Source organism: Aquincola tertiaricarbonis (assembly GCF_000969605.1).
Lineage (GTDB): Bacteria > Pseudomonadota > Gammaproteobacteria > Burkholderiales > Burkholderiaceae_C > Aquincola > Aquincola tertiaricarbonis.
The window spans coordinates 1-57671 of sequence record NZ_JZUE01000023.1 but is presented as its reverse complement, the minus strand read 5'-3'; the positions used below and the strand labels follow the sequence as shown (position 1 = coordinate 57671).

Sequence of the window (57671 nt, the reverse complement as noted above, 5' to 3'; positions counted from 1 at the left end):
ACCGCATTCCTGAAGCAATCGTCCGCCGGCATCTTCGACGTGGAGCTGCGCTCGGACAAGCTGGACACCGCGGGCAGCGCGGTGGCCATCAGCCTGACCGGCTTCAGCGCCGCCACCACCGGCATCTCCGGCGGCAGCATCACCGCCGGTGCCGGCACCTCGTCGGCCGGCATCGACGACCTGACCATCGAGACGCCGGAAGACGCCTGGCTGGCGATGAAGCAGATCGACGACGCGCTGGTGCAGATCAACGGCGCGCGCGCCACGCTGGGCGCGGTGCAGAGCCGCTTCGAGAGCGCCGTGTCCAACATCCAGACGCAGTCGGAGAACACCTCCGCCGCCCGCGGCCGCATCATGGACGCGGACTTCGCGGCCGAGACGGCCAACCTGTCGAAGTCGCAGATCCTGCAGCAGGCCGGCACCGCGATGGTGGCCCAGGCCAACCAGCTGCCGCAGCAGGTGATGCAGCTGCTGCAAGGCTGACGCCCTGTCACATCCCCGGCTTCAAGTCCGCGCGGGGATGACCGAAGAGCAGAAGGCCGGCCAAGGCGCCGGCCCTGTGCCCTTGCGGGCACGCATTTGACAAGGGAACGGCATCATGGCGGTCACCTCCATCGGCATCGGCAGCGGGCTGGAAGTCGAAGAAATCATCAGCGGGCTGATGAAGATCGAGAAGAAGCCGCTGGAGCTTCTGGAGACGCGCGCCGAAGGCATCGACGCGAAGATCTCGGCCTTCGGCTCGCTCACCTCCAAGATGGAGGCCTTCCGCAGCGCCTCGGTGGCGCTGGCCGGCCTGGGCACCTGGAACGCGATGTCCGGCAGCTCCACCAGCGCCAGCACCGTGGGCGTGACCACCACCACCGGCGCCAGCGCCGGCAACTATGCGGTGGCGGTGCAGAAGCTGGCCACTGCGCAGTCGGTGAGCAGCAAGTCCTTCGCGGCCGCCACCTCCTTCGTGGGCGGCGGCACCATGAAGATCGAGCTGGGCAGCTGGAACACCGGCAACACCAGCTTCAGCCCCACCGCCGGCGCCAAGTCGCTGAGCGTGGAAGTGACCGGCGCCGACACCCTGACCACGCTGCGCGACAAGATCAATGCGCTGGGCAGCGGCGTCAATGCCTCCATCCTGAACGACGCCAGCGGCGCGCGGCTGGTGATCAATTCGCGCGAGACCGGCGAGCCCAACGGCTTTCGCATCACCACCACCGACAACGACGGCAGCGACACCGATGCCAACGGCCTGTCGGCGCTGGCCTTCGATCCGCCCAACGCGCCCACCTCCACCACGCTGCGCCAGAGCGGCGCCAATGCCGAGGCCACCATCAACGGCCTGCCCGTCACCTCGGCCAGCAACACGCTGGCCAACGTGGTGGAAGGCGTGAGCCTGACCCTGGGCGCGGTGACCAGCGCGCCGGTGAGCATCAGCGTGAGCGCCGATGCCGAGCGCATCAAGAAGGCGGTAACCGACTTCACCACCGCCTACAACGAGCTGAGCAAGCTGCTGTCCACGGAGACGCGCTACGACGACGCCACCAAGACCGCCGGCAACCTGCAGGGCGACAGCACGGCGGTGACGCTGCAGCGCCAGCTGCGCAACCTGGTGGGCGGCTCCTCGCCGGCCTCCTCGGTCTACCAGACGCTGTCGTCGGTGGGCATCTCGCTGCAGTCCGACGGCACGCTGGCAGTGGACGACACCCAGTTCAGCAAGGCCCTGGCCGCCAACCTGCCGGAGGTGCGCAAGCTGTTCACCACCACCGACCTGGCCAACAACAGCCGCAGCGGCATCGCCACGCAGCTGCGCAAGTTCAGCGACTCGGTGCTCAGCATCGAAGGCGCATTGACCAGCCGCACCGAAGGCCTGAACAAGAGCCTGGCCCGCAACCAGAGCGAGCAGGACAAGGCCGAGGCGCGCCTGGAAGACACCGAGCGCCGGCTGCGGGCGCAGTACAGCGCGCTGGACACCAAGATGGCCAGCCTGACCTCGCTGAACAACTACATCACGCAGCAGATCGCGGCCTGGAACAAGGACGCCTGAAGCCCTTGCAAGGTGCGAAGAGCAGGTGATTTCCGCCCCGGCCACGGTTCAAGTCACCGCTTTGCAACGCCGATAACAGGGCATCGCAGCAGCCAACGTCCAAGCCATCATGTACGCACCGCACGCCGCTTCGCCCTTCGGCCACTCGCATTCCGTCGCCAACATGTACCGCAAGGTGGGCGTGAACACGAGCGTCGAGGTGGCCGATCCGCATCGCCTCGTGGCCATGCTGTTCGACGGTTTCATGGACGCCGTGGACCAGGCCCGCGGTGCCATGCAGGGCGGCGACATCGAGCGCAAGGGGCGCGAGATCAGCCGCGCCGCCCGCATCGTGGACGAAGGCCTGAAAGGCTCGCTCAACCTGGAAGCCGGCGGTGCGCTGGCCTCCGACCTCAACGACCTCTACGCCTACGTCACGCTGCGGCTGACGCAGGCGAACCTGCGCAACGATGAACAGGCGCTCGAAGAATGCCGCCGCCTGATCGAACCTCTGCGTGACGCCTGGGCGTCGATCGCACCGCAGGCTTCCAACGCGGCCACGTCTGGACGATGACTCCCAATTTCTGCGATCGGCCGTACGCCGGAATGACCATGAATGACAAGCTGCTCGCCTACTACGAAGCCATCGAGCGCGCCAGCGCCGACATGCTCGAGGCTGCGCGGGCGGGCAACTGGGACCAGGTGCTCAAGCTCGAAGGCGCCTGCGTGCTGCTGATCTCGCAGCTCAAGCATGCGGCCCGCAGCGAGAAGCTGCCGCCCGAATCGATGCAGCTCAAGACCCGCATCATGCAGCGCATCCTGGTCAACGACGCCGAGATCCGCGTGCTGGCCGAGCCGTGGATCGAGGACCTGGACAACCTGATGTCCGGACAGTCGCAGACCCTGCACTGAGCCCGCCAGCCGCGCCACCGCCATGTCCGAGATCACCCAGCCCGCACCGCTCGATGCCCTGTCCGGCGACGAGCGCGACAACTTCCGCGTCGGCTCGCCCGAGGAAGTGGCCGCCCTGCTGCGCGAGCTGCTGGACGAAGGCGCCACCGTGCACCTGAGCGCGCCCGATGGCAGCGCCTACACCACCACCGTGTGGACGGTGGATGCGGCGCAGCGCAAGATCAGCTTCAGCGCCGATGCCACCGACCCGCAGCTGCAGGCCCTGGTGGATGCCGGCGAGGCCACGGTGGTGGGCTACCTGGACAACGTCAAGCTGCAGTTCGACCTGCAGCAGCTGCTGCTGGTGCACGGTCACCGCGCCAGCGCGCTGCAGGCGCAGATCCCGGCGGAGCTGTTCCGCTTCCAGCGCCGCAGCAGCTTCCGCGTGCGGCCGGTGGCCCGCAACACGCCGGCCGCCTACCTGCGCCACCCCAGCCTGCCGGACATGCAGCTGTCGCTGCGGGTGCTGGACGTCAGCCTCACCGGCTGCGCCATCTTCCTGCCCGACGACGTGCCGCCACTGCCCCCGGGCGTGCGGCTGCAGGGCGCGCGCATCGAGCTGGATGCCCACACGCGTTTCGAGGCCACGCTGCAGCTACACCACGTCACTTCGCTGAATCCGCAGAGCGGCGGGCTGCGCCTGGGCTGCTCGATCACCGGGCTGGACGGCGAGGCGCAGCGCGCGCTGCAGCGCTACATCGACCAGACCCAGAAGCGCCGCCGCCTGCTGGCGCTGGACTGACGGCCATGCCCACGGCCCTGCGCCGCCTGCGGCAGGACGGCCTCACGCTCATCGAGCTGCTGGTGGTGGCCGCGATCGTGGCGGTGTTCATGGCCGTGGGCCTGCCCTCCTACACCGACTTCAGCGCCCGCCAGCGCCTGGCCGGCGCCACCGAGCAGCTGGCGCTGGAGCTGCAGCAGGCCCGCTTCGATGCGGTGCTGGCCGGCCGCGCGATGTACGTCAACGTGCAGGGCGGTCCCCAATGGTGCTACGCGGTCAGCCATGAGCCCGGCTGCGACTGCCGCGCCGCCGCCTCGCCGGCGCCGGCCTGCGCGCTGCGCCGCATCGATGGCAGCGCCCATGTGCAGGTGCAGCTCACCGGCAGCCACGAGGCGGTGTTCGATGGCCGCCTGGGCCGCGCCGAGCCCGGCCTGGTGGCCGAACTGGCCCTGGGCAGCCGCAGCGCCGAGGTGCGGCTGGCGCCCTCGGGCCGCGCCCGCGCCTGCGGCCAGGGCGCCGAACTGCCCGGCCTGCCGCGCTGCTGAGGCGCGCTTCATGCAAGGCTGGGGAGCTCGCCCAGCGGCGACAATGTCGCCGCCGTGCTACAACCCCCCCTTCCCTTAGCCGCACCTGCCCTTCCGGGGCCCCTTGCCATGCCTGCGCTGCAGATCTATTACGTCGAGGACAACGACGAGTTGCGCGAAACGATCGGGCTGCTGCTCGAAGCCGACGACCGTGTCGTCGAATCGTTCGCCACCGCGGAAGAGGCGCTGGCCGCCTTCGAGCGCCAGCCCTGCGACGTCGTCATCACCGACGTGAGCCTGCCCACCATGTCGGGCGTGGACCTGGCCCGCGCGGTGCTGGCCAAGGCGCCGGGCACCTGGGTGGTGCTGTCCTCCGGCTATGCGCTCACGCGCGGGCTGGAGACGCTGGGCGACACCGTGCGCTCGCTGCCCAAGCCCTTCGAGGTGGAAGAGATGGATTCGCTGCTGGCCGAGATCGCCGCGGCGGTCGCGGCCGGCAAGCCGGCCGCCTGACCTGCCTCAGGGCTTGGCCACCGTCACCCACTGCCATTCCAGCCAGTTGTCGGCGCGGTGCACCACGTTCACGTTGGGCCTCGCGGCCCACGGGATGAACTGCCGGTGCAGCGGAATGTGGCGCACCTGCTCGTTGTGGCGCAGGATGGTCTGCTTGATCAGCGCCTTGCGCTTGGCCGGGTCCTGCTCCTTGCTGGAAGCGGCCGCCAGCGCGTCCAGCTCGTCGTCGACGTAGTTGCCGCGGTTGTACTCGCCCACACCCTTGGCGCCGCGGTTGCGGTAGATGGGGGTGAAGGTGGTCTCGGCATCGGTGATGGCGCCGCCCCAGCCGAACAGGTACATCGAGGTATCGAGCTTCTCCACCTTGTTGAAGAACAGCGACTTGGTCTGCGCGTTCACCCGCACCTTCACGCCGATGCGGGCCCACTGCGAGGCCAGCGTCACGGCGATGCGCTCGTCGTTCACGTAGCGGTCGTTCGGCGTGTCGAAGGTGATCTCGAAGCCGTCGGGATAGCCGGCCTCGGCCATCAGCTTCTTCGCCAGCTCCACGTCGTAGGGCAGGCGGCGCTCGATCTCGGGATCGTTGAAGGTGGCCAGCGGTGAAGGCACCAGCGCGCCGGTGGGCGCGGCCTGGCCGTTCATCAGCTTGGTCTTGATCGTCTCGATGTCGATGGCGTGGTACAGCGCCTTGCGCACCCGCACGTCCTTCAGCGGGTTCTTGCCCTTGACGCTGCTGTAGAGCAGCTCGTCGCGCCCCTGGTCCATGCCGATGAAGATGACGCGGCTCTCCGGCCCGTCGACGATCTTCACGCCCGGCGTGCGGCGCAGGCGCTCCACGTCGGTGGGGGGCGGGTCGAGCACGAAGTCCAGCTCGCCGGAGATCAGCGCCGCGGTGCGGGTGGCGCCGCTGGCGATGGGCGTGAACACCACCTCCTGCACGTTGCCCTCGATGCGGCCCCAGTAGTTCGGGTTGCGCTTGTAGGCCGTCTTCACGCCTGGCGCGCGGCTCACCAGCATGAAGGGGCCGGTGCCGTTCATGTTGCGGGCGGCGAAGGCCTCTTCCTTGGCGGCGAAGTTCTGCGTGACGGTGGCGTTGTTCTGCTCCGCCCAACCCTTGCTCATGATGTAGATGGTGTTGAGCTTCTGCAGGAAGATGGGCTCGAACTGCGGCGTGGTGAACTCCACCGTCAGGTCGTCGATCTTGCGCACCGTGCCCATGGCATTGGCATACACCGCGATCTGCGAGGTGGGCTGCTTGGCGCGCTCCACCGAGAACACCACGTCGTCGGCGGTGAAGGGCCGGCCGTCATGGAACTTGACGCCCGGCCGCAGCTTGAAGATCCATTTCAGCGGGCCGTCCTGGCGCCATTCGGTGGCCAGCTGCGGCACGATGTTGAGCTGCTTGTCGCGCGCCACCAGGAACTCATACACCTGCCCGTTGATGGCGTTGGTCAGCGACTCGTTCTGCGCATAGGGGTCCAGCGTCAGCGGATCGCCGGCAGAGGACCATCGCAGCGTCTGCGCCTGCAGCTGCAGGGGCAGCAGCATCGCCAGTGCAAGGCCGGCGGCTGCCGCGAGGGCCGCGGGCGTGCGCCCGCGGCCAGTACGCGAGAGGATTGGCATCATCGTGTAGCTCCTGTGGGTTGTGAGCGAGGGGCAGTCTAGGGCGGCTGCATCCTCGGCCCGCGAGGAACTTCATGCGTTGGCTGCAGACCCCGAACGTGCTACCGCTTGGGCTGCGGTGAACTGCGCAGCCGGCCGTACTGCTTGCAAAGTTCGTGCAATGCCTGGCCGTGCTCCGGCCGCACCTGGCTCCATTCGAAGCGCCAGGCCCAGGCGCCGTCGCCCACGCCGGGCACGTTCATGCGGGCCTCGGCACCCAGGCCCAGCACGTCCTGCATCGGGAAGATGGCGGTGTCGGCCACCGAGGCGGCGGCGGTGCGCAGCATGGCCGGCAGGATGTGGGCGCTGTCGGTGGCCAGGTAGCTGCGGGCATGGTGGCGCTCGGCCTCGCCGGCCTCGTGCCACCAGCCCAGCGTGGTGTTGTTGTCGTGGGTGCCGGTGTACACCACGCTGTCGGGCGTGTGGTTGTGCGGCAGGTAGGTGTTGTCGCTGCCGCCGCCGAAGGCGAACTGCAGGATCAGCATGCCCGGGAACTTGAAGCGCTGGCGCAGTTCCACCACGTCCGGCGTGATGACGCCCAGGTCCTCGGCCACGATGGGCAGCGGCCCCAGCGCGGCGGCCACCGCATCGAACAGCGCGGCGCCCGGGCCCGGCTTCCACTGGCCATTGATGGCGGTGGGCTCGTCGGCCGGGATCTCCCAGTAGCCGGCGAAGCCGCGGAAATGGTCGATGCGCACCAGGTCGGTCATCTCGAAGATGCGGCGGATGCGCTCGGTCCACCAGGCATAGCCCTCGGCCGCATGCGCGCTCCAGCGGTACAGCGGGTTGCCCCAGCGCTGGCCGGTCTCGCTGAAGAAATCCGGCGGCACGCCGGCCACCGCGGTGGGGCGGCCGCCGTCGTCCAGCTCGAACAGCTCCTGCCGCGCCCACACCTCGGCGCTCTGGTGGGCGATGAAGATGGGCGCGTCGCCCATGATCTGCACGCCGCGCTGGTTGGCATAGGCCCGCAGCGCCTTCCACTGGCGGAAGAAGCTCCACTGGCAGAACTCGTAGAAGCCGATGCGCTCGGCATGCTGCAAGCGGGCTTGCTCCAGCGCAGCGGGCTCGCGGCGGCGCAGCGGCGCGGGCCAGTCGGTCCAGTCGATGAAGCCGTGGTGCTCCCACAGCGTCATGAACAGCGAATAGTCGGCCAGCCAGCTGGCATGGCTGGCCCGGAACTGCTGGTACGCCGCGGCATGGGCGCCGGGCGCGGCCGCGAAGTGGCGCGCCGCACGGGCCAGCCGCGCCATGCGGTAGGGCACCAGCGCCTCGAAGTCGATGCGGCGGGCGTCGAACACCGCCTCCGGCGCCAGGTCGGCCTCGGTCAGCCAGCCGTGCTGGCGCAGCTCGTCCAGGTCGATCAGCAGCAGGTTGCCGGCGAAGGCGCTGCTGCTCATGTAGGGCGAGTTGCCGGGACCGATGCCGCCCAGCGGCAGGATCTGCCACAGCGACTGGCCGGCACCGTGCAGCCAGTCGACGAAGTGGCGGGCGGCGGGGCCCAGGTCGCCGCTGCCATGCGGGCCGGGCAGCGAGGTGGGGTGGAGCAGGACGCCGGAAAGTCGGGGAAGGCGCATCGTGGGCAGCTTGAGCGGGGTTTAGGGGGCGGGGGTGGCGGCCAGCAGCACCAGGCTGCGGCCGCGCACGCGCAGCGGCGACGCTGCCGGCGCAGGGGCAGGCTGCGTGCCCGTGGCCGTCTCGGCCGTGTCCAGCAGCCGCTGCCAGCCCGCCGGCGCCTCGGGCAGCACGAAGGCGGTGTCGTCCGCATCGGCATTGACCAGCAGCAGCAGCGGTGCCTGCGCCCGGCCCGGCTGGCCGATCCAGGCGCCCAGCGCACGGGCGTCGCCGTCGTGCCACTGGGCCGCACCCAGCGGCCGGCCGTCGGCACCGAACCAGGCCAGGTCGGGCTGGCCCTCGGCATCGGGAAAGCCGCTGTACCAGCGCTCGCCCAGCGGCAGCAGCGTGCGGCGCAGGCCGATCAGCCGGGCGGTGAAGTCGATCAGCGCTTCGTCGGCGGCGGCCCAGTCGATCCAGGTGATGGCGTTGTCCTGGCAGTAGGGATTGTTGTTCCCGTCCTGGGTGTGGCCCAGTTCGTCGCCGGCGGCGATCATCGGCGTGCCCTGGGCCAGCAGCACCGTGGCCAGCAGCGCCCGCGCCAGGCGGGCGCGGCGTTCCTGCACGGCGGCATCGTCGGTCTCGCCCTCCTGGCCGCAGTTCCAGCCCAGGTTGTGGCCGTGGCCGTCGCGGTTGTCCTCGCCATTGGCCTGGTTGCGGCGCTGCTCGTAGGTGAGCAGGTCGCGCAGGGTGAAGCCGTCGTGCGAGACCACGTAGTTCACGCCCTCGCCCGGCGCGCGGCCGCGCTGGTGGAACAGGTCGGCCGAGCCGGCCAGCCGTCGCGCGAAATCGCCCCGGTGCGCCGGATGGCCCAGCCAGAAGGCGCGCATGGTGTCGCGGAACTTGTCGTTCCACTCCAGCCAGCCGGCCGGGAACTGGCCCAGCTGGTAGCCGCCGGGGCCGATGTCCCAGGGCTCGGCGATCAGCTTGACGCCCTGCAGCAGCGGGTCTTGCCGCAAGGCCATGAAAAACGCGCCGTCGCGGTCGAAGCCGTGATTCCCGCGGCCCAGCACCGGCGCCAGGTCGAAGCGGAAGCCGTCGACGTGCATCTCGCCCACCCACCAGCGCAGGCTGTCCATCACCAGCTGCAGCACACGGGGCTGGCGGATGTCCAGCGTGTTGCCGCAGCCGGTGTCGTTCTCGTAGAGCGCGCGGCTCTCGTGGCGCAGCCGGTACCAGCCGGCGTTGTCCAGCCCGCGGAAGCTGATGGTGGGGCCGTGCTCGTCGGTCTCGGCGCTGTGGTTGAACACCACGTCGAGGATGACCTCGATGCCTTCGGCATGCAGCCGGCGCACCATCTGGCGGAACTCGGTGCGCGCGTCGGGCGTGGCCGCATACGAGGGCTCGGGCGCGAAGAAGCCGATGGTGTTGTAGCCCCAGTAGTTGCTCAGGCCCATCGCCACCAGCCGCTCTTCGTCGATGTGCTGGTGCACCGGCAGCAGGCTCACGGCGCTGACGCCCAGGCGCTTGAGGTGGGCCACCGCCGCGTCGCTGGCCAGGCCGGCATAGGTGCCGCGCTGCTCCGCAGGCACGCCCGGATGCTGGCGGGTGAAGCCCTTGACATGCAGCTCGTACAGCACGGTGTCGGCCAGCGGCGTGTGCAGCCGGCGGTCGCCTTGCCAGTCGAAGCCGTCGTCGGCCGGCAGCACGCGGGCCTTCAATGCGAAGGTGGCGTTGTCGCGTGGGTCGGCGCCCACGTTCTCCTGGCGCCACTGGTGGCGGCCGACGATCTCGCGCGCCCAGGGGTCCAGCAGCAGCTTGAGGTCGTTGAAGCGCTGGCCGGCCGCCGGCTGCCAGGGCCCGTGGGCACGGTAGCCGTACACCAGGCCGGCCGCCGCGCCGGGCAGGAAGCCGTGCCACACGTCGCCGGTGCGCGCCGGCAGTGGCAGCCGCTGCAGCTCCACCTGGCCGGCATCGTCGAACAGGCACAGCAGCATCGCCTCCGCATGCGCCGAAGGCACCGCGAAGTTCACGCCGCCGGCCTCGGCCGTGGCGCCCAGCGGCCAGGGCCGGCCGGGCTGCAGCCGGCCCTCGGTGGGTGCGGCCATCACGGTGCCAGCGTGAGGAACACGGTGGCCAGCGGCGGCAGGGTCAGCAGCACCGAATGCTCGCGGCCATGCCAGGCCACCGGCTCCGACGCGGCCGCACCGAAGGGCGTGCCCACGTTGCTGCCGCCATAGGCCGCGGCGTCGGTGTTGAGCACCTCGCGGTAATGGCCGGCCTGGGGCACGCCCAGGCGCCAGCCTTCATGCACGGTGGGCGTGAAGTTGCACACCACCACGATGAAGCCGCCATCGGCGTCGCGCCGCACGAAGCTCAGCACCGAATGCTGGGCGTCCTGGTGGTCCAGCCACTCGAAGCCGTCGCCGGTGAAGTCGCGCTGGTGCAGCGCGGGCGTGGTGGCGTACAGCCGGTTCAGGTCGCGCACCAGGCTCTGCACGCCGCGGTGCATCGGGTCGTCCAGCAGGTGCCAGTCCAGGCTGGACTCGTGGTTCCACTCGCGTTGCTGGCCGAACTCGCAGCCCATGAACAGCAGCTTCTTGCCCGGGTGGCCGAACATGAAGCCGTAGTACGAGCGCAGGTTGGCGAACTGCTGCCAGCGGTCGCCCGGCATGCGCGCCAGGATGGATCCCTTGCCGTGCACCACCTCGTCGTGCGACAGCGGCAGCACGAAGTTCTCGTTGAAGGCATACACCAGGCTGAAGGTCACCTCGCCATGGTGGTACTTGCGGTACAGCGGATCACGGCCGAAGTAGTGCAGCGTGTCGTGCATCCAGCCCATGTTCCACTTGTAGTGGAAGCCCAGGCCGCCGGCATACACCGGCCGCGACACCGCCGGGAAGGCGGTCGATTCCTCGGCGATGGTCACGCCCTGCGGCCGCTCCACGCCCACCACCTCGTTCAGCCGCTTGAGGAAGCCGATGGCCTCCAGGTTCTCGCGGCCGCCGAATTCGTTGGGCACCCACTCGCCGTGCTTGCGGCTGTAGTCGCGGTAGAGCATGGAAGCCACCGCATCCACCCGCAGGCCGTCGACGTTGTGCCGCTCCAGCCAGTACAGCGCATTGCCCACCAGGAAATTGCGCACCTCGGCGCGGCCGAAGTTGTAGATCAGCGTGTTCCAGTCCTGGTGGAAGCCTTCGCGCGGATCGGCATGCTCGTAGAGGTGGGTGCCATCGAACTGCGCCAGGCCGTGCGCGTCGCTCGGGAAGTGCGCGGGCACCCAGTCGACGATGACGCCCAGGCCCAGCCCATGGGCGCGGGCCACGAAGCGGTCGAAGCCGCCCGGACCTTCGCCCGGCGCATCGAAGCGCGCGGTGGGCGCATACAGGCCCACCGGCTGGTAGCCCCAGGAGCCGTCGAACGGATGCTCGCTGACCGGCAGCAGCTCCAGGTGGGTGAAGCCCATGTCCTGCGCGTAGGGCAGCAGCTGGTCGGCCAGCTCGTCCCAGGTGAGCCAGCGGTTGCCTTCCTCGGGCCGGCGCTTCCACGAGCCCAGGTGCACCTCGTAGATGCTCACCGGCGCATCCAGCGCATTGGCCAGCTGGCGCTGGGCCGAGGGTGGCTGCACCGGCTGCATCGGCGCCACCACGCTGGCGGTGGCCGGCCGCAGCTCGGCCGCGCGGGCATAGGGGTCGGCCTTCTGCGGCAGCAGGTGGCCATGGCGGTCGACCAGCTCGAACTTGTAGCGCGCGCCGGGCTGCACCGCCGGCAGGAACAGCTCCCACACGCCGCATTCGGTGCGCAGCCGCATGGGATGGGCGCTGCCGTTCCAGTGGTTGAAGTCGCCCACCACGCTCACGCGCTGGGCATTCGGCGCCCACACCGCGAAGGCCGTGCCCTCCACGCCCAGCAGCGTGCGCGGCAGCGCGCCCAGCACCTCGAAGGGCCGCAGGTGCGTGCCCTCGGCCAGCAGCCACACGTCGGTGTCGCCCAGCAGCAGCGGGAAGCGGTACGGATCGTCGACGACCGACTGCACGCCGCCATGCCACTGCACCTGGAAGCGGTAGTCGGTGGGCAGGCTGGCGAACTGGCCTTCGAAGAAGCCGTCGGCCAGCCGCGGCGCCAGCACGCCGACCGACTGGCCGCTGGCCGCGTCCAGCACCGCCACCGCCTGCGCGCCAGGCAGCCAGGCCCGCATCCACACCCGCGATTGCGGGCCGCTGGTGTCCTCATGCCGGCCGAGCACGGCAAAAGGGTCTCCGTGGCGGCCACTGCGCAGCCGCTCGATATCGTTGTCTGTGAGCATGGTCGTGTATCAGCGGCGCGGTTGCACTTGCCAGATGTCCTGGGCGTATTGGCCGATGGTGCGGTCGGCCGAGAACGGACCCATGCCAGCCACGTTGGCGATGGCGCTGCGAGCCCAGGCATCGCGGTCGCGGAAGCGCGCATCCACCTGCAGCTGCGTCTTCACGTAGGAGTCGTAGTCGGCCAGCAGGAAGTAGTGGTCGCCGCCCCACAGCAGCGCATCCACCACGCCGCGGTAGCGGTCCGGCTCGTCCGGCGAGAAGGCGCCGGAGGCGATGCTGTCCAGCACTGACTTCAGCCGCGCGTTCTCCTCGTAGATGCGCATCGGCTGGTAGCCGGCGCGCCGCTGCGCTTCCACCTCGGGCGTGCGCAGGCCGAAGATGAAGATGTTGTCGTCGCCCACGGCCTGGCCGATCTCGATGTTGGCGCCGTCCAGCGTGCCGATGGTCAGCGCGCCGTTGAGGGCCAGCTTCATGTTGCCGGTGCCGGAGGCTTCGGTGCCGGCGGTGGAGATCTGCTCCGACAGGTCGGCGCCCGGCATGATGATCTCGGCCACCGACACGCCGTAGTTCGGGATGAAGGCCAGCTTCAGCCGGTCGCCCACGCGGCGGTCGTTGTTGACCACCGCGGCCACGTCGTGAATCAGCCGGATGATCTGCTTGGCCATGTGGTACGACGAAGCCGCCTTGCCCGCGAAGATCACCGTGCGCGGCTGCCAGTCGGCATTCGGGTTGTCCAGGATCTCCTGGTAGCGCGTGATGACGTGCAGCAGGTTCAGCAGCTGGCGCTTGTATTCGTGGATGCGCTTGACCTGCACGTCGAACAGGCTGGTGGGGTCCACCCGCAGGCCGACGGTCTTGTCCAGCAGCGCGGCCAGGCGCGACTTGTTGTGCTGCTTGGCCTCGGCGAAGGCGATGCGGAAGCTGCTGCTGTCGCCGACCGTCTTCAGCTTCGCCAGCTCGTCCAGGTCCAGGCGCCAGCCCTGGCCCAGCGTCTGGTCCAGCAGGCCGCTGAGCTTGGGGTTGGCCTGCGCCAGCCAGCGGCGCGGGGTGACGCCGTTGGTCATGTTGCAGAAGCGCTCGGGCCACAGGTAGGCGAAGTCCGAGAAGATGGTCTGCACCAGCAGGTCGGAGTGCAGCTGCGACACGCCGTTGACCATGTGGCTGCCCACGATGGACAGGTTGGCCATGCGCACGCGCTTCTCGCCGCCTTCGGACACCAGCGACAGCCGGCGCAGGAACTCCACGTCGTCGGGCTTCTTGCTGGCCGCGAAGGCGAGGAAGTCGTGGTTGATGCGGAAGATGATGTCCAGGTGCCGCGGCAGCACGTGGTGCATCAGGTCCACCGCCCAGGTCTCCAGCGCCTCGGGCATCAGCGTGTGGTTGGTGTACGAGAAGGTGCGCTGGGTGATCTTCCAGGCCGCTTCCCAGGCAAAGCCGTGCTCGTCCACCAGCAGCCGCATCAGCTCGGCCACGCCGATGGCCGGGTGCGTGTCGTTCAGGTGGATGGCCACCTTCTCGTGCAGGTTGTCGAGCGTCGGGTGCTCTTCCAGGTGGCGGCCCAGGATGTCCTGGATGGAGGCGGAGGTGAAGAAGTACTCCTGGCGCAGCCGCAGCTCGCGGCCGGCCGGCGTGCTGTCGTTGGGGTACAGCACCCAGGAGATGTTCTCGAACTCGTTCTTCACCTCCGCGGCGCGGGCGTAGTCGCCGGAGTTGAAGGCATGCAGGTCGATGTGCGCAGGCGCCACGGCCTTCCACAGCCGCAGGGTGCTCACCTTGTCGGTGCCGTGGCCGGGGATGACCATGTCGTAGGCCTTGGCATTGACCTCGGCCGCGGGGCGCCACTGGGCCTTGCCGCCGGGCAGCGCCGGCTGCTCCACCCAGCCGCCGAAGCGCACCGGGTAGGCCACGCCGGCCCGCGGGAATTCCCAGGGCGTGCCGTTCTCCAGCCAGGAGTCGGGGTGCTCCACCTGCCGGCCGCCCTGGATCGACTGGGCGAACATGCCGTATTCGTAGCGGATGCCGTAGCCGAACGAGGGCAGGCCCAGCGTGGCCATCGAATCGAGGAAGCAGGCGGCCAGGCGGCCCAGGCCGCCGTTGCCCAGTGCCGCATCGGGCTCGCCGGCGGCCAGGTCTTCCAGCGTCTTGGCGTGCTTCTCGGCGGCCGCGGCGGCGTCGCCCTGCAGCCCCAGCGAATGCAGCGCATTGCCGAAGGTGCGGCCGATCAGGAATTCCATCGACAGGTAGTACACGCGCCGGGCCTTGGTGGCGCGGTCGGCGGCCTGGGTACGCACCCAGCGTTGCGAGAGCTGTTCGCGCACGGCCTGGGAGACGGCCTGGAGCACTTCGGGCGCGCCGGCCTGCTCGGGCGCGACGCCGACCGTGTTCAGCAGGTGCCGTTCGGTGGCCGCCGCCAGGTCGGTTTCGGGGGTGGTGGGTTTCATCAGTCTGAGCTCCTCAGGAGGCCGCGATTTTGGGAGCACCTGCAAAATTCCGGCCGGGTTTCATGCTGGAATGGTTTGCAGGCGCAGCGGGGACGCAACGTGAACAGTGCGCTTTGTCGCAGATGCAACCGGTTTGTCACCGCGCTATCCTGCAAACGGGCGCCCCGTGCGCTTGTGTTCATCTTATCCATTCAGTAGCAGTTCCCAGTTCCACTAGCAGTACATCGCAGTCAACGGTTCCGCCAAAACACAGATACGGGAGACTTCCCAATGGCTCAGCACGATGTCGCACGCAACTTCGATCTCCCCAAGCGCGCCGTGGCGCTGGTCCTGGCCGGCGGCCGGGGCAGCCGCCTGAAGAACCTGACCGACCGCCGCGCCAAGCCCGGCGTGTACTTCGGCGGCAAGTTCCGCATCATCGACTTTGCGCTGTCCAACTGCCTGAACTCCGGCATCCGCCGCATCGGCGTCATCACCCAGTACAAGAGCCACAGCCTGATGCGCCACCTGCAGCGCGGCTGGGCCTTCCTGAAGCCGGAGATCAACGAGTTCGTGGACCTGCTGCCGGCGCAGCAGCGGGTGGACGAGGAAAGCTGGTACCGCGGCACGGCGGACGCCGTCTACCAGAACCAGGACATCATCGCCAGCTACAAGGCCGACTACATCGTGGTGCTGGCCGGCGACCATGTCTACAAGATGAACTACGCGCTGATGCTGGCCGACCATGTGGAGCAGGGCCGGGACTGCACGGTGGGCTGCATCGAGGTGCCGCGCGAGGAAGCCTCGGCGTTCGGCGTGATGCACATCGACGACAAGCGCCAGATCCTCGACTTCATCGAGAAGCCCGCCGACCCGCCCGCCATGCCCGGCAAGCCGGACCGCTCGCTGGCCAGCATGGGCATCTACATCTTCAATGCGCGCTACCTGTTCAAGGAACTGGAGCGCGACATGGCCGACCCCGACTCCTCGCACGACTTCGGCAAGGACATCATTCCGCGCGCGGTGGCCAACGGCAACGCGGTGGCCCATCCGTTCGACATGAGCTGCGTGGGCGCGCTGCATGGCGAGGAAGCCTACTGGCGCGACGTGGGCACGCTGGACGCCTACTGGGACGCCAACATCGACCTCACCGCCACCGTGCCCAAGCTCGACCTGTACGACACCAAGTGGCCGATCTGGACCTACCAGCCGCAGCTGCCGCCGGCCAAGTTCGTGCATGACATGGGCGACCGCCGCGGCGTGGCCATCGAGTCGCTGGTCTCGGGCGGCTGCATCGTCTCGGGCGAGGTGCGGCGCACGGTGCTGTATTCGGGCGTGCGGGTGCATTCGCATTCCAAGGTGCACTGGTCGGTGCTGCTGCCCGACGTGCAGGTGGGCCGCGGCGCGCGCCTGACCAAGGTCATCATCGACCGCGGCTGCCACATCCCCGACGGCATGGTGATCGGCGAGAACCCTGAAGAAGATGCGCGCAGGTTCCTGCGCAGTGAAGGAGGCGTGGTGCTCGTCACCCGGGACATGCTGGCGGCCTTGCAATGAGCCGACCGCAAGATGCGGTGGCCGCGCAGGCGGCGCCGCTGAAAGTGCTGCATGTGGCGGCGGAGGTGTTTCCGCTGGTCAAGACCGGTGGCCTCGCCGACGTGGTGGCGGCCCTGCCGCCGGCCCTGATCGCCGCCGGTGCCGACGTGCGGCTGCTGGTGCCCGGCCTGCCGCAGATGGTGGCGGCCATCCAGTCGCCGCAGCGGGTGCTCGATCTCGGTGCGCTGTTCGGCGCCGGGCGGGTGAGCCTGATGCTGGGCCGCATGCCCGGCACCGGCGTGCCGGTGTACTTCATCGACGCGCCCTACCTGTACCGCCGCGGCGGCGGCCCCTACCAGGACAGCCGCGGCCTGGAGTGGCAGGACAACCTGCAGCGCTTCGCGATGCTGGGCTGGGTGGCCGCCCACCTGGCCGCCGGCGAGCTGGACCTGGCCTGGACGCCTGACGTGATGCATGCGCATGACTGGCATGCGGGCATGGCCTGCGCCTACGTGGCCGGCCATCCGCCCACCGCGGCAGCCTCGGTCTACACCGTGCACAACCTGGCCTACCAGGGGCTGTTTCCCACGGCGGACTTTCCCTGGCTGGGCCTGTCGTCGCGCTTCATGTCGCCCGCTGGGCTGGAGTTCCATGGCCAGGTGTCGTTCATGAAGGCCGGCCTGAAGTTCGCCGACCGGGTGACCACCGTGAGCCCCGGTTATGCCCGCGAGATCGCCACGCTGGAACACGGCTTCGGGCTGGACGGCGTGATCCGCGGCCGCGGCAGCGACGTGCACGGCATCATCAACGGCATCGACGAGGCCTTGTGGAATCCGGTGGAAGACCCCGGCCTGGCCACCCGCTTCGATGCCGAAACGGTGAGCGCCGGCAAGGCCGCCTGCAAGCGCGCGCTGCAGCAGGAGATGGGGCTGGACACCAAGGCTGCCGGCCCGCTGTGCGGCGTGGTCAGCCGGCTAACCTCGCAGAAGGGCCTGGACCTGGTGCTGGCCGCCCTGCCCGCGCTGCTGCAGCGTGGCGGTCAGCTGGTGCTGCAGGGCAATGGCGACCCGGCGCTGGAGGCCGCCTTCCGCATGGCGCAGCAGGCGCATGCCGGCCAGGTGGGCGTCAAGCTGGCCTATGACGAAGCGCTGGCCCACCGCGTGATGGCGGGTGCCGACCTGGTGCTGGTGCCCTCGCGCTTCGAGCCCTGCGGCCTGACGCAGATGTACGCCCAGCGCTACGGCGCGCTGCCGGTGGTGCGCCGCGTGGGCGGCCTGGCCGACACGGTGGTGGATGCCACGCCCGAGGCCCTGGCCGAGGACCGCGCCACCGGCTTCATGTTCGATGCGGCCAGTGGCCCGGCGCTGGAAGGCGCCATCCACCGCGCCTGCGACGTGTTCGTCGAGCCGGTGACCTGGCAGCAGATGCGCCGCCGCGCGATGGCCTGCAATTTCTCGTGGGACGGCCCGGCGCAGCAGTACCTGGCGCTGTACCGCGACGCCATCGCCGCACGCGCCAGCGCACCCCGCGGCGTGCCGGAAGGCTGACAACCCCGCGCGCGGGACACAAAAAAGCCGCCTGCAAGAGGCGGCTTCTTCATTCAGGCGACGGATCGGGTCAGTTGCCCTTGGAGGCGAAGCGGAAGCGCGACTCCGGGCGGGTCTGCAGCTCGCCGGGCAGCGAGCCGATGTAGTCGGCCATGGCCTTCAGCTCGGCATTGCTGAACTGCTTCACCTGGCCGGCCATGATGGCGTTGTTGCGGCCGATGAGCGAGTTGTTGGTGGTCTTGTAGGCCTTGAGCGCCACGTACAGGTAGTCGGAGAACTGGCCCGCGATCTTCGGGTAGCTGCCGTCGATGGGCTTGGAGAAGTTGGCGCCGTGACAGGACACGCAGGCACCCTTGGTCAGCAGCTCCGCCACTTCGGGGCGCGGCTTGACGGCCGGCTGCTCCGGCGCCACCGGCTTCGGATCGGAGACATGGCCTTCGTAATAGGCGGCGACGTCGGCGATATCCTGGTCGGTCAGCGTGGCGGCGATGCCGCGCATCGTCGGGTGCTTGCGGTCACCGGCCTTGTAGCCGTTCAACGCGGCGACGATGTACTTGGCACCCTGGCCGGAGATCATCGGCACCAGGTGCTGCTCGGGGAAAGCGGCCTTGTACTCGGGGATGCCATGGCAGCCGATGCACATCGCCACCTTCTTCGCGCCGGCGGCCGCGTCGGGCTTGATGTCCTGGGCGGAGGCCGCCGTAACGATGCCGGACAGGGCCAGCACGAGCAGCGAGGATTGGGCTTTGTTCATCGGTAATGCGAAGCTGTGGCTAGGGGCTTGAGTTCAGCCGGCGATTATAGGGCGACCCTTATACTGGCCCGAACCCTTATCACGTCCCGCTGCACAGGCCAAGCACCCACATGAAGTTCCAAGGCTCCGACCAGTACGTCGCCACCCAGGACCTGATGCTGGCCGTCAATGCAGCCATCACCTTGCAGCGCCCGCTGCTCATCAAGGGCGAGCCCGGCACCGGCAAGACGATGCTGGCCGAGGAAGTGGCCAGCGCGCTCAACATGCCGCTGCTGCAGTGGCACATCAAGAGCACCACCAAGGCGCAGCAGGGCCTGTACGAGTACGACGCGGTGAGCCGCCTGCGCGACAGCCAGCTGCAGGACCCGGTGAGTGCCGAGAAGGTGCGCGACATCCGCAACTACATCGTGCAGGGCACGCTGTGGCAGGCCTTCACGTCGGAGCAGCCGGTGGTGCTGCTGATCGACGAGATCGACAAGGCCGACATCGAATTCCCGAACGACCTGCTGCGCGAGATCGACCGCATGGAGTTCTACGTGTACGAGACACGTGAGCTGGTCAAGGCGAAGCACCGGCCGCTGGTGTTCATCACCTCCAACAACGAGAAGGAGCTGCCGGATGCCTTCCTGCGCCGCTGCTTCTTCCACTACATCAAGTTCCCCGATGCGGACACGATGCAGCGCATCGTCGACGTGCACTTCCCCGGGCTCAAGAAGGACCTGCTGGGCGCCGCGCTGAAGAACTTCTACGACGTGCGCAACCTGCCCGGGCTGAAGAAGAAGCCCAGCACCAGCGAGCTGATCGACTGGCTGAAGCTGCTGGTGGCCGAGGACATCCCGGCCGAGGCGCTGCAGAGCAAGGACGACAAGGTGGCCGTGCCGCCGCTGCTGGGCGCGCTGCTGAAGAACGAGCAGGACGTGACGCTGTTCGAGAAGCTGGTGTTCATGCAGCGGCACAACCGCTGACGCCACCGGCCGCCGGGCCGTGTCAGCGGCCCAGGCTCATCGACAGCCCCAGGCGGGGTTCGATGCGGTCGGTGTTCACCGGCCGGTAGGCCGAAAGGTCCAGCGTGGCGCGCCGCGGCACCAGCCACCAGCGCATGCCCACCGTCTGCGCGGTGCCGGCCGGCTCGGAGGCCAGCTGCATGTACATGAGGTGCTCGCCGGCCACGCGCCACAGCGTGGACCACTTGGCCCGTGAGCGCAGCGCGGTGGTGTCCTTGTCGCGACCGAACTGCAGCTCCATCGCCCAGTCGTCGTTGATACGCAGCATGCTGCCCGCGGCCACCAGCGCGCGGGCGGCCTGGTTCTTCACCGTCGGGTCGCCGCTGGCCTTGACGCCCAGGCGGGCGCTGGTCACCAGCTGGTCGGCCAGCCTGGTGCTCACCCATTGGTCCAGCGAAAGATCGAGGCGCCGCATGCGGGCATTGGAGGTGACCGCCGGCGGCGGGGCCGCCACGTTCAGCGCCATGCGCTCGCCGCCGCAGCCGTAGCCCATGCTGCCGGTGGCGCCGGCCAGCGCCAGCTGCCGCTCGCGCTGCTCGCCATTGGCGTCGCTGAAGGGATCGAGCGCGCAGGTGGACGGCGCGGCGAAGGCGGCCGGGCCCAGCAGCGGCTTGCGCGGCACCGGGCGCATCCACTGCACGCGCAGGCCGGTGGGCGCCACCGCGGGGCCAGGCTCGGCCCAGGGCGCGGCCTGCACGGCCGCCGGCAGCGCAGCGGCGCCGGCCAACAGGCAGGCCAGCAATGCTTTCGGCGAGGAGGGTCGGTTGCGCACTGTCATCAAAAGGCCTGCGGTGTGCTGAAGGGGGATGGGATTGATGATGCGATCATCATCCGGTGTCAACAGCAAGAAAAACACCAGTTAAGCGCTGGTCGTTACACCGTCATGCCCTGGCTCGAACCCGTTGAACTGCCCGGTCGCCGGGCCACGCTGGTGCCGCTTGCACCGGGACATGCCGCCCCGCTGGCCGAAGCGGTGCAGGACGGCGAACTCTGGAAGCTCTGGTACACCGCCGTGCCCGCGCCCGAGCGCATGGCCGCGGAGATCGAGCGTCGGCTGGGACTGCAGAGGGCCGGCAGCATGCTGCCCTTCACCATCCTGGATATCGACGGCGTGCCGGTGGGCATGACGACGTACATGAATGTGGATGTAACGCACCGGCGGGTGGAGGTCGGCAGCACCTGGCTGGCCAGGCGGGTGCAGCGCGGGCCGCTGAACACCGAGTGCAAGCGCCTGTTGCTGGCCCATGCCTTCGAGGTGCTGGACTGCATCGCGGTGGAGTTTCGCACGCACCGCCTGAACACCCAGAGCCGCAGGGCCATCGAGCGGCTGGGCGCGCAGCTCGACGGCATGCTGCGCAGCCACCAGCGCATGCCCGACGGCACGCTGCGCGACACCGCCGTCTACAGCATCACCGCCGCCGAATGGCCCACCGTGCGAAGCCACCTCGACTGGCAGCTCGCCAAACCCCGCTGAAGACCGCACCATGGCCAAGAAGCATTTCGACATCGAAGCCCTGTGGAAGATCGAGCGCATCGGCACGCCCAGCCTGTCGCCCGATGGCGCACAGGCGGTGGTTCCGGTCACCCGGCCTTCCATGGAGGACAACAACAGCCGCACCGTGCTGTGGCTGCTGTCCACGCTGGGTGGCAAGCCGCGCGCGATGACCCACGGCGGCGACAAGGACGGCCAGCCGCTGTGGAGCCCGCGCGGCGACCGCATCGCCTTCGTCGGCAAGCGCGAGCAGGAGGGACGCAAGGACGCCTCGCCGCAGCTCTACGTCATCCCGGCCGATGGTGGCGAGGCCCGGCGCGTGGCCACCGTGGCCACCGGCATCGAGAGCTACCGCTGGCTGCCGGACGGCAAGCGCATCGCCGCGGTGTCCTGGGTATGGCCCGAGTTGAAGGGCGGCAAGGCCCAGGCCAAGGCCTTCAAGGAATTCACCGAGCGCAAGGAAAGCGGCTATGCCACGTCGGAGTCGCTGTACCGCTTCTGGGACGACAACCTGCCGCTGGGCCGGGTGCCGCACCTGCACCTGATCGACGTGGACACGGGCAAGGTGCGCGACCTGTTCGAAGGCACCGCCTACGAGCTGCGCCGGCCCGACCCCAGCGCCGAGAACTTCGACATCTCGCCGGACGGCGAACGCATCGTCTTCGCCTTTGATCCGGCGGACGACAAGCGCATCGACGGCCGCTTCGCGCTGGCCGAGCTGCAGCTGGCCACCGGCCGCATCGACGTGATCGCGCGCGATGCCGAATACGACTTTGCCGCGCCGCGCTACAGCCCCGATGGTGACCGCGTGGCCTTCACCGCCAGCCACCAGGGCCGCAAGCACACCATGCCGGCGCAGCTGGCAGTGTGGGAACGCAGCCGCCCCGGCAGCCGCAGTGGCCGCTGGTCGGTGGAAAGCGAGGCCTGGGACCACGAGGTGCAGGCACCCCTGCTGTGGGAGGAGGACGGCCAGGCAGTGCTGTTCACCGCCGAGCAACGCGGCCGCTGCCACCTCTGGCGCTTCGACCTGCCCGACCGCCGCGCCGAGGCGCTGGTCGAGGGCGGCTGGGTGCACGGCTTCGACAAGGTGGCCGGCACGCTGGTGGTGCTGACCGACTCGGCCACGCATCCCGGCCAGGTGATGGCCTGCCTGCCGGGCCAGAAGCCGCGCCGCATCGAGCGCTTCAACGATGCGCTGCTGGGCCCGCTGGCCTGGGGCCGCAGCGAGGAGATGTGGTGCACCGGTGCCGAGGGCGACAAGGTGCAGGTGTGGCTCACCTACCCGCCCGGCTTCGACCCGGAAAAAAAGTACCCGCTGCTGCATCTGATCCACGGCGGTCCGCACACCACCGCCGGCGACGTGTGGCACTACCGGTGGAACACCGAACTGTTCGCGGCCCAGGGCTACGTGGTGGCGGCGGTGAACTACCACGGCTCGTCCAGCTTCGGCTATGCCTTCCTGGACAGCATCACCCACCGTTGGGGCGCGCTGGAGCTGCAGGACATCGAGGCCGCGACCGATGCGCTGCTGCAGCAGTCCTGGGCCGATCCGGCCCGCGTGTTCGCCACCGGCGGCAGCTACGGCGGCTTCATGGTGGCCTGGATGAACGGCCATGTGGCCCCTGGGCGTTATGCCGCCTACGTGTGCCACGCCGGCTGCTTCGACTGGCAGGCCATGTTCGCCGACGACGCCTGGAGCTGGCATGCCAAGGAGCTGGGGGGCTGGTACTGGGACCAGCCCGAGCTGGTGGCCGCGCAGAGCCCGTCCACCTATGCCGCCGACATGGCCACGCCCACGCTGGTGATCCACGGCGCCAAGGACTACCGCGTGCCCGATGCACAGGGGCTGGCGTACTACAACACGCTGAAGGCCCGCGGCGTGGACACGCGGCTGCTGTGGTTCCCCGACGAGAACCACTGGGTGCTGAAGCCGCGCAACAGCCGGCTCTGGTACGCCGAGTTCCTCGCCTGGCTCAAGCGGCACGACCCGGCGCAGCAGCCGGCGAAGAAGCGCCGCCGCTAGCGCCGCCGCCGCCCGCACTGCCGCCAGCCCCGCCGCGGGCAGGGCTGGCACCTGCATTGCCTACACTGCCCCGAACGCCCTCCGCCGGACCCGTCCCATGCTGATCAACTTCTTCTACACGCTGCGCGCGGCCAAGCTGCCGGTGTCCGTCAAGGAGTACCTCACGCTGCTGGAGGCACTGAAGGCCGAGGTCATCGGCCCCTCGGTCGACGAGTTCTATTACCTCGCCCGGACCACGCTGGTGAAGGACGAGACCCAGTTCGACAAGTTCGACCGCGCCTTCGGTGCGTATTTCAAGGGCGTGGAGCTTCTGACCGACTTCACGAAGGATGTGCCGCTCGAGTGGCTGCGCAAGACGCTGGAGCTGGAGCTCACGCCCGAGCAGAAGGCCGCCATCGAGAAGATGGGCTGGGACGAGCTGATGGAGACGCTGAAGAAGCGCTTCGAGGAGCAGAAGGAGCGGCACGAAGGCGGCAACAAGTGGATCGGCACCGGCGGCACCAGCCCTTACGGCGCCTACGGTTACAACCCGCAAGGCATCCGCATCGGGCAGGACAAGGGCCGCAACAAGAGCGCCGTGAAGGTGTGGGACCAGCGGAGCTTCAAGGACTACGACGACACGCTGGAGCTGGGCACCCGCAACATCAAGGTGGCGCTGCGGCGGCTGCGCCGCTTCGCCCGTGAAGGCGCGGCGGAGGAACTGGACCTGGACGACACCATCCACTCCACCGCCGCCAATGCCGGCCTGCTGGACATCAAGATGGTGCCGGAGCGGCACAACAAGGTGAAGGTGCTGCTGCTGATGGACGTCGGCGGCACGATGGACGAGCACATCCACCGGGTGGAAGAGCTGTTCAGCGCGGCCAAGACCGAATTCAAGCACCTCGAGTTCTATTACTTCCACAACTGCGTCTACGACTTCATGTGGAAGAACAACCGCCGCCGTTACAGCGAGAAGTTCCCCACCTGGGACGTGATCCGCAAGTACAACAAGGACTACAAGCTGATCTTCGTGGGCGACGCGACCATGAGCCCCTACGAGATCCTGCAGCCCGGCGGCAGCGTCGAATACAACAACGAGGAGCCCGGCGCCGAATGGCTGCAGCGGCTCACGCACGCATTTCCCAAGTTCGCATGGATCAACCCCGAGCCGCAAGGCGTGTGGCAGTACCGGCAGAGCATCGCCATCATCCAGCAGCTGGTGAACCAGCGCATGTTCCCGCTGACGCTGGCCGGCCTCGAAGGAGCGATGCGGTTGCTCACGAAATGAGTGCACCCGTGGCCGGGGCGGCCCGGCGCTTCCTTGCCAGGCGGTGGGCAGGCACCTGCGTGCTGCTGGCCGCCTGCGCCGCCCTGCCCGGCTGTGCGCTGCTCAAGCCGCCGCCCGCACCGCCCGAGCCGCAGGGCGCCACCGAAGGCACGCTGGCGCCGCTGGCGGTGCAGCTGGAGGTGCAGGCGCCGGGCGAGCTGGAATCGCTGCTGGAGAACTACCTGGACCTGGGCCGGCTGCGCGCGCTGGCGCCCGACGAGCCGATCACCGCGGCCGAGCTGCGCCGCCTGGAAGCCGCCACGCCGGCGCAGGCGCGCGCGCTGCTGGAGACCGAGGGCTACTTCGATGCCCAGGTGCAGGTGGAGCGGGTGAGCGACAACCCGCCGCGGGTTCGCGTGACGGTGCAGCCCGGCCCGCGCACCATCGTGCGCGACGTGGTGTGGGGCGTGAAGGGCCCGCTGCAGCAGCAGCTGGAAGCGGGCGATGCCGGCGCCATGGCCGCGCGCAGCGCGCTGCAGACCAACTGGCCGCTGCCGCCCGGCACGCCGTTCCGCAATGCCGCCTGGGGCAATGCCAAGAGCGGCGCGCTGGCGCAGCTGCGCGCTTCCGGCTACGCAGCCGCCACCTGGGAAAGCACCCGCGCCGAGATCGACGCGGTGGACCAGAACGCCGTGCTGTGGGTCACCGCGCAATCCGGTCCGCTGTTTCGCACCGGGCAACTGCGCATCCGCGGGCTGGAGCGGCAGGACGAGAAGACGGTGCGAAACCTGGCCGACTTCCGCCCCGGCACGCCGGCCACCGAGCAGCTGCTGCTGGACTACCAGGAGCGGCTGCAGAAGTCGGGCCTGTTCGACCGCGCCACCGTCAACATCGACACCGACCCGGCGGTGGCCGATGCCACGCCTGTGACGGTGCGGCTGGGCGAGCTGCCGCTGCAGACGGCCATCGTGGGCCTGGGCGTCAGCGCCAACACAGGGCCGCGGGCCACGCTGGAACACATCCACCGCCGCATCTTCGGCCAGCGCGCCACGCTGCGGAACAAGTTCGAGCTGGCCCAGCTGCGCCAGGCCTGGGAGGGCGAGCTCACCTCCCATGCGCTGCCCGGCTTGAAGCGCAACCTGCTGGGCGGCACGCTGGAGCGGGTGGAGTCCGACGACGACGTGGTGCAGTCGGCGCGGCTGCGCACCGGGCGCGCCTATGACGGCGAGCGCATCGACCGCCTGCTGTTCGTGGAGGTGGAACGCTCCACCACCCGCAACGACCTGGGCACCGAGACCGCGCAGGCCCTGTCGCTGAATGCCCATGGCACCTGGCGCGACGTGGACAACATCCTGCTGCCCACCGACGGCATCGGCCTGAGCGTGCAGACGGCCGTGGGCCAGGCCCGCAGCGACAACTTCGACGGCAGCACCCGCAGCGGCCCCTATGCCCGCGCCTACGCCAAGCTGCAGTGGTGGAAGCCCATCGGCGAGGACTGGTATGCGCACACCCGGCTGGAGCTGGGCCAGGTCTTCGTGCGCGACGGCCTGCGCGTGCCGGACAGCCAGCGCTTCCGCGCCGGCGGCGACGAATCGGTGCGCGGCTACGGCTTCCGCGAGCTGGGGCCGGAGGACGACGGCGTGACCCGCAGCGGCAACGTGCTGATGACGGCCAGCGCCGAGATCGCCCGCCCGCTCACGCCGCGCATCCCCGGGCTGTGGTGGGCCACCTTCGTCGACATCGGCAACGCGGCCGACCGCTGGGGCGACCTGGAGCCGGCGCTGGGCATCGGCGCCGGGGTGCGCTACCGCAGCCCGCTGGGGCCGGTCAGCGTGGACCTGGCCTACGGCCGTGAAACCCGTTCGGTGCGGCTGCACCTGAACGTGGGCGTGCAGTTCTAGCGCCCTGCCTTCCTGCATCCATGGCGCCTCCCGCACAACTTCCTCCCGACGACGACACCGCCGCTGCCGTGCAGCGGCCCTCGCCACCGCGGCCGGCCCGGCTGCGCACCCTGCGCGGCACCGCCTGGCGCTGGACGCTGGCCAGCCTGCTGCTGCTGCTGGTCATCGCCGCGCTGATGGCTGCCGGGGCCGCCTGGCTGCTGCGCACCCAGCAAGGCAATGCCTGGCTGCTGGCGCAGGTGCCCGGCCTGGTGGTCAGCACGCCGCAAGGCGTGTTCAGCGGCGGTCCGTATGCGGCCAGCCGCATCGAATACACCGGCGCCAATGGCCTGCGCGTGGTGGTGGACAACCTGCGCTGGCAGGACCTGCGCTGGCGCTTCCGCCCGCAGGAAGGCTCGCTGCTGGGCCTGGTGCTGCAGTCGCCGCAGGCCGAGCGCATCACCGTGCGCACCGCGCCCGAGCCGGTGCCGCCACCGCCGAAGGAGCCGCTGCAGCGGCCCTCCAGCCTGCGCCTGCCCATCGAGCTGCAGGTGGCCGGCCTGGCGGTGGGCAGCCTGCTGATCGACGACCAGCCCGCCATCACCGACGTCGCCGCAAGCCTGCACCTGGGCGCCGACAACGGCCGCGTGCACCTGCTGCAGGGCGCCCGCCTCACCCGCGACGGCCTGCGCCTGACCGCCGACGGCCGCGTCGACACCCAGGGCCCGATGACGCTGCAGGCGCAGGCGGCCCTGCGGGCCGCGGCCGACGGCCGCTTTCCGCTGGAAGCCGACATTCAGGCCAGCGGCCCCATCGACCGCCTCGGGCTGACGGCTGCGCTGCGCGCCACGCCGGTGACCGCTGCCGCCAGCGAACCCGGCCGGCTGGATGCACAGGCCACGCTGACGCCGTTCGCCGCCTGGCCGCTGGCCGCGCTGGGCGCCCGCCTGCAGTCGCTGGACCTGGCACCGCTGGCCGCCGGGCTGCCGAGCACGCGGCTGGACGGCGAGGTGCGCGTGGACAGCGTGGGCGCCGACCAGCCCGCGCTGCTGCAGCTGGACCTGCGCAATGCGCTGCCCGGCCGCTGGGACGAGCTGCGCCTGCCGCTCGAGCGCCTGGGCCTCACGCTGCGCGGCACGCCCTCGGACCGCCGCACGCTGGAGTTCACCCGGTTGCAGGCCGATCTGCCCGCCGCGGGCCGCATCGAAGGCAGTGGCCGCTGGCAGGCCGATGCCCTGACGCTGGCGCTGCAGCTGGCCGCGGTGCAACCTTCCCAGCTGGATGCCCGCGCCGCGGCCATGACGGTCAGCGGACCGCTCAACCTCACGGTGGCCGGCCTGCCCTCGCCCGACGGCAGCCCCGCACCGGCCGGCGCGCCGCTGGTGGCCACGCTGGACGGCACGCTCGACGGCCGCCTGGCCCAGCCCGGCACACCTCGCGCCCGGGTGCAGCTGCAGGCCCGCGCCGAGCGCCAGCCCAACGGCCGCCTGCTGGCCGAGCTGCAGCAGCTGCGCGCCACCGCCGGCGGCGCCCGGGCACAGGCCACTGCCCGGTTCGAGATGGAACCCGCCGGTGCCTGGTCGCTGCGCAGCGGTGGCGAATTCGCCGCCTTCGACCCCACGCCGTGGATCCCCGGCCCACCCGGCTCCGCCTGGCGCAAGGGCCCGCACCGCTTCGACGGCCGCTGGCAGGCCGACGCCCGCGCCGCCGCGGCCACTGGCCCGGCCAGCCTGCTGCAGACGCTGCGCGGCACCGCCACCGTCGACCTGCGCAACAGCCTGCTGGCCGGCGTGCCGCTGGCCGGCCAGCTCACCTGGACCGGCGACGGCGCCCACCAGCTCACCGGCCAGGTGGAAGCCGCCGGCAACCGGCTGGAACTGGAAGGCCGCACCGGCGGCGCGCCGGCCGCCGACCGCTGGCAGGGCCGGCTGGCCGCCCCTGCGCTGGCCGCCCTGGTGCCACTGGGCGCGCTGAGCCCGGGCCTGCAGGCCTGGGTGCCACGGGCCGGCACGGCCGAGGGCCGCTTCAGCCTGCAGGGCCGCTGGCCGGCGCTGCAGACCGAAGGCGATCTGCAGGTCAACGGCCTGGTGGCGGGCGACGCGCGCCTGCAGCGCCTGGCGGCCCAGTGGCGGGCCTCGGCCGACGCCACCGCGCCGCTGTCGCTCGACATCGAGGCCCAGGGCCTGGCGCAGGGCGTGCAGCGCATCGACAACCTGAAGGCAGTGGTGGACGGCAGCCTGGCCAGCCACCGCTTCAGCCTGAATGCCGACAGCCCGGTGCGCCCGCCGGCCTGGACCGATGCCGCCGAAGCCCGCACCGGCCCGCGCCCGGCCGCCGGTGGCGGCACCGTGCTGGCGTTGCGGGGCGATGGCCAATGGCAGCCCGCCACGCGGCTGTGGCAGCTGCGCGTGGCCGAGCTGTCGGCCCGCGACCGGTTGCAGCCGCAGCCTGCCTGGCTGGCCGCGCAAAACCTGCAGGCCGCCTTGCGCTTCGATGCCGACGGCGGCTTGACCGAAGTGGCCGCCCAGCCGGGGCGGCTGGAAGCCCTGGGCGCCGGCCTGCGCTGGCAGACCGCCCGCTGGCAGGCGGCCGCGGCCGGTGGTCCGCCGCAGCGCATCGACGTGGAGGCGCAGCTCGATCCGCTGCGCGTCGCGCCCTGGCTGGCCCGCTTCCGCCCGCAGATGCGCTGGGGCGGCGACCTGGCGCTGCAGGGCCGCATTTCGCTGCACGGCGCGGCGGGTGTCACCGCCGACGTGGTGGTGGAACGCGCCGGCGGCGACCTCACCCTGACCGACGATGCGGGCACCGAATCGCTGGGCCTGACCGACCTGCGGGTGGCGGCCTCGGCGCAGGGCGGCACCTGGTACTTCACGCAGGCGGTGGCCGGTGCCAACCTGGGCGTGCTGGCCGGCTCGCAGGTGCTGCGCACGCCGGCGGGCACGGCCTGGCCCGGGCCGCAGACGCCGCTGGAAGGCACGCTGGAATGGCGGGTCGACAACCTGGCCGTGTGGGCGCCGTGGATCCCGCCGGCCTGGCGGCTGGCCGGCAAGCTGCGCACCAGCGCCTACTTCAGCGGCACCTTGGCCGAGCCCGGCATCAACGGCGAACTGGTGGGCAGCGAGCTGGCGGTGCGCAACCTGCTGCAGGGCATCGACGCCCGCAACGGCAACTTGTCCATACAACTTCGCGGCACCGAGGCCACGCTGCAGCGCTTCACCCTGCAGGGGGGCGACGGCACCGCCAGCCTCAGCGGCCGCGCCACGCTGGGCGCGCAGCCCACCGCGCAGCTGCGGCTGCAGCTGGACCGCTTCACCGCGCTGGGCCGGCTGGACCGGCGCATCGTCACCAGTGGCGCCGCCGACATCGGCTTCGCGGGCGACCGGCTGAAGGTGGACGGGCGCTTCGGCATCGACGAAGGGCTGATCGACTTCTCCCGCGGCGATGCGCCCGCGCTGGATGGCGACGTGGTGGTGGTGCGCCGCCGCGGCGACCCGCCGGTCACGCCCGACCAGGCCGCCGCCGCCCAGCGCGCCGCGGCTGCGCCGGCCGCCCCCACGATGAATGCCGACGTGCGGGTGGAGGTGTCCATGGGCGAGCAGCTCAAGCTCAAGGGCCGCGGCATCGACACCCGGCTCAAGGGCCGCGTGACCGTCACCACGCCGGGCGGCCAGCTGGCCGTGGACGGCGCGGTGCGCACCGAGTCGGGCACCTATGCGGCCTACGGCCAGAAGCTGGAGATCGAGCGCGGCATCGTGCGCTTCGACGGCCCGGTGGAGAACCCGCGGCTGGAGATCGTGGCCATCCGACCGAACCTGGACGTGCAGGTGGGCGTGCAGATCGGCGGCACCGCGCTCAATCCGCGCGTGCGGCTGTTCAGCGACCCCGACATGGCCGACATGGACAAGCTCTCCTGGCTGCTGCTGGGCCGCGCGCCCGACGGCCTGGCCCGCAACGACACCGCGCTGCTGCAGCGCGCCGCCATGGCGCTGATCGCCGGCGACGGCCCCTCTCGCACCGGCGACCTGATGAAGAGCATCGGCCTGGACGACATCTCGGTGCGGCAGGAGGAGAACGGCAGCACCAAGGACACCATCGTCTCGCTGGGCAAGCAGGTCTCGCAGCGGGTGTACCTGGGCTACGAGCACGGCGTGAGCACCGCGGCCGGCAACTGGCAGCTGATCTACCGCGCCGCCCAGCGCTTCACCCTGCGCGCGCAGGCCGGCGCCGACACGGCAGTCGACATCATCTGGACCTGGCGCTGGAACTGACGTGACGGGGAACACCAGGCCGAGCCACTAGAATCCGCTGCCTTGCGCCGCCGCCGTAGTTCAATGGATAGAACGGGGACCTCCTAAGTCTCAGATGCAGGTTCGATTCCTGCCGGGGGCACCAGCCCATCGCTTTCGCGGCGGGCTCGCCACGCACATTTCCACTCTCCTGGTATCGTCGCCGCATGGATGAAGAACTGGTGGTCAAGTCGCTGGCGGCGCTGGCGCATCCGGTGCGGCTGCGGGTGTTCCGGGCGCTGGTCATCGCCGGCGCACGCGGCCTCACGCCCGGGGTGATGCAGGAGGCGCTGGGCATTCCGGCCACCACGCTGTCCTTCCACCTGAAGGAGCTGGCCGGCGCCGGCCTGGTGGCCACCGAGCGGTCCAGCCGCTTCCTGGTCTACCGCGCGGTGTACGAGCACATGAACGATGTGCTGGGCTTCCTCACCGACAACTGCTGCCAGGGCCAGGCCTGCGCGGTGGAGCCCACGCCCGCCTGCGGCTGCTGACCGGCGCGCGCCGCGCGCCCACCCTTCGGTTTTGCCTGAGGGATGCATCGGCCGAAGCCGGCCGCGGCCGGCGGGTTCGCCGCTAGAGTGGCCGGCGCCCTTCCACTTCCAGGCCACGCCATGACCCTGCTTGCTGCCGTCCACACCGCAACGCCCGCGCCGCCCGCGGCCCATGTGCTGGCCCTGGTGGTGGCCGCCAACGGCCGTGTCGATCCGAAGGAGATCGAGGTGCTGGACCGGCTGGCGGCCTTCCAGCGCCTGGGCATCGGCCGCGACGACTTCCTGGCCCTGGCTGCGCAATGCGTGCAGGCGCTGGACAACGGGCAGGTGGACCGGTCGTGGCTGAAGCCGCAGGCGCTGGCCCAGCTGTTCAGCGTGGTGGATGCGGTGACGTCGCCGCAGCAGCGGCTGCTGGTGTGCCGACTGGCCGCGGCGGTGATGACGGCCGACGGCGCCATCTGCGCCACCGAGCGCCGGGTGTACCGCCATGCCCTGCTGCGCTGGGGCATCACCGACGACCAGGTGTCGCATGCCATCCTGCACGACCGCCAGGGCTGAGGGGCGGCGCCGATGAAGCTGCTGCTGCTCGGCGCCACCGGCCTGGTCGGCCGGCTGCTGCTGGAACAGGCGCTGGCCGATGCACGGGTTCGGCAGGTCACCGCGCCGGTGCGCCGGGCCGGGGCGCTGCCGGTGCAGCCGCCACGGCTGCTGTGCCCGGTGGTGGACTACCAGCGCCTGCCCGAGGACGCCGACTGGTGGCGCGCCGATGCGGTGGTCTGCACCCTGGGCACCACGCTGAAGGCGGCGGGCAGCCGCGAAGCCTTCCGCCAGGTGGACCACGGACATGTGCTGCAGGCCGCGCAGCTGGCCCGCCGCCATGGCACGCCGGCCTTCGTGCTCACGTCGGCCACCGGGGCCGATGCCGGCTCGCGGCTGTTCTACAACCGCGTCAAGGGCGAGGTGGAACGCGACCTGAAGGCGCTGGGCTTCGCCTCGCTGACGCTGGTGCGGCCGGGGCTGATCGGCGGTGCGCGCACCGAGTCGCGGCCGGCCGAGCGCTTGTCGCAGCAGGTGCTGGGCCTGCTGGGGCCGCTGCTGCCCCGGGCCTGGCGCATCAGCCCGGCGCCGGCGATTGCCCGCGCGTTGCTGCGGTCGGCGCTGCAGCCCGCGCCCGGCGTGCAGGTGGTGCCGGCGGACGCCCTGGCCGGCTGAAGCTGCGCCGCTTCAGCGCCCGCGCAGGGCGATGATGCATTCGCGGATCAGGCCGATCACGTCCGGATGCACCACACCGTCGGCACAGCCTTCGAGCTGCTCGCGCGTGAGCAGCGCCACCACGCTGTGGCCGGCTGAACGCACGCAGATCTTGAAGGCGCCGATGTGCCGCCCGGGGGTCGGGGCATGGCTGGCGATCCAGGCCAGCACCAGTTCCTGCGAGCGGTCGCAGGCGCGGGCACTGCGCAGGTGGGACCGCAGCGCCGCTTCCACGGTTTGCATGCCCATTTCCAGCGCCGAGCGTCCTGCAGTGCCCATGGCCACAGCGTACGACGGATCGGCCCGGAATTGCTGCCCTGCAGCAAGCGAAGTAGGAAAGTGGCCGACACCCCCCGGGCGCCAGCCGGACAGCGCGCATGGAAGGCGGCCGCTTTCACGGCACGCCGACCACTTCTACAGTTCATCCCATCGCAAGTGTTCTTTGTGTTGTCTCCTCCTGGCACAGTTCATGTGCTTTCAAAACGGGCCCCTGGCCCGTTTTTTTTTGGCGGAAAACGCGTCAGGCGGCGGCTGCCGCAGCCTTGCGGCGGCGGGCACCCAGCCAGCCGATGGCGCCCAGGCCCAGGCCCATGGTGGCCCAGGTGCCAGGCTCGGGCACCGCGCTGATGGTGTTGTAGGCCAGGCTCTGCAGGGCGAAGGCCTCGCTCGCGGTGAAACCCAGCTCCACCGCCGCGCTTTCGCGCCCGCCCAGCTTGCGCGGATCGAAGCCGGTTTCCATGCCGAATACCACCAGCGCATGCAGGTAATAGCCGTAGGCGCTGGCGTGGTAACTGTCGTCCGCCCACAGGTTCAGCTGGCCGGTGGTGATGCCGTCATAGGGATTGGTGTCGGCCACGCCGGCGGCGAAGGCGGCATTCCAGGCCAGGCCCACTGGATTGATGCGGCTGACGATGCTGGGATTGTTGGCGGCAGCCACCTGATAGCCCTTGTACACGTCGATGCCCATTTGCGTGATGGGCGCGCCCAGCCACGGGCTGGACGTCTGGTAGGTCAGGTCGGCGCGCGACCAGGTGGCCGTCAGGCTGATGTCCACGTTGGCGTTCTGCGCCTGGAACACATTGCCCAGCAGGCCGGTGTACTGGCTGATCAGCGCGGGGTTGTTGGGCGCATTGAAGTTGAGGTTGCTCTGGCCGTGCATCACCACGTTGTCCCAGGCGCGGTTGATGAGGTTGAGCTGGTTGTTGTAGTGGTAGTCCAGGCCGCTGCCGGGCTGGGTTTCCAGGAACACGTCGTACTGCAGGCCGACCTGCTGGGTGAAGGACTTGAACAGCGCCGGCACGCCGCCGATGTTGGTGCCGCGCAGGTCGGTCACCGTGTCGGTGCGGAAACCCCGCACGCTGGGCGCGCGGTCACCGTAGGTGAAGCTGTTGCCGATGAACAGGATGGATTCCGCCGCGGTGACGGGCAAGGCGGAAAGCAGCGCCAGGGCGGAGGCCAGGGCGCTGCGGGCGAATATCTGGGAGGCGCGATTACTTCTCATGTGTCTCTCTTTGGAATATGTCTGGCGAATTGCCAGCCGCCTGAGAGTAGGTAATCGAGTGCAAACCAGTGAAACCAGCCCCCTGTTTGCAGGGGAAGGGTATTCCAGGGATGTATCAGAAATAGCTTTTCATGGACTTGCCAGATGCGAGAAATCGCAGTGGCAAGCCGGCACAGGACCGGGCCCCACCTACACTGCGCGGGCCCCCCGTGCCCCTTGGCTCCATGTCCTCCCGCCTTCCGCCCGCCGCGCTCGTGCATGCGCCTGCCAGCCCTGCCATCGACCTGGCCAAGGTGCTGGCCGCGCACCTGATCCTGTTCCACCACCTGGTGCAGTACGGCCCGGTGCCCGACGACCTGGGCCCGTTGCTGGACGGGCCGCTGGGCTGGCTGGCCGAGCACGGCCGGCTGGCGGTGCAGGTGTTCCTGGTGATCGCCGGCTACCTGGGCGCGGCGTCGATGCTGTCGCGCGTGGGCGGGCCGGCGCCGGCCGCGCGGGGCGGGTTGGCGCAGCAGGCCGGGCGCCTGGTGCGCCAGCGTGCCTGGCGGCTGCTGCCCACCTACTGGCTGGCCGCGGCGGCGATGCTGGCGGTGCTGGCCTGGCTGAGCGCCGGCCCGCTGCAGCGGCCGCTGCCCACCCCAAGCATTGCCGCCACGCTGGCCAACCTGCTGCTGCTGCAGGACCTGCTGGGCCACGACGGCCTGTCGGCCGGCTTCTGGTACGTGGCCATCGACCTGCAGCTCTACGGCGGCCTGGTGCTGCTGGCACTGGGCTGTGCGGCGTTGCCGCTGGCACCGGCCACGCGGCTGCGGGCGTTCACCCTGGCGGCCGCCGGGCTGGCAGCGGCTTCGCTGCTGCACTGGAACCGCGATGCCGGGCTGGATGCCTGGGCCGTGTACTTCGCGGGCGCCTACGGCCTGGGCATGCTGGCTTGCCTGCTGCGGCGCGGCCTGGGCTGGCAGCCCGCACCGGCAGCCTGTGCGGTGGCGGCGCTGGCCGGGCTGGCGCTGCTGCTGGACTGGCGCAGCCGCATCGCGGTGGCCGGCGCCACCGCGGTGGCGCTGTGCCTGCTGGCCCGGCTGGACGACGCGCTGCGCCACGGCCCGGTGCGGCTGCCGGCCGGCATGCTGGCCGCGCTGCCCCGGCTGTCGGGCGCCAGCTATGCCTTCTTCCTGCTGCACTACCCGCTGCTGGTGCTGGTGTGCGAGACCACCGTGGCCGTGACCGACCACCCTGGCGCGCATGTTGCGGCGGTGCTGGCCTGCTGGCCCCTGAGCCTGCTGGCTGCGCTCGCGGTGCAGCGCTGGATGCAGCCGGCGCCCGCACCACGCGCCCGGCTGGCCGGCGGCACCTGAGCCGGCGCTGGGGGCCCACCGCCGCCCTGCCCCTGGCGCGCCGGTTGCCACGCAACCGCTGAACGAGCCGCGCCACGAGAACGAAGGCACACGATGGTGGATCCAGCCACTGAGCACCCCGGCGACGACTACGCCGCCTTCCTGGGCCGGAGCGCCCCCGGCGCCTGCCTGCCGGCCACCAGCGCCCGCCTGCCGGCGCCTGGCGCGGTGGTCTACGAGATCGACCCCGCGGCGCCGGACCGGCCGCGCTTCGGCGGCGACCTGGCCGCCTGGCTGGGCGGGCCCGTGCCGCCGGCATCGGCCGGCCCCTGGCCCTGGGCCGGCCGCGTGCATCCGGAGGATGCCGGGCGCAGCGAGGCGGCCCGCCGGGCCGCGCTGGCGCTCCGCCAGCCGCTGCACCAGGCCTGGCGGCTGCTGGGCGGCGACGGCCACCCGCGCGAAGTGGAGGAGCATGCGCACTGGCTGGGCGCCGACGGCGACGCGCCGCGCCTGCTGGGCCTGCTGCGGGACGTGACCCCGCAGCGCGCGGAGCAGGCGGCGCTGCAACGCGACGGCGAGCGGCTGTCGCTGGCGCTGGCCGCTGGCCAGCTGGGCACCTGGGACTGGTCCATCCACACCGAGGACCTGGAGTGGTCGGCCACCGCGCGCCAGATGTTCGGCCTGGCGCCCGAGGCGCCGGTGGACTTCGCCCGCTTCATCGGCCTGCTGCACGAGGAAGACGCGCCGCGGGTGCAGCAGGCCATTGCCACCGCGCTGGCCACCGGGGAGGACTACCGGGTGGACTTCCGCGTGCGCTGGCCCGACGGCACGCTGCACTGGCTGCAGGCCCGCGGCAGGCCGCAGCGCGACGGCAGCGGGCAGTCGATGCGCATGACGGGCGTGGTGCAGGACATCACCGCCCAGCGCCAGCGGGAGGCCGAGCATGCCGCCCACGAGGCGCAGCTGCTGCAGGCGCAGAAGATGCAGGCCGTGGGCACCTTCGCCGCCGGCATCGCGCACGACTTCAGCAACCTGGTGGCGGCGATGCAGGGCCACCTGAGCCTGGCGCGCGAGCAGCTGCCGGCCGGCTCCCCCGCGGCGGCCGGGCTGGAGCAGGCCGCGCTGGCGGCACGCCGGGCGCGGGCGCTGACGCAGGACATCCTGGCCTTCAGCCGCGACGAGCCGGCGCCGCTGGCACCGTTGCTGCTGGGCCCGCTGGTGGAGGAGACGGCCCGTCTGGTGCGCGCCAGCCTGCCCGCCGGCACCACCCTGGCCGTGCACGCTTGCGGCCAGCCGGTGTGCGTGCGCGGCAACCGGTCGCAACTGCAGCGGGTGCTCATGAACCTGTGCACCAACGCCTGGCAGGCACTGCCGGCCACGGGCGGCCTCATCACGCTGCGGCTGGACAGCGAGGCGGCCAGCGGCTGCGCCCTGCTCTCGGTGGCCGACAACGGCGTGGGCATGAGCCCGCAAGTGCAGCAGCGGCTGTTCGAACCCTTCTTCACCACCCGCGGCGCAGCCGGCGGCACCGGGCTGGGCCTGTCGGTGGTGCATGGCATCGTGGGCGCGCATGGCGGCCGCATCGAGGTGGACAGCACGCCCGGCCAGGGCACCTGCTTCACGCTGCGGCTGCCGCTGTGCGAGGAGGCGGTGCCGGCCGCACCGGCCGCGGCCACGCCGCCGCCCGCGGCCGAGCCAGCCGCGGGGCCGCTGGTGGTGTACGTGGACGACGACGAGGTGCTGCTGATGCTGATGGGCCGGCTGCTGGCACGCGCCGGCTGCCGGCCGCATTGCGTCAGCTCCCCGGCCGAGGCGCTGCAGCTGGCGGGCGATGCCGCAGCGGCCATCGACCTGCTGATCACCGACCTGGACATGCCGGCCATGTCCGGCATGGCGCTGGCCGAGGCCCTGCAGCGCACCCGGCCCGGCCTGCCGGTGGTGATCTGCTCGGGCAGCGTGGATGCGGCGCTGCTGCAGCAGGCGCGCCGCGCGGGCGTGGCCGAGGTGGTGGCCAAGGCCCAGCTGCTGGACGACCTGCGCGGCAGCCTGGGGGCGCTGCTGCCGGCGGCGGCCGCGGCGTCCGGCGTGCCGCCTCAGGTCCCGCAGTAGGTCTGGTAGCCCGCGGTCACCTCGGCCGGCGCCGGCTGCGCGTAGTCGGCCAGCGCCGGGTCCTCGTCGAAGGGCCGCTGCAGTGCCTGCAGCAGGCGGTTGAAGGGCCCGGGGTCGTCGTTGTTGGAAGCGGCGGTGAGCGCTGCCTCCACCTGGTGGTTGCGCGGTATCAGCCACGGGCTGGCGCGCCGCATGGCCTGCGCGCGGCCTGCGCTGTCCGGACCGCCGCGGGCCGCGTCCTGCGCGCAGCGCTCGCGCCAGCGCGCAAGCCAGGGCTGCAGCGCCGCCGGCTCGGCGAACAGCGCCCGCAGCGCGGCGTCGTCGCCGGCCGCCGCGTCGGCCAGCCGGCGCCAGCCCAGGGTGAAGTCCACCGCCTGCTGCTGCAGCAGCGCCAGCCAGTCGGCGGCCAGCGCGGCGTCGGCGGTGTCGTCCGTGCTGCCCGCCGCGGCCAGGCCCAGCTTGGCCCGCTGGCCGGCCAGCAGCTGCGCCTCGTACAGCGCCGGAAAGCCGTCGATCACCGCCATCGCCTCGTCGACCGCGCGCTGCATCGCCGGATCGCCCTCGCCATGCAGCTCGGCCATCAGCGGCAGCAGTGTTTCCGCCAGCCGCGCCAGGTTCCAGCGGGCGATGTGCGGCTGGTTGGCATAGGCATAACGCCCGCCGTGGTCGATGCTGCTGAACACCGCCTCGGGGTGATAGGCCTCCATGAAGGCGCAGGGGCCGTAGTCGATGGTCTCGCCCGACAGCGTCATGTTGTCGGTGTTCATCACCCCGTGGATGAAGCCCACGTTCATCCATTGCGCGATCAGCCCGGCCTGGCGCGCGGCCACCGCGCGCAGCAGCCCCAGCGCGCGGTCGGGCGCGGCGGCCAAGGCGGGGTCGTGCCGCTGCACGGCGTAGTCCACCAGCTGCCGCACCCGGTCCAGCTCGCCCCGCGCGGCATAGAACTGGAAGGTGCCCACCCGCAGGTGGCTGGCCGCCACCCGCGTGAGCACCGCGCCGGGCAGCGGCAGCTCGCGCATCACCGTCTCGCCGGTGGCGGCCACGGCCAGCGCGCGGGTGGTGGCGATGCCCAGCGCATGCATGGCCTCGCCCACCAGCACCTCGCGCAGCATCGGGCCCACCGCGGCCTTGCCGTCGCCGCCGCGGGAGAACGGCGTGCGGCCCGAGCCCTTGAATGCGATGTCGCGGCGCCGGCCCTGGCGGTCGATCACCTCGCCCAGCAGCAGCGCGCGGCCATCGCCCAGCTGTGGCGAGAAGCCGCCGAACTGGTGGCCGGCATAGGCCTGGGCGATGGGCTGCGCGCCCTCGGGCACGCTGTTGCCGGAGAACACCGCCGCGGCCTCGGCCTGCAGCGCCACGCCGTCCAGGCCCAGCTCGTCGGCCAGCGGCAGGTTGAGGTACAGCAGCCGCGGCTGCGGCACGGTGGCGGGCTTCCAGGGCACGTAGAAGCCGGGCAGGTCGCGGGCGTAGCTGTTGTCGAACGGGAAGAGGGGCATGGCAGGTGGGGCGAAGACGGCGGAAGACCCCGCACGGTGGGGCAGCCCAGTGTGCCGGCAATCCGCAGGCCGGCTCAGGCGTCGGGGCCGGGGTCCGCCTCGGCCTCGCCGTGGCGCTGCTCCAGCCGCAGCATCACCTGGGCGGCCAGTTCGCGCAGCCTCTCCAGCTGGCCCGGGTCGACGGTGCGGGCCTGGTAGTCGATGACGCACAGCGTGCCCACGGCATGGCCGCTGGCAGTGACCAGCGGCGCGCCGGCATAGAAGCGGATGTGCGGGTCGCCGGTGACCAGCCGGTTGTGGCGGAAGCGCGGGTCGGCATGTGCATCGGCCACCACCATCACCTCGCCGGGCTGGCGGATGGCATGGGCGCAGAAGGCGTCCTCGCGCGGCGTCTGCCGCACCTGCAGGCCCACCCGGCTCTTGAACCACTGGCGGTCGCGGTCCACCAGCGAGATGAGCGCCACCGGCGCATCGAAGAAGCCGGCGGCCAGCCGGGTCAGCTCGTCGTAGGCGACCTCGTCGCCGGTGTCCAGGATGCGCAGCGCATCCAGCTCGCCCTGGCGTATGCGTTCATGGCGCTGGCTGCGCTCGGCCGCGGCCGCATGCAGCAGCCGGGCCAGCGCGTCCACCGAATAGGGCTTGGGCAGCAACTCGAAGCCGTGCGACGCGTCGGTGGCCAGCACCTTGCTGTAGCCGCTGGACAGCACGATGGGCAGCTCCGGATGGCGGCGGCGGATCTCGCGCCCCAGCTCGATGCCGTCCATGCCGGCCATCACCACGTCGGAGAACACCGCGGTGAAGCGGCCGGCGTCATGCGCCAGCTCGGCCAGCGCGGCGCGGGCGCTGCGCGCCAGCACGGCGGAGTAGCCCAGCGCCTCCAGCGTCTGCTGCACCGAGGCGGCCACCTCGGCGTTGTCCTCCACCACCAGCACGCAGCCGCCGGGGCCTTCGGGCGGCAGCTCCACCGTATCTTCTTCCACCGGCAGGCCGCGGCCGGGCTCGGCCTGCTGCGGCAGGTACAGCGTGAAGCGCGCGCCTTCGCCGGGGCGGCTGTCCACATGGATCTCGCCGTGCGACTGCTTGGCGAAGCCGAACACCTGCGACAGCCCCAGCCCCGTGCCCAGGCCCACCGGCTTGGTGGTGAAGAAGGGCTCGAAGATGGTGTCCAGGTGCTCGGGCGAGATGCCCTGGCCGGTGTCGGCCAGCCACACGGCCACGTAGTCGCCGGGCACCGCCGGCTGCGCCCGCATCGAAGGGATGCCGCGCACCCGCCGCACGCCGAGCGTGAGCCGGCCCTCGCCGTCCATCGCGTCGCGGGCGTTCACCGCCATGTTCACCAGCGCGGTGTCGAACTGGCTGGGGTCGGCATGGATGGGGCACGGCGTGTCGGGCAGGTCCAGCGCCACCTGGATGCGCTGGCCCACCAGCGTCTGGATCATGTCGCCGATGGCGCGCACGTTGCCCGCGGCATCGAAGCCCACCGGCTGCAGCGCCTGGCGCCGCGCAAAGGCCAGCAGCTGGCCGGTCAGGCGTGCCGCACGGGTCACCGCATTGCCGATGGAGGCCATGCAGCGCTGGTGCTGGGCCGGCGCGAGGCTGCGCCGCTGCATCAGGTCGATGGAGGTGCGGATGATGGTCAGCAGGTTGTTGAAGTCGTGCGCCACGCCGCCGGTGAGCTGGCCCACCGCTTCCATCTTCTGCGACTGGCGCAGTGCCTCCTCGGCCGCCCGCTCGCGGGTGACGTCGCGCGCCACCGCATGGATGAATCCGCCGTCGGGCACCGCCGTCCAGTTGAGCAGGCGCCAGCCGCCTTCGCGCGCGCGGTAGCGGTTCTCGAAGGCCAGCGTGGTGGCGCCACCGGCCAGCTTGCACACCTCGGCGGCGGTGCGCTCCAGGTCGTCGGGGTGCAGGAAATGGGCGAGCGCACGGCCGCGCATCTCGGCTTCCTGCCAGCCCAGCATGCGGGTGGCGGCGGGATTGACGGCGGCGATCACGCCTTCGTAGTCGCATACCAGCATCAGCTCCTGCGACAGCGTCCAGATGCGGTCGCGGTCGCGCAGGCTGCGGGCCTCGGCCAGGCGGCGCTCGTGGATGTCGGTGTTGCTGCCCATCCAGCGGGCAATGCGCCCATCGGCGCCGTGCAGCGGTGCGGCGCGGCTGAGGTGCCAGCGGTATTCGCCATCGAAGCGGCGCACGCGGAACTCGGCTTCGTAGGCCTGGCCCGAGGCCAGCGCCGCGTCCCAGCCGGCGCGTGCACCGTCGACGTCGGCGGGATGCACCAGGCCTGCCCAGCCCTGGGCCCGCAGCGTGGCCAGGCTGGCACCGCAATAGTCGAACACCCGCTGGTTGCACCAGTCCAGTCCGCCATCGGGCAGCGCCGACCACACCTGATGCGGCAGCGCCTGCGCCAGCGCCTCGAACTGCGCGCCACCCTCGCCACCCCCCGGCCACACCGCCGGCCCGTGCGCCGTCATCCCTGCACCGCTCACGCCCCCCACCCACCTTTCAGCTGTCGCCGACCCGCCGGCAGCGGGTGGCGCCGGACCTGCGGCAGTTGCTGTGCCTGCAGACCTACCGCTCCAGCCGCAGCTTGTAGCTGAAGCCCTCGGGCCGGTACCAGCTGGTCTCGAGGTGCAGCGGCGCGCCAGCAGCGTCATGCACCAGGCGCTCCACCTGCAGCACCGGGGCCTGCTCGGGCAGGCCCAGGTGCTTGCGCTGCAGGCGGCCGGCGGCGGTGGCGCTGATCTCCACCTCGGCATGGCCCACGTGCAAGCCGAAATCGGTCTCGTAGATGGCCACCACGTCGCGGCGGCCGATGTCGGCCTTGCGCAGCCGCGCGGCCAGCGGCGCGGCCATCAGCAGCCGGTTCAGCGACAGCGGCTGGCGGTCCACGTAGCGCAGGCTCAGCAGCTCGGCCACCGGCGTGCCGGCCGCCATGCCCAGGCGGCGCGCCAGCGCCGGCGTGGCCGCGGCCTCGCCGCCGCCCACCAGGCGCGCCTGCACCTCGTGGCCGGCGTCGCCCAGGGATTCGGACAGGCCGCGCAGCCGGTCCTGCGGCGGGCTCAGGCGCGGCGGCGCCACGAAGCTGCCCTTGCCCTGCACCTTGGTGATGAGCCCTTCGGCATGCAGCGCGGCCAGCGCATGCCGCACGGTGATGCGGCTGACCTCGAAGCGCGCGATCAGCTCCGCCTCCGACGGCAGCTGCGCCAGCGGCGCCAGGCGGCCCTGCAGGATCTCGTCGCGCAGGTGGTTGCGCAGCCGCAGGTGCAGCGGATCGGCACCCGCGGGCAGCGCGGGCGCCGCATCCGCACTGGCACGGGGCGCGGCGGAGGCCGCGCGCTTCAGGCCGGTGCGTGGCGGGCGGGCAAGGGATGGCACAGGGTTTGCTCGACTTGTCATTACTTGTTATATCAAGTTAACTACAGGCACTGTCCCGGTGCCTGCCTGATGGAGTCCGCCATGTCTGCTTCACCGTTCCGCCGCCTCTTCGTTGCCGCCGGCCTGCTGGCCGCCGCCGCCCTGCCCGCCGCCTGGGCGCAGGGTGCGGCCTATCCTAGCCGGCCGGTCACCGTCATCGTGCCCTTCGCCGCCGGCGGCAGCGTGGACGCGGCCGCGCGCATGGTGCTGCAGAAGGTGTCGGAGCGGCTGAAGCAGCCGGTGGTCATCGAGAACGTGGCCGGCGCGGCCGGCACCATCGGCACGCTGCGCGCGGTGAGGTCACCGGCCGATGGCTACACCCTGCTGTTCGCGGTGGCCAGCCCGATCAACGTGGCGCCGCTGGTCTCGCCCGGGCTGGTGAAGTACGAATCGCTGCGCGACCTGGCGCCCATCGCGCAGGTGGCCACCTCGCCCTTCGTGCTGGTGGGCAGCCCGCAGGTGGCGGCCACCGGCACCACGCAGATGCTGGAGCTGGCGCGCCAGCAGCCCGGCAAGCTGAGCTACGGCACCGACGGCGTGGGCACCTCGATGCACGTCACCGCCTCGCTGATCGAGCAGCAGGCCGGCGTGCAGCTGATGCACGTGCCCTACCGCTCGGGGCCGCAGGTGCTCACCGAGCTGGCGTCGGGCCTGATCGACCTGGCGGTGATGCCGGTGACGCTGGCCCAGCCCTTCATCAAGGACGGCAAGGTGAAGGCCTATGGCGTCACCTCGCGCCAACGCTGGGGCTCGCTGCCGGAGGTGCCGGCGCTGGCCGAGTCGCCGGCGCTGAAGAACGTGGACGTGGAGTCCTGGTACGGCCTCTTCGCGCCCGCGCAGACCGATGCCGCGCTGGTGGAGCGCATCGCCCGCGAGGTGGCCGCCGCCATGGCCGATGCCGATCTGCAGCGCCGCATGCTGGAAGCCGGACTCAAGCCGCTGGTGCAGGGCCCCGCCGCCTTCGCGGCCACGCTGAAGGCCGAGCGCACATCGCTGGGCGCGGTGGTGGCCAAGGCCGGCATCAAGGCCGAATGACGATGCTGCTGGCACCCCTGGCCACCGCGCTGCTGGTGCTGCTGGCCGGCGCCGCCATCGGCGCCACCGCCATCGGCGGGGTGCTGGTGGTGCCGGCGCTCACCGGCGTGGCCGGGCTGCCGGTGGGTGCGGCCATCGCGGCTTCCAGCTTCGGCTTCCTGCTCACCGGCCTGCTGGGCTGGCGCGGCGCGGCACTGGCCCAGGGTGCGGCACGCTGGTGGCCGCTGCATGTGGCGGCACTGGCCGGCGCCGCGTCGGGCGCGCTGCTGGTGCACCAGGTGGCGCCCGCCGCGGTGCGGCTGTGGGTGGCGGTGCTGGCCGTGGGCTCGGGCCTGTACACGCTGTGGGCCATGCGCCATGCCGAGCCACCGCCGCGCGCACTGCCCGGTACGGCCGCGCTGTTGCTGGTGGGCGCGGCGGTGGGCTGCGGCTCGGCGTTGTCGGGCACCGGCGGGCCGGTGCTGCTGCTGCCGGTGCTGATGCTGCTGGGCCTGCCCACGCTGCCCAGCGTGCTGGCGGCGCAGGCGGTGCAGCTGCCCATCGCGCTGGCCGCCACCGGCACCCATGCGCTGGCCGGCCGGCTGGACTGGACCCTGGGCGCCGCCGTGGGCGCCGCCCTGCTGCTGGGCGCCTGGGCCGGCCGCCGCCTGGCCCGCCGGGTGGACGCCCGGCGGCTGCGCCGCCTCACTGCACTGGCCCTGATCGCCACCGGAGTTGTCTATGCAAGCACCTGAGCATGCCCCCCTGCGCGAAGCCTTGAACGGCCCGCGCCTGCTGCTGGCCCCCGAGCTGGCCTGGCTGGACGACGAGGCGGTGTCCGGCCAGGGCATCGTGATCGACGGCGGCCGCTTCACCGACATCGGCCCGCTGGCCGAGGTGCAGGCCCGCCACCCGGGCCTGCCTGCGCTGGCGCTGCCCGGTCGGCTGCTGATGCCCGGCTTCATCGACACGCACCACCACCTGACCCAGTCCTTCGGCAAGTCGCTGGCCTTTGGCGAGCCGTCGGAGATCTTCCGCCGCATCTGGGTGCCGCTGGAGCAGCACCTGGACGGCCGCGCGCTGTACCTGTCGGCCAAGCTGGCCGCGCTGGAGGCGCTGCGCGGCGGCTTCACCACCGTGGCCGATGCGGGCACCCGTTCACGCGAAGGGCTGCAGGCCATCGCCACCGCGGTGCACGAGGCCGGGCTGCGCTGCGTGCTGGCACGCGTGTGCAACGACGCCGGTGCCGACGACACGCAGCGCCGCGACACCCTGCACCAGGCCGAAGCCCACCTGGCACGCTGGGCCGGTGATGCGCTGGTGCATGGCTCGCTGGCAGTGTCGGTGCCCGAGGCCGCCACCGACGGCACCATGGGCCGTGCCGCCGCGCTGTGCCGCGAAGCCGGCGCGGTGCTGCAGGTGCATGCCAACGAGCATCTGGCTTCGGTGGAACGCAGCCTGGTGGAGCGCGGCCTGCGGCCGCTGGGCCACATGCAGCGTGCCGGCGCGCTGGGCCCGCACACGCTGGTGGCCCATGCCACGCTGGTGACGCCGGACGAGCTGCTGCTGCTGCGCGACACCGGCACCGCCGTGGCCTACAACCCGGTGGCCAGCGCCTGGAAGGGCAATGCGGTGGCACCGGCACTGATGATGCAGGCGCTGGGCATCCCGCTGGGCCTGGGCACCGACGGCACCCGCAGCGATGCCTTCCGGCTGATGGACGCGGCCGAGACCGCGCAGCGCCTGGCCTTCGGCCTGGCCACCGGCGATTCGTCCTGCGGCGCCGGCTGGACCTGGCTGCGCATGGCCACGGCCGGCGGTGCGCAGGCCTGCGGCCTGGGTGCGCACACCGGCCGCATCGCCATCGGCCTGGCCGCGGACTGCCTGCTGCTGGACATGCAGGTGCCCGAGCTGATGCCCTCCTGGGACCTGGGCTGGGAACTGGTGCGCCTGGCCCACCGCGGCCAGATCGAGGCGGTGCTGGTGGCCGGCAGGCTGCGCCTGTGGCAGGGCTGGCCCACCGACTGGGACGCCCGCGCGCTGATGGCCGAGGTGCAGGCCGTGGCCCGGCAGGCAGTGGCCGCCGCGCCCATCCAGCGGGTGCATGCGGTGTCGGCCGAGCACCGGCGGCAGGCCGGCGGCTGACAGCCCCGGCGCGGGCGCCTTCAGCCCATCAGCAGCGAGGCCACCTGCGGATCCACCGGCGCGGCCGCCTGCAGCCGGTACACCCGCAGGCCGGGCAGGTGCATCAGCGCCTCGGGCGCCAGCTCGCCGATGGGGCCCTGCACCGCCCGCGGGTCCACCACGGTCACGCCGCCGCTGCCCACCACCTCGGCACCGCGGCCGCGGCGCAGCACCAGGGCGGTGTCCTCGTCCACGCCCACGCCCACGTGGTCGGGATGCTGGCTGAGCGCACGCAGCAGACGCGGCAGGCGGCGCCGCTCGGTGAAGTGCTGGTCGATGATGACCTGCGGCAGCAGGCCGAAGCCGTCGTCCACCGCCCGTGCGCGCAGCATGCGGCCCGAGAGCACCGCCGCGCCGGCGCTGGTGCCCGCCACGCAGGCACCCTGCTCATAGGCATGGTGGATGGCGCGCTGCAGCGCAGTGCCGCCCACCGCCTCGGCCAGCCGGCCCTGGTCGCCCCCGGTCATCAGGATGCCGTCGGCGGTGGCCACCTGCGCGGCCAGCAGCCGGTCGTCGGCCTCCTCGCGGGTTTCCGGGTGCACCACCAGCACCCGCTGCACGCCCAGCGCATTCAGCACCGCCTCGTAGCGGCCGGCCACGATCTGCGGGAAGGCGCTGGCCGACGGCAGCACCACCACCCGCGGCTGCGGCTGGCGGCACAGCTCGACGAAGCGGCGCAGCACCAGCCGGTCGCCGCGCCGGTCCTCGGCACCGCCGATCACCATGAGCGAGCCCGGCCGCGGCAGCCCGGTGGCCGCTGACGGCGGCCGCGCGGGCATCGCCAGGGCGGGCGCGCCCGCCACCGAGGAAGTTGTCCATACAAGCCATTGCCGTCGATCCATCGTCGATCCTTCCCAATCCTTCTTCATGCCCATCCTTCAGCGGCCGCTGCGCCAGAAGCGGCTGATCAGCGGCTTCACGCTGGTGCCGTGCAGCAGGATGGACAGCACCACCACCACCAGCGTGTACTGCATCACCTGCTCGGCCAGCGGTCGCGGCAGCCCGTGCACGATGGCATAGACCAGGTAGTACAGCGAGCCGATGCCGCGCACGCCGAACCAGCCCGCCATCCAACGCGAGCGCCAGGACATGCCGCTGCCCGCCAGCCCCACCAGCACGCTCACCGGCCGCGCCACCAGGAACACGAACAGCGCCAGGCCCACCGCCGGCCAGGTCCAGTTGCTGGCAGCCAGCGTGCCTCCCAGCAGCAGGATGAGCGTCAGCTCGGACAGCCGCTCCAGGTGTTCCTTGAAGATCAGCGCACCATGGCTCACCGTGGGCGCGGTGTCGGGGTCGGGCTCCTGCGAGGCCAGGCGGTCCGCTTCCTGGCTGTCGGGCGCAGGGCGGTCCGCCGGGGTGCTGCAGGCCGCGCCGCCGACCATCCGGCTGGCCAGCCGCAACTCGGTCTGCCGCAGCGCCACGGCCGCGAAGAACACCGCCAGGAAGCCCCAGGCATGCAGCATCACGCTCACGCCATACACCACTGCGATCAGGCCCAGGCCGAGGAAGTCGTCCAGCAGCTCGTGCGAACGCGGCTCGCGCCGCAGCCACCAGCCCAGCCGCGCCATGCCAGCGCCGCCCAGCACGCCGATCAGCACCCCGCCCGCGGTGGCCCACAACAGGTCCACCGCCACCCAGCGCAGGCCGTGGTCGCCCAGCTCGTGCAGGCCCAGCAGGCCCATGCCCAGCATCACGAACGGGAACGCGGTGCCGTCATTCATGCCGGCCTCGGAGGTGAGCATGAAGCGGGTGCTGTCGGTGTCGCCGGGATGGCGCAGCTGCACGTCGGTGGCCAGCACCGGATCGGTGGGCGCGATGATGGCGCCCAGCAGCACCGCCGCGCCCAGCGGCAGCCCCAGCAGCAGGTGGCCCACCGCGGCCACCAGGCCCACGCTCACCCCCATCGACACCGTGGCCAGCAGCAGCGGTGCCCGCCAGCGGGCCAGGGTGCAGGGCACCGGCATCTTGACGCCGGCGGAAAACAGCGACACCAGCACCGCCACCTCGGTCAAGGTTTCCAGCAGCGGCGCTTCCTCCAGCGGATCGAAGCTGAACAGGCCCAGCCCGGCCGGGCCCAGCATCAGGCCCACGCCCAGGTACAGGATGGCCGAGGTGACCGGCAGCCGCATCAGGGCGGTGGTGCTCACCCCGCGCAGCAGCAGCAGGCTGCCTAGCAGCAGGAACCACTGGGCCTTGGTCATGCGGGACGCCTTTTCGGGAAGTGCGGCAGGCCGGCGGCCGTGCGCACTTGTCTAGGCAAGCGGCAAACGCCCTGCCTGCACCGGGCCGGCTTGTCGCCACCCGGTGTGCGGGGTGTGGGCGTCGCACACATTCGCACACACTCGCGGCCCGTTCCCGCCTGTCGAGTCGTGTCCATGTGCCCCTGGTTGCCCAGCAAGTTGTATGAAAGCCTGCCCCTGCTGTACGCGGCGGCGTCGCTGCTGTGCCTGCTGGTGCTGGGGCTGTCCACCTGGACGGCAATGAGCGCTGCCGCGCTGGGTGCGGCAGCGGTGATGACGTGGCTGTGGCGGCGTGACTACCGCCGCGTGGCACCGCCGACGGTGCGCCGCCGCGCCCGCTGAGCGCGGGCGGGCAGCGCCCGTCGCACGGTCAGCGCTTGGCGCCTTGCCAGGCGTGGCGCACGGCTTCCTTGAAGCGCTCCCAGCCACTCCCGGGATGGCGGCCTTCCCAGTCGGTGCGGGCATCGGCCTCGAAGCTTTCCCAGTCGCGGCCGGCATAACGCGGGTCGTCGCGCAGCGTGGCGCCGTACTGGTAGGCCGGCGCATAGTCCTCGTAGCTCGCGGTGTCGCCGTAGCGGCTCTGGAAGTGCTGGCGGTACAGGTCGTCGCCGGCCAGGGCGGTGTCGTCGCCCTGCAGGTGCTCCACCTCCACCTCGGTGCTGCGCAGGGTGTCGCGCACCTGCTCGGTATGGCTCTGCACCGACTTGCCGATGCTCACCTCTTCCACCACGCGGGCGGTCTTGGACACCACGGCCCGTTCGGCCGTCTCCAGCACCTCGATCGTGCGGTCGCCCAAAGCGTCCACATCGGCCGAGGTCACCGGCCGGTCGACCGGCCGACGATGCACCTCGGCATGCTCGGAGCGCAGTTCCACGCTCTCGTTGACCGGCGTCTCCACCACGCGCGAATACACGCGCACGCCGCCGGTGCTCACCTGGCGCTTGCCCACCTCGATGGACTCGCGCACCACCGGGATCACCTGCTCGGTGCCGGTGGTGGCCACGCGGCCGGTGGTGTCGGGCGTGCTGGCCAGGCCGGTGAGGCCGGCGCTGCCCGAGGGCGGGTACTCCACCGTGCCTTCGGCGGCGGTGCGCTCGTTGTGCACGGCGCCCGGCGTGGCCAGGCCTTCGTTCCAGCCGTCGGCGCGCCATTCCTCGGCCTTGGCGTCGATGTCGACGGCGCCGGCCTGTTCCAGCGCCAGTGCGGCCGCGCTCACGCGGTCCTCGTCGGCATCCACCTTGACCACCGTCCAGCCCATGCGCATGGCCTGGGCGTACTGGGCGGCGTCGCGGTCGCTGTCGTTGTCGCCAAAGATGTCGGAGAAGAAGTTGCGCACGCCGCTGAGCATGCCTTCGTCCTGCGTGCCGGAGGCGTTGTCACGGCCATTCGGCTGTTCGGTGATGTGGATCTGGCTGTCGCCGAATCCGGCGGCATGCAGGGCGCGCTCGGCGCTCTCCACGCTGTCGTAACGATCGAATACGCCAACTACGGTGCGGGTCATCGTGAGCTCCTCAGGTCAGGATTGCGGGACACCCCACGCGGCAAGGCACATACCGCTCCAGGGGCTGCGACATGCGCCTGCGCAATCAGGACGCTTCCTACAAGCGCACGGGCATCTGCCTCCTGGCGTGCATGCGCCGGCAGGCGGAACCTGGGGCCGTCGAATGCCCCTCGGATCTCACGGTCCCCTGCTGCACATGGAAGCTTCCCTTGATCTGCGTCCCTCGTTGTCCTTGTTCGGCCTGGAAGGGCTGCGCGCCGCATTCGAACTGTTCTCCCACCACGTCACCACTTCGGTCGAGACGGCGCCGCTGGCGGCCGGCGACGGCCATCCGGTGCTGATCTTTCCCGGCCTGGGGGCGGACGGCTCGGCCGTCGGGCCGTTGCGCGAACACTGCCGCAAGCTGGGCCATCCGGCGCTGGACTGGGGCCGGGGCTGCAACCTGGGCGTGAGCGGCGATCCCGATGAATGGCTGCGCTGCCTGGCCGACGAGATGGCGCAGCGCCTGCAGCCGCATGCGCAGCCGGCCACCTTGATCGGCTGGAGCCTGGGCGGCATCTATGCGCGGGAGATCGCCCGCCTGCATCCGGCCGGCGTGCGCCAGGTCATCACCATCGGCACGCCCTTCAATGCGGATGCAGACCACAGCAACGCGGGGCTGCTGCTGCGCCTGTTCGGCTGCGGCGCGCCGGCGCTGGACAAGGCCTGGGCCGCCCGGCTGCGGCGGCCGCTGCCGGTGCCCACCACCTCCATCTACAGCCGCAGCGACGGCGTGGTGGCCTGGCAGACCTGCCGCCACACCCGGCGCAGCCCGCGCACCGAGGACATCGAGGTGGAAGGCAGCCACATGGGGCTGGCCTGGAACCGCGAGGTGCTGCAGGTGCTGACGGACCGGCTGGCCCAGCCGGCCGATCGCTGGCGGCGCTACAAGCCGGCGGCCTGAAGGCCCCCGGCCGCGCGGCGTCAGTCGCCGCGGATGGCGGCCAGCACCTCGGCCGCCGCGTTGTGGTGGACCATGTGGCCCACGCCATGCACCACGGTGTACCGGCTGTTCGGCAGGTCGCGGTGCAGCCGCTCGGAATGCAGCGTGGGATCGACCACCTTGTCCTCCGCCCCGGCCAGGATGGCCACCGGCAGCGCCGGGTCCCGCGCCAGCTCGTGGTAGCGCTCGCTCAGGCTGCGGGCGGCCGGCATCATGAAGGCGGCGTCCTCGGCATTGGCCCGCAGCTGCACCGGGCGCACCATGATCTCGCGCACGATCGTCGGCTCGAAGCCGGGCGGCAGCTCGCAGGGCGCGAACATCGCCTTCATCATCGGCTGCAGCATCAGGCGGCTGCCCGCGGCGGTGACGGTGTAGCGCAGCACGTCGCCCACCACCGGCAATGCCACCGGCGCGGTGAGCAGCGCATCGGCGCGCAGCTCAGGGTAGTGGTAGCCGCTCAGCAGCACCAGCCGGCCGACCGCGCTGGGATGGTCCAGCGCCAGGGCCAGCGCCACCATCGTGCCCATCGAATGCCCCAGCACCACCGGCCGTTCCAGCCCCAGTTGCTGCATCGCGCGGAACAGCAGGTAAGCCTGGGCCGACGGTGTCCACAGCCGGTTGCGCGGACGGGTGCTGTGGCCGTAGCCCGGCCGGTCGAAGGCGATCACGCGGTGGTCGCGCGCCAGGGTGTCGATGAGGCCGCTGGCCTCGAAGTCGGCCGAGGTCACGGTGTTGCCGTGGATCAGCACTACCGGCGGGCCTTCGCCGCGCTCCACGTAATGCAGGCGAACGCCTTCCAGCTCGATGAAGCGGCCGGTGGGCGGATGGTCGCGCTCGGCCTGTCGGGCCTTGTTGGCCACCCACACCGCCAGCGCGCCGGCCACCAGGCCGATGGCGCTGGCCACCAGCGTGCGGTTGGACACCCGGGGTGCCTGCCGCAGCACTTCGCCGGCACGCCTTTGCAGGGGCTGCAGTGCACGGCGCACGGCAGGTCGGGTCGGAACGTAGGGGCGCAGGTCCATGGGGAGCTTTCAGCAGGGCGTTGAGGGCGGGCATGCATCCTGGGCCCCGCGGGTCGCGGGGCCCGTAGGAGGCAGCCGAGAAGTCTGTCAGCCGGCGGGACGCAGGACGGGCCAGCAGGGCGTCAGTTGAAGCGGCCGTGCAGGCCGCCGACGCTGTAGCGGCCCGCGCCCAGCAGCGCCACCGCCAGCGCGCCGAACAGGTACAGCCCCTGCAGCTCCAGCGCCCAGCCGCCTTGCTGGGTGAGCGAGAACAGCTGCTTGCCGTGCGCCAGTGCGATGGCCACCACCATGTTGATGGCCACGACCAGCGCGGCGGGCCGGGTCCACAGGCCGATGATCATCAGCACCGGAGCCAGCACCTCGCCCACGTACACGCCATAGGCCAGCACCGGCGGCAGGCCCGCGCCCTGCACCATGCCGGTGATGCCGCCGATGCCGTTGCCCAGCTTGAACAGGCCGTGCAGCAGCATCAGCACCCCGACTGCCACCCGAAGCAGCAGCTTGCCGCCATCGTCATGGCGCGTGGCATGGAGGGCAGCGGAAGCGGTGTCGGCCATCGGATGCTCCTTGGAGGTGTGCGGCCGGCCCGGCAACCAGCATGCCTGCCCAGCCCGCAGCGCCCCGCACTCCGATGCTGCGCAAGGCTGCACACAAGGCGCTGCGCCGTGGCCCGATGGCGGCCCGGGGGCCGGATATAAAACCGCACACACACAGATCACGCGCCGTTCAACGTGACATCCGCGAGCTTCACCGACCCTCCTCTGCTGCGCACCCTGGCGCAGCGCCACCACCTGCACATCGGCGGCCGCGGCGACGACGCGATCGTCTTCCTCCACGGCTTCGGGGCCGACCAGAAGGTGTGGCGCTTCGTCGCGCCGGCCTTCGAGGCCACGCACCGCGTGGTGCTGTTCGACCACCTGGGCTGCGGTTCGTCGGACATGACGGCCTACGGCCCGCGGCACGACCGGCTGGAAGCCTATGCCGAGGACGTCGTCGCGCTGGTGGAGGCCCTGGGCCTGCAGCGCGTGATGCTGGTGGGCCATTCGGTGGGTGGCGTGATCGCGATGATGGCCAGCCTGGCGCGCCCGGCACTCTTCAGCCGGCTGGTGCTGGTGAGCACCTCACCCCGATTCCTGGACGACCCGCCGGCCTACAGCGGCGGCTTCCAGCCGGCCGACCTGCGGGCCTTGTTCGACCTGATGCACAGCGACCATTTCGGCTGGGCCCGCATGCTGGCGCCGATGGTGGTGGGCGAGCAGGGACCGCAGGCGCTGGCGCGCGAATTCGAGGTGGCCCTGCGCACGCTGGATGCGCGCTCCGCCGGCCGCTTCGCCCGCCTGGCGTTCTATGGCGACCATCGCGCGCTGCTGCCGCAGGTGCACACGCCGGCCCTGGTCCTGCATTGCCTGCGCGACCGCATCGTGCCCAGGGCGGTGGCCAGCTACCTGCACCAGCGCCTGCCCGACAGCCGCCTGCTGGAGCTGGACGCCGACGGGCACTGCCCGCAGCTGAGCCATCCCGCGCTGACCATCGAGGCGATACGGGGGCATCTGGCCGGCCCCTTCAGCCCTGCCGCTCGCCGTTGATCTCCCCCACCCTCGTCGCAAAGGCATCCGGCGGCAGCGGCTTGCTGCACAGGTAGCCCTGGTAGTTGTCGCAGCCCAGGGCCTGCAGCACCGCACGCTGGCCCTCGGTCTCCACGCCTTCGGCCACCACCCGCATGCGCAGGCTGTGGCCCAGCGCCACGATGGCGCCGACGATGGCGCTGTCGGTGGTGTCCTCGGGCATGCCCATGATGAAGCTGCGATCGATCTTCAGCTCATGCACCGGGAAGCGCTTGAGGTAGTTGAACGATGAATAGCCGGTGCCGAAGTCGTCGATGGACAGCTCCACGCCCATCTCGCGCAGCGCCCTCAGCTGGCGCTGCGTGTCCTCCATGCGGTCCATCAGCATGCTCTCGGTCAGCTCCACCGTGAGCTGCCCGGGCTGCACGCCGTGGCAGGCCATGGCAGTGGCCAGCGTGTTCACCAGGCCGCCCGCGGCCAGCTCGTGGCGCGAGACGTTGATGGCCAGCTTGAGGTGGCCCAGCCCGCGGGCGCGCCACTCGGCCAGCTGGCTGCAGGCGCGGTAGGCCACCCATTCGCCCATCTCCACGATGAGGCCGATCTCCTCGGCCAGCGGGATGAAGCGGTCGGGCGGCACCAGGCCGTGCACCGGATGCTGCCAGCGCAGCAGCGCCTCGGCCCCGGTGACGCGGCCGCTGCGCAGGTCCACCTTGGGCTGGTAATGCAGCAGCAGCTGGTTGCGGCCGATGGCGCGGTGCAGGTCGGTCTCCAGCGCCAGCCGCTCCAGCGACACGTTGTTCAGCGCCGCCGAATAGAACTGCGAGTTGTTGCGCCCGCTGTCCTTGGCATGGGTGCAGGCGCTGCCGGCCGCGGCCATGAGCTGCTCGTGCGTGTCCCCGTCCTCCGGAAACACCGAGATGCCGATGCTGGCCGTGACGAACAGCTCCTTGCCGTCCAGCTCGAAGGGCAAGGCCAGCTCGCCGAGCAGCCGGCGCGCCACGCGGTCGGCCGCGGCGGGCGAGGCGATGCTGGGCACCAGCAGCGCGAACTCGTCGCCGCCCAGCCGGCTGAGCATGGGCAGCAGCGTGCGCGGCTCGCCGCCGGCTTCCTCGCGGCGGCTGCAGGCATGCAGGCGGCGCGCCACCGCGGCCAGCAGGCGGTCGCCGGCGCCGTGGCCCAGCGTCTCGTTCACCTGGCGGAAGCGGTCCAGGCCGATCTGCATCATCGCCAGCATCGGCGGCGCGGCACGGCCCTCCTCGCCCGGGCCTTCATGGGCCCGCTTGAGCGCGCGCTGCAGCCGCTCGACGAACACGCGGCGGTTGGTCAGGCCGGTCAGCGGATCCTCGTTGGCCAGCCGGTCCTGGTAGACCTTGAACACCAGGCTGTTGCGCACCCGCAGCACCAGCTCGCTGCTGTCCACCGGCTTGGCCAGGAACTCGGTGGCGCCCAGCTCCAGCGCCTTGAGCTTGGTGGCCGGATTGCTGGCCGCGGTGAGCACGATCACCGGGATGTAGCGCAGGGCCTCGTCGTTGCGCAACTGCTCCAGCACCTCGAAGCCCGACATGCCGGGCATCATCAGGTCGAGCAGGATCAGGCTGGGCAGGTGGCTGCGCGCGGCGTCCAGCGCCTGCAGCGGATCGTTGATGGAGACGAAGTGCTGGTAGCCCGCGTCCTCCAGGTAGGTCTGGATGACGTCGGTCATCATCGGATCGTCGTCCACCATCATCACGGTGGCGTCCAGCATGTGGGCGGCGGCCTGCTGCTCGCGGCCCTCGGCTTCGGCCTGCGGCAGGTCGCCGAACATGCTGCCGTCCAGCGGCATCAGCTCGTGCGGGTCGGGTCGTTTCATCGGGGTGGCCTTCATCAGGCGGTCACGGCCGCGTTGTCCTCGGGGATGGCCAGCCGGGCCGCCAGGGCATCGATGCCGTCGAGCTGCGCCGCCAGGTCGGCGGCGCGGCCGTCGCGCGCGGCCTCTTCCAGCGCCAGCGCGGGCTCGAAGAACACGTCGAAGCCGACGGTGCCGCCCGCGCCCTTCAGCCAGTGCGCCAGCGCCGCCAGTTCCTGCAGGTCGCCGGCCTTCAGCGCATTGCGCATCAGCTGCAGCTTGGCGGGCAGCTGCAGCGCGAAGCCGCGCACCACGCGGCGCAGCCGCGGATGGTTGGCCAGCCGCGATTCGATGGGCGCCAGCTCCTCGGCCACCGCCGGTGCCGCGGGCGCTGCGGCCGGCAGGGCCGGGGCCGCTGCAGGCATCGGCTGCGCCACTGCCAGCGGCCCGACCGGCCGGGCCGCGGCCTGCACCTGCTCGCCCTTCAGGTGGCGGCCCAGCTCGGCCAGCATGCCGTCGATGTCCACCGGCTTGGTGAGGTAGGCGGTGAAGCCGGCCTCGGCGATCTGCGCCTCGAAGCCCTTCATCGCATTGGCCGTGAGCGCCAGCACCGGCAGCTGCAGGCCGCGCTGGCGCAGCGTGCGGGTGGCGGTGTAGCCGTCCATCACCGGCATCTGCACATCCATCAGCACCAGGTCGACCGGCTGCGCGGCCAGCACGTCCAGCGCCTGCTGGCCGTCGGCGGCTTCCACCACCTGCAGGCCGGCGGCCTCCAGCACCAGGCGCACCAGCTGCCGGTTCTCGGGGCCGTCGTCCACCACCAGCACCTGCGCGGGCTGGAACTTCCAGGCCGCGTCGTCCACCGTGGCGGGCTGGGCCTGCGCGGCTTCCAGCTGGTCGGGCGTGAGCATCGGCGTGCCTTCCACGCTGCCGGCTTCCAGCGTGACGTGGAAGGTGCTGCCCTGCCCCGGCACGCTGCTGGCCACCACGTCGCCGCCCAGCGCCCGCGCGAAGCGCCGGCTGATGGCCAGGCCCAGCCCGGTGCCGCCGAAGTTGCGCGTGGTGGAGGCCTCCGCCTGCACGAAGGGCTCGAAGATGGATTCCAGCTTGTCGGTGGCGATGCCGATGCCGGTGTCGGCGATGTCGATGGCCACCAGCGTGCGGTCGGCCTCGCGCCGCAGCCGCAGCGTGAGCGTGACGCCGCCCTGCTGGGTGAACTTCAGGCCGTTGCCCACCAGGTTGGTGACGATCTGCCGCAGCCGCGCCGGGTCGGTGAGCACGCTGGCGGGCAGCGGCTCGGGGTAGGCCACCTGCAGCCACACGCCCTTCTCCTGTGCCTTGACCTGCATGGCGCGCACCACGTCGCCCACCACGCCGTGCACCGCGCAGGGGATGCGCTCCACGTCCAGCCGGCCGGCTTCCACCTTGGACAGGTCGAGGATGTCGTTGATCAGCTCCAGCAGGTGCCTGCCGCTGCCATGGATGATCTCCAGCCAGCGCTGCGCATCGGTGGTGCCCTGCTGCCAGCCGCGGCGCAGCAGCTCGGTGTAGCCGAGGATGGCGTTCATCGGCGTGCGGATCTCGTGGCTCATGTTGGCCAGGAAGTCGCTCTTGGCGCGGTTGGCGGCATCGGCCTCGTCGCGCGCGATGCGCAGCTCGATCTCCTTCTCCTCCAGCTCGGTCACGTCGTCGAAGCTCACCAGCACGCCGGCCGGCTTGCCGCCCGCGCCGGGCACCGGCGAGCAATTGACCATGAAGGCCAGCCGCCGGCCGCGGGCATCCACCAGGTACATCAGCACGTTGTGGCGGGCGCGGGCATCGGCCAGCGCGGCCGCCCAAGGCATCTCGTCGGCATGAATGCGGGCCTGGGCCTGGTTGGTCCAGGGCAGCTGCGCCGCCGGCTGGCCCACCAGCTGGGAGGCCTGGCCACCGATCACCTCCGCGAAGGCGCGGTTGGCCAGCACGATGCGGCCCTGCGCATCGACCACCACCACGCCTTCGGCCAGGGTGTCGAAGGCAGTGCGCACGCGGCCGGGCACCACGCTGGAAGGGTCCAGGTGGCGCAGCATGCGCTGCAGGTAGAAGTAGAAGAGCACGAAGCTGGCCAGCGCCACCGCGCCGATCAGCGCGAAGGCCGGCGGCACGCCGGCGCGGCGCAGCAGCGGCGAGCGCAACGGCTCGAAGCGCAGCTCCGCGCGGCCCCAGGCGCGGGCGCCTTCGGCGATCGGCACCTCGATCTGGGTGTCGGTGGCGGCGCCGGCGGCCAGCGGCTGCCAGGCCTCGTGCGGGCCCACGGCCAGGGCCAGCGTGCCGTCGTCGCGGCGCAGGCCGATGGACAGCAGCGCCGGATTGCGCCGCAGCGCGAAGCCCAGCAGGCGGCTGACGCGGGGATCCGCCTCGGCTTCCTCGGCCTGCTCCGACAGCAGCGTGGTCACGCCCATGGCCAGCGTCTCGGCCAGCGTGACGCGGCCGGCGCGCAGCGCGGCCTCGCGGTCGGGCACCAGGCCCAGCCACAGCGCGCCCAGCAGCAGGCTCACCACCAGGGAGGCCAGGCCCAGCGCCAGGTGGAAGCGGGAGGACAGTCGTTTCATTCGGATTCCACGCGGGGGGCCGGTGCGCCGCGGGCAAAGCGGCGGGCGCGGCTGAACAGCCGTTCGATAGGGTCGTCGGAGGCGGCGGGCGGCGGCGCCTCGCCGTCGGCGAGCAGGTCGTCGCTTCCGGGTTCGTCGTCGTCGGCCGCGCCTTCTTCGCCGCGGCGCTTCTGCTTCATCTGCGACAGCACGGGCAGCGGATCGACCATGGCCCAGGCCGGCAGGGTGGACATCAGGCTGGCCATCAGCGCACCGCCGCGGGCCAGCCACAGCACGTAGCCCACCGACAGGCCGGCCGACACCGCGGTGCCGGTGGCCACCGTGTCCTGCGCAAAGCCGCCCTGGCGCTCGGCCTCGTCGCGGGCGCGGTCCATCGCGGCCACCAGGCTGCGGTCGCGCAGCGCGGAGCCCAGGTCGTAGGGGATCACGTTGCTGGCCACGTCGTTGGCGGCGGCCTCGGACAGCAGGGCGAACTGCACCAGCGCATCGTTGCCCAGCCGCTGTCCGGCCAGGCGCGGCGCATCCGCGTTCACCGCATAGCTGGGTGCGGCCAGGCGGGCGGCGGCGCCCTCGCCGCCGGCGTCCAGCGTGAAGCCGGCGCGGCTCTGCTCGGCCTCGGCCTGCGGCCCGCCGGAGGACACGGTGGCGCCAGCCTCGGCCGGCGCGCCCGGTGCCGCGGCGGCGGCCGGCTCGGCGGCTTCGGCCGGCGCC

Annotated in this window: 45 protein-coding genes, 1 tRNA gene and 1 pseudogene (1 of these 47 running past the window's edge); 27 read left to right on the top strand and 20 right to left on the bottom strand. The window is 71.4% G+C overall.

What is annotated here, in order from left to right:
- The 7 genes from VO99_RS21870 to VO99_RS21840 all read left to right on the top strand — a co-directional run.
- A protein-coding gene (locus tag VO99_RS21870) for a flagellin (RefSeq protein WP_046115054.1) crosses the window boundary here: on the top strand, positions 1-483 show its 3' end. It extends 717 nt beyond the left edge of the window; only the last 483 of its 1200 coding nucleotides appear in the window; its start codon lies beyond the left edge, outside the window; the stop codon is at positions 481-483.
- Between the two features lie 115 nt (positions 484-598).
- Positions 599-2035, top strand: coding sequence for a flagellar filament capping protein FliD (gene fliD, locus VO99_RS21865; protein ID WP_046115053.1), 1437 nt, complete (start codon positions 599-601; stop codon positions 2033-2035).
- A gap of 109 nt (positions 2036-2144) precedes the next feature.
- A complete protein-coding gene (gene fliS / locus VO99_RS21860; RefSeq protein WP_046115052.1) occupies positions 2145-2588 on the top strand; it encodes a flagellar export chaperone FliS in 444 nt (147 codons plus the stop codon).
- Between the two features lie 38 nt (positions 2589-2626).
- Positions 2627-2926, top strand: a complete 300-nt coding sequence (locus VO99_RS21855) for a flagellar protein FliT (RefSeq protein WP_046115099.1) — start codon at positions 2627-2629, stop codon at positions 2924-2926.
- Positions 2927-2948: 22 nt separating this feature from the next.
- Positions 2949-3707 (top strand): flagellar brake protein, encoded by a 759-nt coding sequence (locus VO99_RS21850; protein WP_046115051.1) that lies wholly within the window; start codon positions 2949-2951, stop codon positions 3705-3707.
- A gap of 5 nt (positions 3708-3712) precedes the next feature.
- On the top strand, positions 3713-4231 hold the full coding sequence (locus VO99_RS21845) for a GspH/FimT family pseudopilin (protein WP_046115050.1): 519 nt from the start codon (positions 3713-3715) through the stop codon (positions 4229-4231).
- A gap of 108 nt (positions 4232-4339) precedes the next feature.
- A complete protein-coding gene (locus VO99_RS21840) occupies positions 4340-4723 on the top strand; it encodes a response regulator (RefSeq protein ID WP_310733668.1) in 384 nt (127 codons plus the stop codon).
- Positions 4724-4729: 6 nt separating this feature from the next.
- On the opposite strand, the gene VO99_RS21835 is transcribed toward VO99_RS21840, so the two are convergent.
- From VO99_RS21835 to VO99_RS21815, 5 genes are all read right to left on the bottom strand, one after another.
- The gene (locus tag VO99_RS21835; RefSeq protein WP_310733667.1) at positions 4730-6349 is read right to left on the bottom strand and encodes an ABC transporter substrate-binding protein; all 1620 of its coding nucleotides are present in this window, start codon (positions 6347-6349) and stop codon (positions 4730-4732) included.
- A gap of 98 nt (positions 6350-6447) precedes the next feature.
- Positions 6448-7959: a 4-alpha-glucanotransferase gene (gene malQ / locus VO99_RS21830; protein ID WP_046115049.1), complete on the bottom strand. Its 1512-nt coding sequence runs from the start codon at positions 7957-7959 to the stop codon at positions 6448-6450.
- A 21-nt stretch (positions 7960-7980) separates the two neighbouring features.
- Positions 7981-10044, bottom strand: coding sequence for a glycogen debranching protein GlgX (gene glgX, locus VO99_RS21825; protein ID WP_046115048.1), 2064 nt, complete (start codon positions 10042-10044; stop codon positions 7981-7983).
- Complete coding sequence (gene glgB / locus VO99_RS21820) at positions 10044-12242, bottom strand: 1,4-alpha-glucan branching protein GlgB (protein ID WP_046115047.1); 2199 nt, start codon at positions 12240-12242, stop codon at positions 10044-10046. Before glgB ends, glgX begins: the two co-directional genes overlap by 1 nt.
- A 9-nt stretch (positions 12243-12251) precedes the next feature.
- On the bottom strand, positions 12252-14684 hold the full coding sequence (locus tag VO99_RS21815) for a glycogen/starch/alpha-glucan phosphorylase (RefSeq protein WP_046115046.1): 2433 nt from the start codon (positions 14682-14684) through the stop codon (positions 12252-12254).
- Positions 14685-14954: 270 nt separating this feature from the next.
- Between VO99_RS21815 and glgC the strand changes: the two genes are divergently transcribed.
- Both glgC and glgA read left to right on the top strand, forming a co-directional pair.
- A complete protein-coding gene (gene glgC / locus VO99_RS21810; protein ID WP_046115045.1) occupies positions 14955-16220 on the top strand; it encodes a glucose-1-phosphate adenylyltransferase in 1266 nt (421 codons plus the stop codon).
- A complete protein-coding gene (gene glgA, locus VO99_RS21805; protein WP_046115044.1) occupies positions 16217-17746 on the top strand; it encodes a glycogen synthase GlgA in 1530 nt (509 codons plus the stop codon). The genes glgC and glgA overlap by 4 nt, the downstream gene beginning before the upstream one ends.
- A 70-nt stretch (positions 17747-17816) precedes the next feature.
- Here glgA and VO99_RS21800 read toward each other — a convergent pair whose 3' ends face one another.
- Complete coding sequence (locus VO99_RS21800; RefSeq protein ID WP_046115043.1) at positions 17817-18500, bottom strand: c-type cytochrome; 684 nt, start codon at positions 18498-18500, stop codon at positions 17817-17819.
- 110 nt (positions 18501-18610) lie between these two features.
- Between VO99_RS21800 and VO99_RS21795 the strand changes: the two genes are divergently transcribed.
- Entirely contained in the window at positions 18611-19465 is an 855-nt protein-coding gene (locus VO99_RS21795) for an AAA family ATPase (protein ID WP_046115042.1), read from the top strand.
- A 22-nt stretch (positions 19466-19487) separates the two neighbouring features.
- On the opposite strand, the gene VO99_RS21790 is transcribed toward VO99_RS21795, so the two are convergent.
- On the bottom strand, positions 19488-20282 hold the full coding sequence (locus tag VO99_RS21790) for a hypothetical protein (RefSeq protein ID WP_157039697.1): 795 nt from the start codon (positions 20280-20282) through the stop codon (positions 19488-19490).
- A gap of 105 nt (positions 20283-20387) precedes the next feature.
- Between VO99_RS21790 and VO99_RS21785 the strand changes: the two genes are divergently transcribed.
- From VO99_RS21785 to VO99_RS21745, 9 genes are all read left to right on the top strand, one after another.
- On the top strand, positions 20388-20978 hold the full coding sequence (locus VO99_RS21785; protein WP_046115040.1) for a GNAT family N-acetyltransferase: 591 nt from the start codon (positions 20388-20390) through the stop codon (positions 20976-20978).
- Positions 20979-20988: 10 nt separating this feature from the next.
- Positions 20989-23019 carry a S9 family peptidase gene (locus tag VO99_RS21780; protein ID WP_046115039.1) on the top strand — a complete coding sequence of 677 codons (2031 nt, stop codon included), beginning with the start codon at positions 20989-20991 and terminating at the stop codon, positions 23017-23019.
- Positions 23020-23116: 97 nt separating this feature from the next.
- Entirely contained in the window at positions 23117-24289 is a 1173-nt protein-coding gene (locus VO99_RS21775; RefSeq protein WP_046115038.1) for a vWA domain-containing protein, read from the top strand.
- Positions 24286-26169 (top strand): autotransporter assembly complex protein TamA, encoded by a 1884-nt coding sequence (locus VO99_RS21770; RefSeq protein ID WP_083440827.1) that lies wholly within the window; start codon positions 24286-24288, stop codon positions 26167-26169. The genes VO99_RS21775 and VO99_RS21770 overlap by 4 nt, the downstream gene beginning before the upstream one ends.
- A 20-nt stretch (positions 26170-26189) precedes the next feature.
- Positions 26190-30416 carry a translocation/assembly module TamB domain-containing protein gene (locus VO99_RS21765; RefSeq protein ID WP_052736543.1) on the top strand — a complete coding sequence of 1409 codons (4227 nt, stop codon included), beginning with the start codon at positions 26190-26192 and terminating at the stop codon, positions 30414-30416.
- Between the two features lie 49 nt (positions 30417-30465).
- Positions 30466-30540, top strand: a tRNA-Arg gene (locus VO99_RS21760).
- 61 nt (positions 30541-30601) lie between these two features.
- Complete coding sequence (locus tag VO99_RS21755; protein WP_046115036.1) at positions 30602-30925, top strand: ArsR/SmtB family transcription factor; 324 nt, start codon at positions 30602-30604, stop codon at positions 30923-30925.
- A 120-nt stretch (positions 30926-31045) separates the two neighbouring features.
- Entirely contained in the window at positions 31046-31483 is a 438-nt protein-coding gene (locus VO99_RS21750; protein WP_052736542.1) for a TerB family tellurite resistance protein, read from the top strand.
- 12 nt (positions 31484-31495) lie between these two features.
- Complete coding sequence (locus VO99_RS21745) at positions 31496-32137, top strand: NAD(P)H-binding protein (RefSeq protein ID WP_046115035.1); 642 nt, start codon at positions 31496-31498, stop codon at positions 32135-32137.
- A gap of 12 nt (positions 32138-32149) precedes the next feature.
- Here the strand turns inward: VO99_RS21745 and VO99_RS21740 are convergent, their stop codons facing one another.
- Both VO99_RS21740 and VO99_RS21735 read right to left on the bottom strand, forming a co-directional pair.
- The gene (locus VO99_RS21740; protein WP_157039696.1) at positions 32150-32419 is read right to left on the bottom strand and encodes a hypothetical protein; all 270 of its coding nucleotides are present in this window, start codon (positions 32417-32419) and stop codon (positions 32150-32152) included.
- Positions 32420-32696: 277 nt separating this feature from the next.
- A complete protein-coding gene (locus VO99_RS21735) occupies positions 32697-33677 on the bottom strand; it encodes a PEP-CTERM sorting domain-containing protein (protein ID WP_046115033.1) in 981 nt (326 codons plus the stop codon).
- A 224-nt stretch (positions 33678-33901) separates the two neighbouring features.
- Here VO99_RS21735 and VO99_RS21730 point away from each other — a divergent pair, with 224 nt between their 5' ends.
- Both VO99_RS21730 and VO99_RS21725 read left to right on the top strand, forming a co-directional pair.
- The gene (locus tag VO99_RS21730; protein ID WP_046115032.1) at positions 33902-35032 is read left to right on the top strand and encodes an acyltransferase family protein; all 1131 of its coding nucleotides are present in this window, start codon (positions 33902-33904) and stop codon (positions 35030-35032) included.
- 96 nt (positions 35033-35128) lie between these two features.
- On the top strand, positions 35129-37120 hold the full coding sequence (locus VO99_RS21725; protein ID WP_198157014.1) for a hybrid sensor histidine kinase/response regulator: 1992 nt from the start codon (positions 35129-35131) through the stop codon (positions 37118-37120).
- Here VO99_RS21725 and VO99_RS21720 read toward each other — a convergent pair.
- From VO99_RS21720 to VO99_RS21710, 3 genes are all read right to left on the bottom strand, one after another.
- Entirely contained in the window at positions 37105-38619 is a 1515-nt protein-coding gene (locus VO99_RS21720) for a protein adenylyltransferase SelO (RefSeq protein WP_046115031.1), read from the bottom strand. The genes VO99_RS21725 and VO99_RS21720 overlap by 16 nt on opposite strands.
- A gap of 74 nt (positions 38620-38693) precedes the next feature.
- Positions 38694-41108 (bottom strand): PAS domain-containing protein, encoded by a 2415-nt coding sequence (locus tag VO99_RS21715; RefSeq protein ID WP_198157013.1) that lies wholly within the window; start codon positions 41106-41108, stop codon positions 38694-38696.
- An 82-nt stretch (positions 41109-41190) separates the two neighbouring features.
- Positions 41191-41997: a GntR family transcriptional regulator gene (locus VO99_RS21710; RefSeq protein WP_052736538.1), complete on the bottom strand. Its 807-nt coding sequence runs from the start codon at positions 41995-41997 to the stop codon at positions 41191-41193.
- An 81-nt stretch (positions 41998-42078) separates the two neighbouring features.
- Between VO99_RS21710 and VO99_RS21705 the strand changes: the two genes are divergently transcribed.
- The 3 genes from VO99_RS21705 to VO99_RS21695 are packed head-to-tail and all read left to right on the top strand — an operon-like array spanning position 42079 to position 45195.
- On the top strand, positions 42079-43071 hold the full coding sequence (locus tag VO99_RS21705; protein WP_046115091.1) for a Bug family tripartite tricarboxylate transporter substrate binding protein: 993 nt from the start codon (positions 42079-42081) through the stop codon (positions 43069-43071).
- A 2-nt stretch (positions 43072-43073) separates the two neighbouring features.
- On the top strand, positions 43074-43805 hold the full coding sequence (locus VO99_RS21700; protein WP_052736537.1) for a sulfite exporter TauE/SafE family protein: 732 nt from the start codon (positions 43074-43076) through the stop codon (positions 43803-43805).
- Positions 43792-45195: an amidohydrolase family protein gene (locus VO99_RS21695; RefSeq protein ID WP_046115029.1), complete on the top strand. Its 1404-nt coding sequence runs from the start codon at positions 43792-43794 to the stop codon at positions 45193-45195. Before VO99_RS21700 ends, VO99_RS21695 begins: the two co-directional genes overlap by 14 nt.
- A 20-nt stretch (positions 45196-45215) precedes the next feature.
- Here VO99_RS21695 and VO99_RS21690 read toward each other — a convergent pair whose 3' ends face one another.
- Positions 45216-46076, bottom strand: coding sequence for a cyanophycinase (locus VO99_RS21690; protein ID WP_198157012.1), 861 nt, complete (start codon positions 46074-46076; stop codon positions 45216-45218).
- 36 nt (positions 46077-46112) lie between these two features.
- Positions 46113-47435 (bottom strand): cation:proton antiporter, encoded by a 1323-nt coding sequence (locus VO99_RS21685; protein WP_046115028.1) that lies wholly within the window; start codon positions 47433-47435, stop codon positions 46113-46115.
- Between the two features lie 174 nt (positions 47436-47609).
- Between VO99_RS21685 and VO99_RS21680 the strand changes: the two genes are divergently transcribed.
- Positions 47610-47816 (top strand): hypothetical protein, encoded by a 207-nt coding sequence (locus VO99_RS21680; RefSeq protein ID WP_198157011.1) that lies wholly within the window; start codon positions 47610-47612, stop codon positions 47814-47816.
- A gap of 28 nt (positions 47817-47844) precedes the next feature.
- Here the strand turns inward: VO99_RS21680 and VO99_RS21675 are convergent, their stop codons facing one another.
- Complete coding sequence (locus VO99_RS21675; RefSeq protein ID WP_046115026.1) at positions 47845-48975, bottom strand: YsnF/AvaK domain-containing protein; 1131 nt, start codon at positions 48973-48975, stop codon at positions 47845-47847.
- A 196-nt stretch (positions 48976-49171) separates the two neighbouring features.
- Between VO99_RS21675 and VO99_RS21670 the strand changes: the two genes are divergently transcribed.
- Complete coding sequence (locus tag VO99_RS21670) at positions 49172-49918, top strand: esterase/lipase family protein (protein WP_046115025.1); 747 nt, start codon at positions 49172-49174, stop codon at positions 49916-49918.
- A gap of 20 nt (positions 49919-49938) precedes the next feature.
- Here the strand turns inward: VO99_RS21670 and VO99_RS21665 are convergent, their stop codons facing one another.
- Together VO99_RS21665 and VO99_RS21660 are read right to left on the bottom strand one after the other, a co-directional pair.
- Complete coding sequence (locus VO99_RS21665; protein ID WP_083440821.1) at positions 49939-50979, bottom strand: alpha/beta fold hydrolase; 1041 nt, start codon at positions 50977-50979, stop codon at positions 49939-49941.
- A 122-nt stretch (positions 50980-51101) separates the two neighbouring features.
- The gene (locus VO99_RS21660) at positions 51102-51536 is read right to left on the bottom strand and encodes a DoxX family protein (protein ID WP_046115024.1); all 435 of its coding nucleotides are present in this window, start codon (positions 51534-51536) and stop codon (positions 51102-51104) included.
- A 174-nt stretch (positions 51537-51710) separates the two neighbouring features.
- Here VO99_RS21660 and VO99_RS21655 point away from each other — a divergent pair, with 174 nt between their 5' ends.
- A complete protein-coding gene (locus tag VO99_RS21655) occupies positions 51711-52565 on the top strand; it encodes an alpha/beta fold hydrolase (RefSeq protein ID WP_052736533.1) in 855 nt (284 codons plus the stop codon).
- Here VO99_RS21655 and VO99_RS21650 read toward each other — a convergent pair.
- The 3 genes and pseudogenes from VO99_RS21650 to VO99_RS30940 all read right to left on the bottom strand — a co-directional run.
- A complete protein-coding gene (locus VO99_RS21650; protein WP_052736532.1) occupies positions 52543-54393 on the bottom strand; it encodes a putative bifunctional diguanylate cyclase/phosphodiesterase in 1851 nt (616 codons plus the stop codon). The genes VO99_RS21655 and VO99_RS21650 overlap by 23 nt on opposite strands.
- Before the next feature lie 14 nt (positions 54394-54407).
- The gene (locus tag VO99_RS21645) at positions 54408-56960 is read right to left on the bottom strand and encodes a hybrid sensor histidine kinase/response regulator (RefSeq protein WP_052736531.1); all 2553 of its coding nucleotides are present in this window, start codon (positions 56958-56960) and stop codon (positions 54408-54410) included.
- Positions 56957-57671 (bottom strand): annotated as a pseudogene (locus tag VO99_RS30940) (hypothetical protein); the annotation flags it as partial. The pseudogene VO99_RS30940 and the gene VO99_RS21645, both read right to left, overlap by 4 nt.

Bases quoted from the DNA above. Each gene is read 5' to 3' on its own strand.
- fliD (WP_046115053.1), top strand. From the start codon at position 599: ATGGCGGTCACCTCCATCGGCATCGGCAGCGGGCTGGAAGTCGAAGAA.
- fliS (WP_046115052.1), top strand. From the start codon at position 2,145: ATGTACGCACCGCACGCCGCTTCGCCCTTCGGCCACTCGCATTCCGTC.
- VO99_RS21855 (WP_046115099.1), top strand. From the start codon at position 2,627: ATGAATGACAAGCTGCTCGCCTACTACGAAGCCATCGAGCGCGCCAGC.
- VO99_RS21850 (WP_046115051.1), top strand. From the start codon at position 2,949: ATGTCCGAGATCACCCAGCCCGCACCGCTCGATGCCCTGTCCGGCGAC.
- VO99_RS21845 (WP_046115050.1), top strand. From the start codon at position 3,713: ATGCCCACGGCCCTGCGCCGCCTGCGGCAGGACGGCCTCACGCTCATC.
- VO99_RS21840 (WP_310733668.1), top strand. From the start codon at position 4,340: ATGCCTGCGCTGCAGATCTATTACGTCGAGGACAACGACGAGTTGCGC.
- VO99_RS21835 (WP_310733667.1), bottom strand. From the start codon at position 6,349: ATGATGCCAATCCTCTCGCGTACTGGCCGCGGGCGCACGCCCGCGGCC.
- malQ (WP_046115049.1), bottom strand. From the start codon at position 7,959: ATGCGCCTTCCCCGACTTTCCGGCGTCCTGCTCCACCCCACCTCGCTG.
- glgX (WP_046115048.1), bottom strand. From the start codon at position 10,044: ATGGCCGCACCCACCGAGGGCCGGCTGCAGCCCGGCCGGCCCTGGCCG.
- glgB (WP_046115047.1), bottom strand. From the start codon at position 12,242: ATGCTCACAGACAACGATATCGAGCGGCTGCGCAGTGGCCGCCACGGA.
- VO99_RS21815 (WP_046115046.1), bottom strand. From the start codon at position 14,684: ATGAAACCCACCACCCCCGAAACCGACCTGGCGGCGGCCACCGAACGG.
- glgC (WP_046115045.1), top strand. From the start codon at position 14,955: ATGGCTCAGCACGATGTCGCACGCAACTTCGATCTCCCCAAGCGCGCC.
- glgA (WP_046115044.1), top strand. From the start codon at position 16,217: ATGAGCCGACCGCAAGATGCGGTGGCCGCGCAGGCGGCGCCGCTGAAA.
- VO99_RS21800 (WP_046115043.1), bottom strand. From the start codon at position 18,500: ATGAACAAAGCCCAATCCTCGCTGCTCGTGCTGGCCCTGTCCGGCATC.
- VO99_RS21795 (WP_046115042.1), top strand. From the start codon at position 18,611: ATGAAGTTCCAAGGCTCCGACCAGTACGTCGCCACCCAGGACCTGATG.
- VO99_RS21790 (WP_157039697.1), bottom strand. From the start codon at position 20,282: ATGACAGTGCGCAACCGACCCTCCTCGCCGAAAGCATTGCTGGCCTGC.
- VO99_RS21785 (WP_046115040.1), top strand. From the start codon at position 20,388: ATGCCCTGGCTCGAACCCGTTGAACTGCCCGGTCGCCGGGCCACGCTG.
- VO99_RS21780 (WP_046115039.1), top strand. From the start codon at position 20,989: ATGGCCAAGAAGCATTTCGACATCGAAGCCCTGTGGAAGATCGAGCGC.
- VO99_RS21775 (WP_046115038.1), top strand. From the start codon at position 23,117: ATGCTGATCAACTTCTTCTACACGCTGCGCGCGGCCAAGCTGCCGGTG.
- VO99_RS21770 (WP_083440827.1), top strand. From the start codon at position 24,286: ATGAGTGCACCCGTGGCCGGGGCGGCCCGGCGCTTCCTTGCCAGGCGG.
- VO99_RS21765 (WP_052736543.1), top strand. From the start codon at position 26,190: ATGGCGCCTCCCGCACAACTTCCTCCCGACGACGACACCGCCGCTGCC.
- VO99_RS21755 (WP_046115036.1), top strand. From the start codon at position 30,602: ATGGATGAAGAACTGGTGGTCAAGTCGCTGGCGGCGCTGGCGCATCCG.
- VO99_RS21750 (WP_052736542.1), top strand. From the start codon at position 31,046: ATGACCCTGCTTGCTGCCGTCCACACCGCAACGCCCGCGCCGCCCGCG.
- VO99_RS21745 (WP_046115035.1), top strand. From the start codon at position 31,496: ATGAAGCTGCTGCTGCTCGGCGCCACCGGCCTGGTCGGCCGGCTGCTG.
- VO99_RS21740 (WP_157039696.1), bottom strand. From the start codon at position 32,419: ATGCAAACCGTGGAAGCGGCGCTGCGGTCCCACCTGCGCAGTGCCCGC.
- VO99_RS21735 (WP_046115033.1), bottom strand. From the start codon at position 33,677: ATGAGAAGTAATCGCGCCTCCCAGATATTCGCCCGCAGCGCCCTGGCC.
- VO99_RS21730 (WP_046115032.1), top strand. From the start codon at position 33,902: ATGTCCTCCCGCCTTCCGCCCGCCGCGCTCGTGCATGCGCCTGCCAGC.
- VO99_RS21720 (WP_046115031.1), bottom strand. From the start codon at position 38,619: ATGCCCCTCTTCCCGTTCGACAACAGCTACGCCCGCGACCTGCCCGGC.
- VO99_RS21705 (WP_046115091.1), top strand. From the start codon at position 42,079: ATGTCTGCTTCACCGTTCCGCCGCCTCTTCGTTGCCGCCGGCCTGCTG.
- VO99_RS21700 (WP_052736537.1), top strand. From the start codon at position 43,074: ATGCTGCTGGCACCCCTGGCCACCGCGCTGCTGGTGCTGCTGGCCGGC.
- VO99_RS21695 (WP_046115029.1), top strand. From the start codon at position 43,792: ATGCAAGCACCTGAGCATGCCCCCCTGCGCGAAGCCTTGAACGGCCCG.
- VO99_RS21690 (WP_198157012.1), bottom strand. From the start codon at position 46,076: ATGGATCGACGGCAATGGCTTGTATGGACAACTTCCTCGGTGGCGGGC.
- VO99_RS21685 (WP_046115028.1), bottom strand. From the start codon at position 47,435: ATGACCAAGGCCCAGTGGTTCCTGCTGCTAGGCAGCCTGCTGCTGCTG.
- VO99_RS21680 (WP_198157011.1), top strand. From the start codon at position 47,610: ATGTGCCCCTGGTTGCCCAGCAAGTTGTATGAAAGCCTGCCCCTGCTG.
- VO99_RS21675 (WP_046115026.1), bottom strand. From the start codon at position 48,975: ATGACCCGCACCGTAGTTGGCGTATTCGATCGTTACGACAGCGTGGAG.
- VO99_RS21670 (WP_046115025.1), top strand. From the start codon at position 49,172: ATGGAAGCTTCCCTTGATCTGCGTCCCTCGTTGTCCTTGTTCGGCCTG.
- VO99_RS21665 (WP_083440821.1), bottom strand. From the start codon at position 50,979: ATGGACCTGCGCCCCTACGTTCCGACCCGACCTGCCGTGCGCCGTGCA.
- VO99_RS21660 (WP_046115024.1), bottom strand. From the start codon at position 51,536: ATGGCCGACACCGCTTCCGCTGCCCTCCATGCCACGCGCCATGACGAT.
- VO99_RS21650 (WP_052736532.1), bottom strand. From the start codon at position 54,393: ATGAAACGACCCGACCCGCACGAGCTGATGCCGCTGGACGGCAGCATG.
- VO99_RS21645 (WP_052736531.1), bottom strand. From the start codon at position 56,960: ATGAAACGACTGTCCTCCCGCTTCCACCTGGCGCTGGGCCTGGCCTCC.